This window comes from Streptomyces sp. NPDC002386 (genome assembly GCF_053593175.1).
The window spans coordinates 1-55,891 of the sequence record NZ_JBSFBX010000011.1 but is presented as its reverse complement, the minus strand read 5'-3'; the positions used below and the strand labels follow the sequence as shown (position 1 = coordinate 55,891).

The following is a 55,891-nucleotide window of genomic DNA, read 5'->3' as shown; positions in this document are numbered from 1 at the left end:
GAGCCTGCCGCATCGGACTGTGGTCCGACCCCTGTGCATGTCGCGTCTCCCCCGCATACCCGGAATCCGGGTACGCATACCTGCTCACGGTGCTGCTCACGCGCCGGGTACCCCCGGTGATCGGATACATGCCTCTTTGGTCCCGGCTGATTTTCGCGCGTGGGGGAATCCGCGCGCGGTCCGGTGCCGACGGCCGTCGCGCCCCTAGGCTGAGGGGGTGACCGACCAGGTGAGCGACGAAGCCCGAGTGATCCCCCTGCGCCGTGAGCCGCGCCGTCCGGACGCCGCCGGCCCGGCGCCCGCCCGCCCCGGCGGGCCGCGGCCGGCGCCCGCGGAGCCCCTGTGGCGCGATCTGGTCGGGGACGTGCTGCGCCGCGAGCGGCAGGCCCAGGAGCGCACGCTCCGGGAGGTCGCCGACGCGGCACGGATCTCCCTGCCCTACCTGTCCGAGATCGAACGCGGCCGCAAGGAGGCCTCCTCCGAGGTCCTCGCGGCCGCCGCCCGCGCCCTCGGGCTGGGCCTCGGCGACCTCCTGTCGCGCACCGGGTCCGAGCTGGCCCGACGGACGAGCGCGGCTCCCCGCACCGGGCGCCGGGCGCCTTACCAGGGACTCTGTCTGGCGGCCTAGGGCCTGGCCGTGACCGTGATCAGACGGCCGTGCCCTCGCGCAGCTGCCGGAAGAACGCCCGGACGTCACCGACGATCAGGTCCGGCTCCTCCATGGCCGCGAAGTGCCCGCCCCGGTCGAACTCCGTCCACCGCACGATGTTCTCGGTCCGGTCCGCCTTGTGGCGCAGCGGGATCTGGGGTTCGGCCGGGAACAGGGCCAGGGCCGTCGGCACCGGGGACGGTTCGGCGGGCCGGGCGGCACGGCCGGCCGCGTGCGCGCGCTCGTAGTAGATACGGCCGGACGACCCGGCCGTGCCGGTCAGCCAGTACAGCATCACGTTGGTGAGCAGCCGGTCCCGGTCGACCGCCTCCTCCGGCAGCTCCTTGGAGTCGCTCCATTCCCGGAACTTCTCCACGATCCAGGCGAGCTGGCCGACCGGGGAGTCCGTCAGCGCGTAGGCGAGGGTGTGCGGACGGGTCGACTGGAGCACCGCGTATCCCGTGCTCTCCCGCGACCAGTCCTCCCACCGGCTCCACGACCGCAGCGCGTTGTCCCGTTCCCGCGGCGTGAGCCCTGCGAGCTCCTCCTCGGTGGGCGGGGCGACCGCCTGGGCGCCGGGCAGCAGATTGAGGTGGACGCCGGTCACCCGGTCCGGGTGGGCGCGGCCCAGCTCACGGGAGACGGCCGCGCCCCAGTCGCCGCCCTGCGCGCCGAACCGCTCGTACCCGAGCCGCCGCATCAGCTCCGCCCAGGCGTCCGCCACCCGCCCCGCCTCCCAGCCCGGCTCCGCGGTGGGCCCGGACAGCCCGAAGCCGGGCAGGCTCGGTACGACGACGTGGAAGGCGTCGGCCGCGTCGCCGCCGTGGGCCACCGGGTCGGCGAGCGGCCCGGCCACGTCCAGGAACTCCACGATCGAGCCCGGCCAGCCGTGGGTGAGGACCAGCGGGGTGGCGTCCGGCTCCGGGGAGCGCAGGTGCGCGAAGTGGATCGAGGCGCCGTCGATGGTGGTGGTGAACTGCGGCCACTCGTTCAGCCGCGCCTCGGCGGCACGCCAGTCGTACTCGTGCCGCCAGTACCCCGCCAGCTCCCGCAGATAGCCGGCCGGGACTCCGTACTCCCATCCGGCGCCCGGCAGTTCCGCGGGCCAGCGGGTGCGGTCGAGACGGTCGTGCAGGTCGTCGAGGTCGCTCTGCGGGACCGACAGACGGAAGGGCCGGATGTTCCCGGCGGACGAGGAGGTCATGATCGGGATGCTAGGCGCGGGCCGTGTTCACCCGTGCGGACCGTTCTCCGCCGCCACCGATGAGTTCCGGGTGGAGCATCGGTCGTCACAGGTGAACGCGTTCCACACCCCGGGAGGTACTCATGAACACGGACGGATTCACCACGTGTCTCTGGTTTGACGGCCAGGCCGAGGAGGCGGCGGAGTTCTACGTCTCCGTCTTCAAGAACTCCAGCGTCGGCCGGATCAGCCGCTACCCCGAGGGCAGCCCCGGACAGGCCGGATCGGTGATGAGCGTGGAGTTCACGGCCAACGGGCAGAAGTTCGTCGGCCTGAACGGCGGCCCCCAGTTCACGTTCAACGAGGCGATCTCGTTCCAGCTCCACTGCTCCGACCAGCAGGAGATCGACCACTACTGGAGCCGGCTCACCGAGAACGGCGGCGAGGGCGGCCCCTGCGGCTGGCTCAAGGACCGCTACGGCGTCTCCTGGCAGGTCGTCTACGACCGGCTGATCGACATGGTCTGCGAACCGGACACGGAGCGGGCGGAGCGGGTCACCCGCGCCATGATGAGCATGGGCAAGCTGGACGTCGCGGCGCTGGACAGGGCGTACGCGGGGGAGTAGCGCAGCCGGTGTCCCGCGCCCGGCGAGCGCGCCGGGCGCGGGATGACTAGCGTTCTGTACAGGGGCGGACCGATGCGGATCAGCCGAGCGGAGAGGGCCGCGACCATGGCCGTGCAACCTGAGGGAACGCCCTGCTGGGCCGATGCGATGTTCGGCGACCTCGAGGGCGCCAAGAACTTCTACGGCGAGGTCCTCGGCTGGAGCTTCGGCGAGTCGTCGTCGGAGTACGGCAACTACACCCAGGCGTACGCCGACGACCAGGCGGTGGCCGCCGTGGTGCCGCCGATGCCCGGTCAGGAGGGCCAGTCGCAGTGGTGCCTGTACTTCGCCTCGCCGGACGCCGCCGCCACCGCGGAGCGGATCCGGGACAACGGCGGAGAGGTGCTGATGGAGCCGATGCAGGTCGGCGAGTTCGGCACCATGTGCCTGGCCCGTGAGCCCAGCGGCGCCGTGTTCGGCGTGTGGCAGGCCGGCAGCCACGAGGGCTTCGACGCCACGGCGATGCCCGGCGCCTACTGCTGGGCGGAGGTCTTCACCCGCGACCCCGAACGCACGGACGCCTTCCTGACCGCCGTCTTCCCGTACCGGGCGAAGCGGATCGCGGACGACGCCGTCGACTTCCGCATGTTCGACATCGGTGCGGACACCGTCCTCGGCCGGATGCGGATGACCGACGACTTCCCGCCCGAGGTGCCGTCGTACATCAACGTGTACTGGACGGTGGACGACTGCGACGCGGCCGTGGCCCGGGCCGCCAAGCTCGGCGCCGTCCTGCACTTCGGGCCCATGACCAGCCCCTTCGGCCGGTTCGCGGCACTCAGCGACCCGCAGGGCGCCAACTTCTCGGTGATCGATGTCAAGACCACCGAGGGCGAGATGCCGCAGATCGCGGAGGACTGACCCGCGGCCGGGCGGGACCGGGTCCGGCGGCCGCCGGACCCGTGGCATGATCGGCCGTATGCGTGAACGTGTGGTGGCCGCGTGCGACGGGGCTTCGAAGGGAAACCCGGGACCGGCCGGATGGGCGTGGGTGGTCTCCGACGACGAGCGGACCGCGGCCCGCTGGGAGTCCGGCCCGCTGGGCCGGGCCACCAACAACGTCGCCGAGCTGACCGCTCTGGAGCGGCTGCTCGCCTCCGTCGACCCGGACGTGCCGCTGGAGGTCCGGATGGACTCCCAGTACGCGATGAAGGCCGTCACCACCTGGCTGCCCGGCTGGAAGCGCAACGGCTGGAAGACCGCGGCCGGCAAGCCGGTCGCCAACCAGGACCTCGTGGTGCGCATCGACGCGCTGCTCGACGGCCGGTCGGTCGAGTTCCGCTACGTCCCCGCCCACCAGGTGGACGGCGACCCGCTGAACGACTTCGCCGACCGCGCCGCCAGCCAGGCCGCCGTCGCCCAGGAGGCGGCCGGCAGCGCGCTCGGTTCGCCGGAGCCCCCGCCCTCGCCCGACACGCCGGTGGCCGGTGCGGCGCGGAAGAAGGCGCCCCGCCGCACCGGTGGCGGGTCGGCGGCCCGTTCCTCGGCCCGCACCATCAAGGCGAAGTTCCCCGGCCGCTGCCTGTGCGGCCGCTCCTACGCGGCGGGCGAGTCCATCGCCAAGAACGCGCAGGGCTGGGGACACCCGGAGTGCCGCACCGCGGACGCCTGACCGGCGGGGGCGCGGCCCGCGCCGGGCGTCAGCGGTCGAACGTGTAGAACCGCGTGTGGTCCAGCAGGTCGGCCGGACGCACGTCGTTCCAGGGCTTCATCGTCTCGTTCAGATCGACGACGTCGGGCGTCCCGCCCGCCGGCACGTATCCCGAGTCCGGGTGCCGTCGCTGCCACTGGGCCCACAGCTTGTCTATGTAGGCGTGGTGCAGCCAGAACACCGGGTCGTTGGGGGAGACACCGGTGGCCATCTGACCGCCGACCCACACGTGCACCCGGTTGTGCAGGTTCACTCCGCGCCAGCCCTCCAGGTGGTTGCGGAAGCCGTCCGAGGCGCTGTTGTACGGCGCCATGTCGTACACCGGCATCGCCAGCACCGACTCCACCTCCGCCGGCGTCGGCAGCTCGCGCACGCCGGTGCCCAGCGAGCGGCGCAGGAACGAACGGCCGTCCACCCGGACGCTGATCGGCCAGTCGCCGGCGGCGGCGAACGGGCCGTCCATCACCCGGCCGTCCGAAGCGCGCCCGGTACCGCCCAGGAAGTCCGGCGCCCACAGCGAGGCGCGCACCGTGCGGTCGGTGCTCCAGTCCCAGTACGGCAGCGCCACCGAGGGGTCGACCGCCTGCAGCGCCCGTTCGAAGTCCAGCAGGAATCTGCGGTGCCAGGGCAGGAAGGACGGGGAGCGGTGGCCGGTCCGCTCGCCCGTGTCGGTGTCGGACATGATGAAGCCGTTGTGGGTGCGGACGAACTCGTCGTAGCGTCCGCTGCGCTTGAGTGCGAGGACGGCGCCGGTGAACCGGCGCTTCTCGTCGGCGGTCAGATCGGCCTGGTTCTTGCGTACGGTCATGTGCGTGGTGCTCCGGAAAGTCCTTGCGAGGGCGGTCAGTTGGCGGGGAAGGGCAGCAGCGGGGCGCCCTGCAGCTCGTCCACCGCGGCGCGGGCGGCGGCGCGCGGGGTGGGCACCGGGTCGTAGTGGCTGACCACGCTGATCCAGGTGCCGTCCGCGTTGCGCATGAGGTGGAGCTGCACGCCGTCGACGAACACGGCGTAGCCGCCGCCGTGTTCGTGGTGATGGCCGCCGCCGTCCGACGGACGGCCCTGTATCCGGCGGCCCTTGTAGACCTCGTCGAAGGAGTCCGGTGCGCCGTGGTGGTGTTCGGCGGCCGGCGCGGCGGGCGCGGCGAGTGTGACGGCCGTGGCCGTGGCGGCGAGGGCGGCGGCCGTGGTGAGCGCGCGGCGCCGGGTGAGTTCGGGCATGCGGGACCTCCTGCGGGGAGCGACTGGTGACCCCGCATGCCTACCGGGCTTTCCGCGAGAGGGAGAAATCATCCGGAACCGGTTGGCTCCGATCCGGACAATTGGCCACATGTCGTGCAAGGTTGAACCAAGATGATCTTGCTGTGACGATGGCCCGCGACGTCGTGGAACGGGGAATTCCTTGCCCGAGCGGACGGCATTCCGGTGATCCTTCCCGCCGCGGGCCTCTTCGAGTGGCGCGGATCACCGCGCCAGGCTGACGCGATCCGCAAACCCGCCCCCGCGCCTGACTCCCTGCTACCCTGCGGTGTCGTTCGGACACGTTGAGTGATCGTCAGGGGTGTGCGCGTGAAGGTCGTCTGTGTCGGAGGCGGGCCCGCGGGCCTGTACCTCGCCATCCTGCTCAAGCGTCAGCACCCGTCCCACGACGTCACCGTCCATGAGCGCGACCCCGAGGGCTCGACCTACGGCTGGGGCGTCACCTACTGGCGCGGACTGCTCGACCGGCTGCACGCCCACGACCCCGAGACCGCGCGGGCGATCGAGGAGAGCTCGGTGCGCTGGAACCAGGGCGTGGCGCACATCCGCGGCCAGGTGGCCCGGCAGCCCGGCGACGAGGGGCACGGCATCGGGCGCCACCGCCTGCTCGAGATCCTCGCCGGACGCGCCCGCTCCCTCGGTGTACGGCTGGAGTTCGACAGCGAGGTCCCGGCCGCGGCCCTGCCGGAGGCCGACCTCGTCGTGGCGGCCGACGGCGTCCACAGCGCGCTGCGCACCGGGCGCGCCGCACACTTCGGCACCCGGCTCGAAGAGGGCCGCAACCGCTACGCCTGGCTCGGTACCACCAAGGTCTTCGACGCCTTCACCTTCGCCTTCGTGGAGACCGCGCACGGCTGGATCTGGGCCTACGGCTACAAGTACGACGACGGCCACAGCACCTGCGTCGTGGAGTGCGCCCCGGACACCCTCACCGGCCTCGGCCTGGACCGGGCGGACCGGGGTGAGGGGCTCGTGCTGCTGGAGAAGCTCTTCGCCGGGGTGCTCGACGGCCACCCCCTCATCGACCGCTCTGCGGCGTCCGGCGCCGCGCCGTGGCCCGCCTTCCGCACCCTGACCAACCGCACCTGGCACCACGGCAACCTCGTCCTGCTCGGCGACGCCGCCCACACCACCCACTACTCCATCGGCGCGGGCACCACCCTCGCCCTGGAGGACGCCATGTGCCTCGCCGGCTCGCTGCGCCGGCACGCCTCCCTCCCCGAGGCGCTGACCGCCTACGAGGGCCGGCGCAGGTCCGAACTGCTCTCGGCGCAGAGTGCCGCCCGCTACAGCGCCCAGTGGTACGAGAACCTGCCGCGCTACGTCGGGCTGCCCCCGCACCGGATGTTCGCCCTGCTCGGCCAGCGCCACTCCCCGCTGCTGCCCCATGTCCCGCCGCAGCTCTACTACGGCATCGACAAGGCGGCCGGCCAACTCGAGGTGCTGCGCAGGCTCAAGCGCTGGCTGGGCCCCCGGGCGGCCCGCGCCCTGCACGCCCGGTCGACGGCCGGCCGGCGCTGAGCCGGAGGCGTTGGTGAATGGCCATTCACCCGATAGGGTGAATTGTTATTCACCAACGCCCACACGCTGCCGCAGGAGCGCCGATGGACCAGCCAGCACCGACGTCCCGCCCCGGCACCGACGTCGCGCCGCCGCGCCTGCGGGACCGGCTCACCATCCCCGTGCTGGCCTCGGGCGGCATCCTCATGGCCGTCATGCAGACGGTCGTCGTCCCCTTGCTGCCGGACCTGCCGCGGCTCACCGGGGCGTCGGCGGCCACCGTCTCCTGGATGGTCACCGCGACGCTGCTCTCCGGAGCGGTGCTCACCCCCGTGCTCGGCCGGGCCGGCGACATGTACGGCAAGCGGCGGGTGCTCATCGGCGCGCTCGCCCTGATGACCGCCGGCTCCGTGATGTGCGCCCTGTCCTCCGACATCCGCGTGCTCATCGCGGCCCGCGCGCTCCAGGGTGCCGCCGCCTCCGTCGTCCCGCTGTCCATCAGCATCCTGCGGGACGAGCTGCCGCCGGAGCGCCGCGGCTCGGCGGTGGCGCTGATGAGCTCCACCGTCGGCATCGGCGCCGCGCTGGGCCTGCCGCTGGCCGCGCTGGTGGTGCAGTACGCCGACTGGCACACCATGTTCTGGCTCACCAGCCTCCTCGGCGCGCTCGGTGTGACGGCCACCTGGTGGGCGGTCAAGGAGTCCCCGGTGCGGGAGCCGGGCCGCTTCGACGTGCTGGGCGCGCTGGGCCTGGCCGTCGCCCTGGTGAGCCTGCTGCTCGGTGTGTCGCAGGGCGGCCAGTGGGGCTGGGGCAGCCCTCGTGTGCTCGGGCTGTTCCTCGCCGCGGCCGCCGTCCTCGCCCTGTGGTGGTGGCATCAGCTGCGCACCGAGCGGCCCCTGGTGGACCTGCGCCTGGTCACCCGGCCCCGGGTGGGCCTGTCCCATGTGGCGGCCATGCTGACCGGATTCGCCTTCTACGCCAACTCGCTGGTGACCGCCCAGCTCGTGCAGGCGCCGAAGGCCACCGGGTACGGCCTCGGCCTGTCGATCGTCGCCACCGGCCTGTGCCTGCTGCCCGGCGGCGTCACCATGCTGCTCTTCTCGCCGCTGTCCGCCCGCATCTCGGCCTCCCGCGGACCGCGCGTCACCCTCGCCCTCGGCGCCGCCGTCATCGCCTGCGGCTACGCGCTGCGCGTCGCCGACAGCCGCGACCTGTGGATGATCATCCTCGGCGCCACGGTGGTGGCGACCGGCACCACCCTCGCCTACTCCGCGCTGCCGACCCTCATCCTGCGCGCCGTGCCGGCCGCCCAGACGGCCTCCGCCAACGGCGTCAACGTCCTGATGCGCACCATCGGCCAGGCCACCTCCAGCGCCGCCGTCGCCGCCGTGCTCGTCCACCACACCAGCCTCGTCGGCGGCCTCCCGGTGCCCACCCTGCACGGCTACCTGCTGGCGTTCACGATGGCGGGCGCCGTCGCCCTGATCGCCTGCGCCGCCGCCCTGTCCATACCGGGCGACGGGCCCGCCGGCGGCACCGGGCGCGCCCGCGGTGCCACCCGGGGCGCCCGCGACGGGGCGCTGGAGGGAGCATGAGTGCCGTGAGCACCCCATCCGGCCCCCGGGCAGCCGCACCGGCGCCCCGCGAAACCGCCCCACCGTCCCACGGGACCGCCCCCGCGCGGCGTGACGCCGAGGCCACCAGGGCCGCCATCCTGAAGGCCGCCCGCCATCTCCTGGCCCGGCACGCCCACGCCGACATCACCCTGAGGGCGGTCGCCGAACGGGCCGGGGTCAGCCCGCCGCTGATCCTGAAGTACTTCGGCAACAAGGACGCCCTCTTCGCCCGCGTGATGTCCTTCGACACCGACGCCGACGACCTGCTCGACGCGCCCCTGGAGGAGCTGGGCCGGCACATGGTCCGGCACGTCCTGGTCAGCCAGCGCGACCGCGGCGCCGACCCGCTGGTGCGGATCGCCTTCGCCCCCCTGCACGGCGACCACGGCGAGGTGCTGCGCGCCAACTTCCGCGCCCAGGTGACCGAGCGCCTCGCGGCCCGCCTCACCGGCCCCGACCGGGGACTGCGCGCCGAACTCGCCGTCGCGGGCCTGCTCGGCCTCGGCGTGATGTACGGCGTGGCCCGCGGCCCGCACCTGCGCGGGACCGATCTCGACGCCATCGCCGACCGCTACGGCCCCCTCGTCCAGGCCCAGTTGAACCCCCGGAGCTGACGTCCCCGGCGGCCCCGGGGCGTCCGGCGCCGTCCGCCACCGGAACCACCCGGTCCGGCGGTCCGGCAGGCCGGATGACAGACTGGACGGTATGGACGAACGCGTGATGGACAGGTCGGGACAGTGGGCGTCGGTCGTCGGACTCGGCACCTGGCAGCTCGGCGCCGACTGGGGCGAGGTCGACGACAAGGAGGCCCTGTCCGTCCTGGAGGCGGCGGCCGAGTCCGGCGTCACCTTCTTCGACACGGCCGACGTGTACGGCGACGGGCGCAGCGAGGCGACCATCGCCACCTTCCTGAGCAGCCGGCCCGACCTGCACGTGCTCGTGGCCACCAAGATGGGCCGCCGGGTCGAGCAGACCCCGGAGAACTACGTCCTGGACAACTTCCGCGCCTGGAACGACCGGTCCCGCCGCAACCTCGGCGTCGACCGCGTCGACCTGGTGCAGCTGCACTGCCCGCCGGCCTCCGTGTACTCGTCCGACGCGGTGTTCGACGCCCTCGACACCCTGGTGGCCGAGGAGCGCGTGGCGGCGTACGGCGTGAGCGTGGAGACCTGCGCCGAGGCGCTGACCGCGATCGCCCGGCCGAACGTGGCGAGCGTGCAGATCATCCTCAACCCGTTCCGCATGAAGCCCCTCCTGGAGGTGCTCCCGGCGGCGCGGGAGGCGGGCGTCGGCATCATCGCGCGGGTGCCGCTCGCCTCCGGCCTGCTGTCCGGCAAGTACACCAAGGACACGGTCTTCGCCGCCGACGACCACCGCACCTACAACCGGCACGGCGAGGCCTTCGACCAGGGCGAGACCTTCTCCGGCGTCGACTACGCCACCGGCGTGGAGGCGGCCGCCGAGTTCGCCGCGCTCGCTCCCGAGGGCTTCACCCCGGCCCAGCTCGCCCTGCGCTGGATCATCGAGCAGCCCGGCGTGACCACGGTCATCCCCGGCGCCCGCAACCCGCAGCAGGCCCGCGCCAACGCGGCCGCGGCCAAGCTGCCGGCCCTGTCCGGGGCGACGTACGCCGCGATCCGCGAGCTGTACGAGCGCCGCGTCCGGGAACAGGTCGAACACCGCTGGTAGTCACGGCGAAGCCGACCGTTTGAACGAATGTTCACCCGGTTAAACGGATCGCATGACGCACGAGGGCCGGCGCACGGGCCGCGACGAGACCGAGGAGGAGCGGGCCGACCGGATGTGGGGTGAACTCATCCAGGAGGTCCGCGTCGCCCAGACGGGCGTGCAGATCCTGTTCGGTTTCCTGCTGACGGTGGTCTTCCAGCCGAAGTACGCGACGCTGGCCCGCACCGATCAGCTCATCTACATCGTGACCGTCGTCCTGGGCGCCTGCGCCACCGGCGCCCTCATCGGACCGGTCTCCCTGCACCGCCTCGTCTCCGGGCGGCGGGTCAAGCCGCAGGCGGTGCGCATCGCCTCCCGGCTGACCTTCGTCGGCCTCGTGCTGCTGCTCGCCACGATGACCTCCTCGCTGCTGCTGATCCTGCGGGTCGCCACGCACGACGGCTATGTTCCCTACCTGGTCACCGCCGTGGTCGCCTGGTACCTGGTGTGCTGGTACGGGCTGCCCCTGTGGGCGCGCCGCCGGCACACCGGCGGCGACTGACCCGCCAGGGCCTGTCTGACAATTCGCGTCGTCGCCCGCAGGGCGGCCGCGCGGCGTCAGGCGCGTGCTCTCGCCGTGTCGGACTCGGACCCTCGTACTGGACGTACTCGGGTCCGGGTCCGGCGCGGCGAGAGGGCGTGCATGGCGTCGCGCGGCAGACGGGAATTGTCAGACAGGCCCTAGCCCGCGGTCCGCGCCGCCAGGGCCGCCAGTTGGCGGTCGTGCGCCCTGCCGAGCAGCAGCAGCGACAGCACCGCCCCGATCAGCGCGCAGAACATGTCCCACTGGGTGTCCCAGACGTCCCCCTGGGTGGCGAGGAAGGCGTCCGCGCCGTGACCGCCGATCTCGGCGGCCGCCCACTCCAGCAGCTCGAAGCAGGCGCTGAAGGCGAGACAGGCGCACACGGTGAGCGGGGCCAGCCAGCGGCTGCCGCGCAGCGGCGAGGTGCGGACGAGCAGTTCACGCACCAGGACGGCCGGGACGAAGCCCTGCATCAGGTGCCCGAACCGGTCGTACGGGTTGCGGGACAGGCCGAGGCCGTCCCGGACCCAGTCGCCCAGCGGCACCTGCGCGTACGTGTAGTGGCCGCCGACGGCCAGCACCAGCGCGTGCGCGGCGAGCAGCCCGCACAGCAGTCCGGTCAGCGGGAAGCGCCGCCAGACCAGCACCACCAGGGGCAGTCCGGCCAGCGCCCAGAACGTCTCCAGGAACCAGGTGGTCCGGTCGTGCACGTCCCACGCCGACGCGGCGAGGCCCACGGCCACCACACCGACGTACAGGGCGGGCGGCACACGGCGTGGCGCGGGGAGCGGGGCGGGGCGCACTGCGGTCATGGCGGGGCTCCTTGCCGGAGGGGTCGCGGAACTCGACGGAGCCCCATCCTGCGGCCGGCGGACCGGCGCGGACATGAGTACGGCTACTCAGCGCACCCCCGGCCCGCCGCTCAGCCCGTGGAGAGGATCTCCGCCAGCAGCTCGTCCACCTGGACCTCCTCCTGCCCGGGCGGCACCACTTCGCGGGTCTCGTGCAGGAACGCGGCGATCGCGGGCGCCCAGGCGTACACCACCGCGTGGTGACGGCCGCCGTCGGCCCGGTAGTCGCCGAGGAACTCCATGCGCAGCTCCCGCCACCGCCCGGCGGATACCGGCCGCAGCCGGACGTCGCCCACCCCGACCGCACCGGTCAGCCCGTCGGAGAGCATCTCCCGGTCCAGCCGCCACCGGGCCAGCACCCGGCCGTCGTGGCCGAACGCGGCGGTGACGGCGAACGGGTCCTCGGCGTCGTAGCTCAGATGGGCGAGCACCGGACACCGGGCGGTGCCCTCCGCCTGGAGCTGCACCACCAGGGTCTTGTGCACGAAGCGGTTCACCAAGGTCCTCCGGAAGCAATCGGCCTAGGGACCTCTAGTACCCCGTACGGGCCTGAAATGCTCATCCTTCCGGCGCAATCCGAACCGTGTCCGTTTCCGCCCTTCCCGCGCCCCGCCCGCGTCAGGCGAACTCCTCGCGCAGGGCGGGCAGCAGGGTCTTCGCCGACCAGTCGATGAACTCCGGCTGCGAGTCGCCGCCGATCTGCACCAGGGCGACCTCCCCGAACCCGGCCTCGGCATAGGGCCGCACGGCCTCGACGAAGGCGTCCGGGTCGTCGCCGCAGGGGATGGCGGAGGCGACGTCGTCGGCCGTCACGAACCGGGTCGCGGCCTCGAAGGAGTCCGGGTGCGGCAGTTCGGCGTTCACCTTCCACCCCAGGCCGAACCAGCGGAACTGCTCGTGCGCCCGCTCGATCGCGGCGTCCCGGTCGGGGTCGAAGCACACCGGCAACTGGCCGACCCGGGGCTTTCCGGCGCCGCCGTGCCGGTCGAAGGCCTCCAGCAGGTCCTTCTTCGGCTCGGTGGCGATGACCAGGTCGGCGAGATGCCCGGCGAGCGCGCAGGACTGCTCGCCGGAGACGGCGAGGCCGATCGGCGGCGCCTGCTCCGGCAGGTCCCACAGCCGGGCCGACTCCACGTCGTAGTGCGTGCCGTGATGGGTGACATGGCCGCCCTCGAACAGGGCGCGGATGATCTCCAGCGCCTCTTCCAGCATCTCGTGGCGCACGTCCACCGGGGGCCAGCCGCCGCCCACCACGTGCTCGTTCAGGTTCTCGCCCGCGCCGAGCCCGAGCCGGAACCTGCCCTCGGTCAGCAACTGCATCGTCGCCGCCTTCTGCGCCACCACCGCGGGGTGGTAGCGGACCAGCGGGCAGGTCACATAGGTCATCAGCGGGATCCGGGACGTGGCCTGCGCCGCGGCGCCGAGCACGCTCCACGCGTACGGCGCGTGGCCCTGGGAACGCAGCCACGGGAAGTAGTGGTCCGAGGTCACCGAGAAGTCGAAGCCCGCCTCCTCGGCCCGCACCACGTGGTCCACCAGGTCCCGGGGGCCGGCCTGCTCGGTCATCATCGTGTATCCGATTTGCACCATGGGACGCGAGTCCCCGGGCTGCCGGAGCGAAAACGGCCGGGTGCGCCGGTCAGTCCTCGGGCTCGCGGAAGGTTTGCAGGAAGGTCTTCAGGGCGATCGTGCCGTCGGCGTCGCCCCAGTCCGCGGCCGGCGTGGTGTACCGCAGCGAGAAGCCGCGCCCGCCGCCCAGCACGAAGCCCCGCCCGAGGGTGTGCGTCCGGGCGGCGCCGGAGCCCGCCACCCATTCCAGGTCGGCGGCCCGGTGCGTCCGGTAGGTGAGGGCCCGCAGGGTGCCGATCCGGTGGTAGCCGGGGAGGCGTGCCAGGGCCGGCTCGACCTCGTCGCGCCACACGGCGACCGGGTCCGGCCCGACGCGCTCGCTGTAGGTGACGGCGAGCGTGGGTGAGGCGGCGCCGGTGCCGAAGGTGACGCGGTAGGCGTCGTCGGCCGCGCGCGTGGTGGCCTGCCGCTTCCAGCCCGCCGGCAGCGCCACGGAGAACCCCTCCGGAGCGGTGTAGCGCCGGTAGCCGGCGGGCAGGGCGGGGGAGCCGCCGGGGCCGCGGGTCGCGGTGGGGACCGGGCCGCCGTCGCCGGCGGGGCCGGGCGGCGGTGCGGCCGTGGCGGTGGTCCGGGAGGGGGCGGCCGCGGTGGAGGTGCCGGGCAGGCGGTGGGTCACGGCCAGCACGGCGGCCGCGACCGTGACGACGGCCAGCGCGGTCCCGGCCATCATCAGCCGCCTGCCCGGAGCCGGGGCGGCGTGCCGCACGGCCGCGTACGCGTCGCGCAGCCGCGGGGCGGGCGCGGGGCACCGGTCCGCGTCGGAGTCCGCGTCGAGGGCCCGGACCAGGGCGTCCCGGACGACGCCCCGGTTCAGCCGCTCACGGCAGTTCTTGCGCAGCAGGCCCTGCACGGCCTGGGTGAGCGGGCCCGTGCGCAGCGGGGTGCGCAGCGGCAGCCGGTCCACCGCCCGCAGGGTGGCGTCGGGCCGGCCCCGGTCGCGGAAGGGCGGGCGCCCCTCGACCATCGTGTAGAGGATCGCCCCCAGTGCCCACATGTCGGCGGCCGGTCCGACGCGCTCGTCACGGGCCTGCTCCGGCGAGGCGTACGACGGCGCCGTCAGCCGCGGCGCCAGCGTGGTGCCCGCCAGCCCGAACCCGGCCACCAGGACCGGTCCGCCCTCCCGGACGAAGACCTGGCCGGGGCTCAGCTCACCGTGGGTGATGCCCTCGTCGTGCGCCGCCTGGAGCACGTCGAGGATCTCCAGGCCCAGCCGTGCCGCCCGGACCGGGTGGAACGGCCCCTCCCGGTCCAGGAGTTCGCCGAGCGGCGTGCCCTCGATCCGGTCCGTGACCGTCCACAGGGTGCCCGCCTCCACGACGGCGTCGACGACGGTGGCGACCCGGCCGGGGCACAGCAGCCGCATGATCTCGGAGGTCCGCACCACCCTGGCGGTGGCGCGCCGCACGGTGTCGGCGTCAGCGGTCTCCGGCAGCTCGGTCCGCGCCATCAGCCGGGGCTGGCCGGACGCGACGTCCTCGGCGTGCCACCACAGCCGGTTCGCCTCGCGGGCGAGGACCTCGAGCAGCCGGTACCGGCCGGCGACCAGCTCGTGTGCGGAGACGTGCGCCTTGACCATGGTCATCCCTCGCTGAGACCCCTGACTCGACTTTCCCAGAGGTACGCGGGGTGCGCCGGGGTGCGTTCAAAGGATCCGCGACTGAATCCCCGTTCCTGCCTTTTATTCAACGCGTCGACGGGCCGGCGGGTTTACGAAGACGGCGTGCGGCCGGGCATCGACCCGCGGGTTACCGAAGGTATACGCCCGGCTGTTCGGCTCGTTCCCCGGCCGCGGCGACGGGTTCAGAGCAGCCCGAATCGGTCCGCCCAGCCGAAGAGCTCCCCGGGTGCCGCGTTGCCCCCGCACACCACGAGCCCGAGCCTTGCTCCGCCGCCGACGCGGTCCAGCACCCGCCGCGCCGCCGGAAGCAGACAGCCGGCGGCCGGTTCGGTCCAGAGCTTGGCCCGCTCGGCGAGGTCCAGGCAGCCGCGCACCGCCTCCCGGTCCGGGACCACCAGGACCTCCTCGACCAGCGCCGACACATGGTCGTACGTCAGTCGCGACACCGAGGGCGCGCTCAGCGTGGTGACGAGCGAGGACACCGGCATCCGGCGGGGACCGCCCGCCCTGAGCGCGCCCGACATGGCTTCGGCGCCCTCCGTCTCCACGCCCCACACCCGCACCCCCGGGCAGCGGGCGCGCAGCGCGGCCGCCACACCGGCGATCAGACCGCCGCCGCCCACGCTGACCAGGACGTCCGTCGGCCCCTCGGCGCCGGCGGCGTCCTCGGCCAGCTCCAGACCCACCGTTCCCTGCCCGGCGATCACCACCGGATCGTCGAACGGGTGGACCAGGGTCAGCCCCTCGTCCCGCAGGTCCATCACCAGCCCGAAGGCGCTGTCCATGCCGTCGGTCAGCCGCACCGACGCCCCGGCCGCCTCGGCCAGCCCGATGGACCGCGCGGGCGCGGTACGCGGCATGACCACGGTCGCCTTCACGTCCAGGGCCGCCGCCATCTCCGCGACCGCGATCCCGTGGTTGCCGCCGCTCACCGCCACCACGCCGGCCGCGCGCTCGGCCTCGCTCAGCGACAGCAGCTTGGCCGTCGCGCCGCGCGCCTTGAACGAACCGGTGCGCTGCAGCAGTTCGAGCTTCGCGGTGACCGGGGCGCCGAGCAGGTCCGTGAGTCCGGGGCTCGGCACGGTCGGCGTCCGTACGACGTGGCCGGCGATCCGCGCCGCGGCTGCTTCGATGTCCGGGAGGCCGATCAGGCTGGTCAAGGTAGTTCACCTTCCCGGCGCGGAACGGGGAACCGCGCCGTCGGAACCCTGACCCGCGGACACGCGCGAGGTCAACTCTCAGTGGTCGCGGTCCGTCAGATGGTCCAGCAGGCCGAGCAGCTCTCCCGCGGCGTCCGGCGCCCCCGGCAGCCCGGAGACCAGCTCCCGGGCGACGGCCGTGTGCGCGCGGGCCTCCGCCAGCGCCGCCACCCGGCCGCCCGCCTCCTCGATCAGCGCGGCCGCCTCCTCGGGCCGCCCCGCGGGGCCGAGCAGGGCGGGCAGGTGGCGGGCGGCGGGGGAGCCGAGGGCGAACAGCACCGGGAAGGTCTTCTTGCCCTCCCGCAGATCGCCGCCCACCGGCTTGCCGGTGACCGCCGGGTCGCCCCAGACGCCCAGCACGTCGTCCACCAGCTGGAAGGCGACGCCCAGATGCCGTCCGGCCCGGTCCAGCGCGGTGACGGCCGGCTCCCCGGCGCCGCCGAGCGCGGCGCCCAGCGCGGCGGCGCAACCGAGCAGCGCGCCTGTCTTGTGCTCCGCCATCGCCCGGTACTCCCCGGGTGTCACACGTCCGGGACCGGCGCACGGGCGGGTGGCGAACAGCAGGTCGTCGGCCTGCCCGCGCACCAGGTCGGCCAGGGCGGCGGAGAGCAGCCGGACACCGCCGGGACCGCCGGGCGCCGCGGCCAGCGTCTCCACGGCCAGTGCGAACAGGGCGTCCCCGGCGAGCACCGCCGGACCCGTGCCGTACGCCTTCCACACCGCGGGACGGCGGCGCCGGGTCGCGTCGCCGTCCATGATGTCGTCGTGCAGCAGGGAGAAGGCGTGCACCAGCTCCACCGCGACCGCCGCGGGGACCCCGGCCCGCCCGTCGGTCCCCGCCGCCTCGGCGCCGAGCACCGCCAGCGCCTGGCGCACCCCCTTGCCGCCCGGCGCGGCGGCGGGCGCACCGCCCACCTCGCACCAGCCGAAGGAGTAGGCGGCCATCTCGGCCACCCAGGGATGCAGCCGCCCCACCGCCTCCGCCAGGGCCGGACGCACCAGCGCCCGGCAGCGGTCGAGGGTGCCCACGGCCGAGGGCGGTGCCTGCACCGCCGGGGGGAGCGCGCTCACCGTACGGCCTCCGCGTCCAGGCCGAACTCCCGCTGCGCCCGGGCCACCATCTCCCGCGCGTGCCGCAGCCCCGCGCGCTCCAGCACCCGGGCCAGATCGGCCAGTTCGGCCGCCGTCTCGGCGCGGTCGCGGCCCAGGTGGGCCAGCGACTTGGCGAGGCCGAGCCGGGACAGCGCCTCACCGCGCGGCTCGCTCATCGCCCGGAACTCCTCCAGGGCCAGCTCGTACAGCTCCCGGGCCTCGGGGTAACGGCCGGCGCGGTAGAAGACGTTGCCGCGCATCTTGTGGTTGTAGGCGAGCGCGCTGGAGAGGTTCATCGCCCGGCAGGTGGTCTCCGCCCGCGACAGCAGCCCCAGTGCCCGCTCGGTGTCGCCGTCGCGGACCGAGACGATGTCGGCCAGGCCGCGCAGCGCCCAGGCGTGGCCGCGCCGGTCCTCGGCCCGCTCGGCTATCTCCGCCGCCTCCTCGAACAGTGTGTACGCCCGGTCGTGGTCGCCGGTGTTGCGGTGCATCTGCGCGATGCCCTCCAGCGCCCACACGGTGTGCCGGGCCTCCCCGCGCCTGCGGGCCTCGGCGAGCAGCTGCTCGTGCAGCCGGCCGACCGCCTCGTAGTCGCCCTGGATGCGCCCGGTCTCCGCGAGGCCCGCCAGCGAGTAGCCGCGGACCACGACGTCGCCGCCCCGCTCGCCGAGTTCGGCCGCGAGTCCCAGCAGCCGCCACGCCAGCGGGAACGCCCCGCGCTGCCGGGCGAGGGTGCCGCCGCTCCACAGGGCCCACGCCATCGCGGCCGTGTCGCCCGCCTCCCGGGCGGCGCGGTAGCTCGCCTTCCAGGCCTGGTCGGCGTCCCGCACCCGGCCGAGCCGCCGGTGCGCCTCGGCGACGGCGAGCCCGCAGCGGGCCGCCTCTCCGGCCCGGCCGGACCGCTCGGCCTCGCGCAGCCGCTCGGTGCCCTCGGCCAGCACGTCGACCAGCGAGGAGTTCACGGACAGTGTGGTCAGGGCGCCCTGGTACTCCGGGGCGAAAGCCTTGCCGTACATGTATGCCCTTCTATACACGAAGTGTATACACGGTGTGTATAGCACACCGGAAAGGTGCCCCGGCCCGCAGGCCGGGGCACGGTCTGTCGTGGGTCAAGACGCCGGTGCGCGAGGCGGGGTTGCCCGTGCGGCGCAGATCACTTCACGGGGCGTCAGTGCTGCTGCGCCTTCTGCGGCGTCGCCTCGCTCGGCCGCACCACGACGAACCCCTCGCCCTGGAGCATCAGTTGCACCGCCTCGCCCGAACCGCCGCGCAGCATCGAGCCCAGGGACTGCGAGCGGTGCAGCGAGGTCCGCAGGTTCGCGGTCCAGCCGACCACCGCGTCGGTGTCGACGTACACCGGGTGCTGCGCCGAGACGGGTATCACCAGCGGGTTGCCCTCGCAGACCAGGCCCAGCCGGCCCCGTCCGCTGAACACGCTGTTGAAGAGGCCGCCGCCGGCGATGCCCGAGCCCTTCACGGTCTTGATCTCGTACGACAGCGAGGCGTCGAAGCACAGCACGTTGCGGCCGTTGACCGTGAACAGGTCGCCCGGCTCGACCTCGACGATGAAACAGTTCTGCGCCTCGTGCGCGAACCAGACCTCACCCTGGCCGCGCACCGCCATCAGGGGCAGTCCCTCGCCGGTGACCGCGCGCTTGAGCATCCCGCCGACGCCCTGGCCCTTGCGCTCGAACTGGAGGCTGCCGCGGTGGGCGATCATCGCGCCCTGGCGGGCGTGCATCTCGCCGTTCACCGCGTACTTGATGCACTTGGCGTTCTCGACGGTCATGCCGGCCTCGACGGCCGGCCGGACCACGTGCTCACTGGAAAAGAGGGAACCCTTCATGCGGGGCATGGTGTCCCGGACGCACTCGTTCCGCCAAGATCGCGGCCCGAGCCCGTCCGGTCACCGGTTCCCCTCACCGCTCCGGCGCCCGTTACAGCGTCAGATCCGGCTCCGCGGCGGACGGGACGCGCAGCGCCTTGCCCGTGTCCTTCCCCGCGCTCCTGCCGCAGAACGCCGACTCCAGCGTGCCCGCGAGCGTGCCGAGCACCTTGGCGTTGTTGGAGGTGTTGACGGCGGCCGTGAGCGCACGCTTGCCGTCCTTCGAGGCGAACGCGTACGTGTAGAAGCCCTGGACGGCGCCCGTGTGCCCGTACACCGAGACACCGCAGGACAGGTCGCGCCGGCGCAGCCCGAGCCCGTACGACGTGGTGGCGTCGACCCGGTCGAAGCGCTCCATCTCCGCGAGCCGGGCGGCGGAGAGCAGCCTGCCGCGCAGCAGCGCGGAGTAGAAGGTGTTCAGGTCCCTGGCGCTGGAGATGAGCGCGCCCGCGCTCTGCGCCCAGGACACCGTCTGGTCGGTCGCGTCGACCAGTTTCGCGCCGGCCGCGTCCGGGGTGAGGTAGCCGTGGGCGTGCCGGCCCGGGATCTTCGTGTCCGGGTGCACGTAGAAGGTGTCGCGCAGCCCGAGCGGCGTGATCAGCCGCTTCTCGTAGGCGTCCCGCACCGACCCGCCGGTGAGTTTTTCGATGAGGAGGCCGGCGACCACGTAGTTGGTGTTCGAGTACGAGTAGGCGGCGCCGGGCGCGTTGGTGCGGGGCTTCCTCAGCGACAGGGCGACCAGGTCGCGGTAGCCGAAGACCTTGTCGCGGACCGCCTCGAAGCCGGACACGCTCTGGGCGAACATGTCGTTGCTGTAGTCGTACAGTCCGCTGCGGTGGCCGAGCACGTGCCGGACCGTGATGCGGTCGTCCGGCAGCAGCTTCGGCAGGTACCGGTTGACGGGCGCGTCCAGGTCCAGCTTGCGCTCGTCGGCCAGTTGCAGCAGGACGACGGCGGAGAAGGACTTGGTGACGCTGCCGATGCGGAACCGGTCCGCGGTGCTGATGCCCTGACGGGTGCTCCGGTCGGCGACGCCCCGCGTCACCAGGTACGAGGCGTCGCCGTCGTCGACGCGCGCCAGCGCGCCCGGGGCGCCCTGGTCCACCGCGGCGTGCAGCACCGCGTCCAGGCCCCCGACGTCGACAGCGGGCAGCGCCGCCGCCGTCGGGGCGCCCGCCTCCGGGGTCGCGGCCCGCGCCGGGACCGCGAGCAGCGACAGGGCGGCCGCTCCGAGGACCGCACCCCTGCCCACCCTTGCTGAGACCATCCGGCTCCACTCCCGTCCTCGCGGTTCGCGATGCGACATCGGTCACATTCCGGCCTGGAACCTAGGGGATTGCGGCAACGTCTCCACAGTCGACACACAGTTGGTCATGTCGTGATCACCCTGTGGCAGTCATTTGCAAAGGATTGTCATAGAAGTCCGCGAAATGGATCATTCCGCCTTTACGTGTGCATGACTGATCCATAAGGGTTACCTCCGGGGCCCGACCAGCCCCCGTGGCGCTCAACTCCGCCACGTCTGAGGGCGGTTGGGAAACCTCCCGCCTCGAACGAAGGAACCCTGATCAGATTGCGTAGACCGCACATACGCACCGCGGCGATCGCCGTCGCGGTGGCGACCGCTGCCACGGGTCTGGCCGGTACGGCCTTCGCGGGTCCCTCCACCGGTGGGGAGCGCTCCGCCGCGTCCACCGCCACGGCCGCCTCGGCGGTGGTGAAGGCGGCGCAGGCCGCGGCCTTCGCCCACACCGCGGCGACGGGGGTCGCGCAGGGCGACGAGCTCCACGCCCAGGACGTGCTCGTCGACCCCGAGGGCGCGCGCCACGTGCGTTTCGTCCGCACCCACGACGGGATGCCGGTCCTCGGTGGCGACCTCGTCGTCCACCTCGACCGGCGGCTGGCCTACACGGGGGTCACCAGCGCGGCCACGCACGCGGTCAAGCCCGCGGCCGCCAAGCCCGAGCTGACGGCCGCCCAGGCCGCTGCCAAGGCCGCCCGCGCCGCCAAGGGCGAGGCCGGCGACGTCGAGCTGGTGGTGGACGCCCGTGCCGGCTCCGCCGCCCTCGCCTACCAGGTCACCGTGACCGACAACGGGACCGCCAACACCGTCGTCGTCGACGCCGTCACCGGCAAGGTGCGCAGCAACACCCCCGTCGCCGACGAGTTCCTGTCGCCGAAGCTGCTCGCCGCGATGCGCAGGAGCGGCCAGACGGCCGACCCGGCCACCGGCGCCGGCTCCACCGCGGGGTCCGGCCTGCTCGGCTCCGGCGTCTCCGGCGTCACGCACTACCCGGCGACCGCCAGGGGCACCGGCAAGACCCTCTTCGTGGGCAGCGTCGGGCTGACCACCACGGCCACCTCGCGCGGTCACTACCAGCTCAAGGACCCGAACCGGTACGGCACCGAGACGCGTGACGCCAAGGGCAAGTACACCGAGTCCTTCGGCGCGGGCACGAAGTTCACCAACACCACGAACGTGTGGGGCAACGGCAAGACCTCCAGCCGGGCCAGCGCCGCCGCCGACGCGCAGTACGGCATCACCAAGACGCTGGACTTCTACAAGAAGACCTTCAACCGCAAGGGCATAGCCAACAACTCCAAGGCCGCCCGCGGAATGGTCCACTGGGGCAACAAGGTCGCCAACGCGTTCTGGGATCCGACCTGCAACTGCATGCTCTACGGCGACGGCGACGGCCAGATGTTCAAGAAGCCGCTCGTCGTCCTCGACGTCACCGGTCACGAGCTGACCCACGGCGTGGTGGAGGCGACCGCCAACCTGCAGCCGACCTACGTCGACGCCGACGGCAACCAGTACGGCGAGCCCGGCTCGCTGAACGAGTCGCTCGCCGACATCTTCGGCTCCAACGTCGAGTTCTACGCCAACAACACGAAGGACACGCCGGACTACCTGGTCGGCGAGAAGCTGGGCCTGGACCAGAAGTTCCTGCGCCGCCTCGACCACCCCTCGCTCGACAAGCTCGAGGGCACGATCGACTACTGGTCGGCGGACACGTACTACACCGAGGTGCACGCCGGTTCCGGTGTCTCCTCGCACGCCTACTACCTCCTCGCGGAGGGCAGCGGCTCGAAGACGATCGGCGGCGTCAAGTACAACTCGCCGACGTACCACAACGCGTCCACGGTGAAGGGCATCGGCCGCACCAAGGCCACCGCGATCTTCTACCGTGCGCTGACCCGCTACATGGTCTCCACCACCGACTTCCACGGCGCGCGCGCCGCGACGCTGAAGGCGGCCAAGGACCTGTACGGCTCGACCAGCACCGAGTACAAGACGGTGGACAAGGCGTGGGCCGCGGTCAACGTGACCGCCGCCAACACCCCGGCCGCCCGTCACTGACGGACGTCCGCACCCCGCACCACCGGATGCCCCGCCCCGCGCGGGGCATCCGCACGTCCGGGCGCCCCCGTCCGCCGGGGTGGCGGACCGGCGGCAGCGGCGGGACCATGACGTCCGTGGCACACGCAGACACGTCGAGGACGCTCCGCCCGGAGCCAGGCGGGTCCGCCGGGGCCGAGGAGCCCGGCCGGTGACCGGCCGGTCCGCCCGCGTCCGCCGCCTGGCCGCCGCGGTGCTGCTCACGCTCGCCTGTCCGTGGGCGCCCGTGCCCGCCGCGGCCGCACCGCCCGCACCCGCCGGCCAGGCAGGCCAGGTCGTCACGTGGTCGGCGAGCGCCGACCGCCTCGGCGAGGGCGCCGCCGACCGCGGCTACCGGCTGATCGTGCACACCAGCGTGGCCGGCAGCGCACTGCGCGTCCGCCTCTCCAACGCCTTCGGCGACCGGCCCCTGACCCTGGACAGCGTCCGTGCCGGCCTGCGGCGTACGGGCGCGGCGCTCGTCCCCGGCAGCGACCGTCCGCTCACCTTCCGCGGATCCCGCACGGTCACCCTGCCCGCCGGCACGGTCGCGTGGAGCGACCCGCTGCCCGGGAACGTCCCGGCCGGGGCCGATCTCGCCATCAGCCTGCACACCCCGGACGCGGCCGGCCCGGCCACCGGGCACGAGATGGCGCTGCAGACGTCGTACGTCGGCCAGGGCGACCACACCGCCGAGACCAGCGGGGCGAACTGGGCCCGGCCGACCGGCTCCTGGTGGTACCTGGACGCCGTCTCGGTACGCCCCGCGGACCCCGCCACCGGAGCCGTGGTGGTGCTCGGCGACTCCCTCACCGACGGCTGGCAGTCCACGCCGGGGCTCGACCGGCGCTGGCCCGACTACCTCGCCCGGCGCCTGCACTCGGCCCGGACGGCCGTCGAGGGCGTGGCCAACGAGGGCATGTCCGGCAACAAGGTGCTCACCGACGACGCCGGGACCGGCGCCCTGCACCGGCTGGAGCGGGACGTCCTGACCCAGCCCGGGGCACGTACCGTCGTGCTGTTCGAGGGAGTCAACGACCTCAAGGCCCACACCGGGGTCACCGCGGCCGGCCTGATCGCCGGTTACCGGACGATCGTCCGGCGGGCCCACGCGGCGGGGCTGTGCGTGGTCGGCGCGACCATCGGTCCCTTCGAGGGCTGGTCCGAGTGGGACCCGGCGGCCGAGGCGGTACGCCAGGAGGTCAACCGGTTCATCCGCGCCGGCGGGGAGTTCGACGCGGTCGCCGACTTCGACCGCGTCCTGCGCAGCCCCCACCTGCCCCGGCGCCTGCTCGCCGGCTTCGACAACGGCGACCATCTGCACCTCGACGACGCGGGCATGCGGGCCCTGGCCGGAGCCGTGGACCCGCACGCCCTCGACTGCGCGCGCTGATCCCGGGCCGGCCGACTCGTCCCGGCCGTAAGGGGCTCAGCGCAGCGTGTCGGCCCAGTCGGCCGGCACCCGGCCCGCGGGGCCCGGCACCGGCTGGTCCTCCGGGTGCCAGGCCGGCGGCGCGAGTTCGGGGCCGTCGGTGTACAGCCGGCCCGTCTCGAAGTTCCAGAACCAGCTCTCGCCCGGCTCGAAGCTGCGGATCACGGGATGCCCGGTCGCCTCGTAGTGGGCGGTGGCGTGCTTGGCGGGGGAGTCGTCGCAGCAGCCGATGTGACCGCAGGACGCGCACCGGCGCAGATGGAACCACCACCCGCCGGCCGCGTCGCATTCCACACAGCCCGCGCCGCTCGGCGGGACGCTCGGGTCGATGGCGTTCTCGCCGCTCATGCTGCCTCCTCGGGGTTCGTCAGGGCGGACCGCTCCTCCGGTGTCCCGGCGGTCAGCGGCAGCAGCACCTGGAAGCGGGTGTCGCCGGGTTCGGACTCGACACGCAGGGTGCCGTGGTGCTTGTTCACCACGATCCGCCAGGAGATGTCCAGGCCGAGCCCGGTGCCCTGGCCGACCGGCTTGGTGGTGAAGAACGGGTCGAAGATCCGGCTCCGGATCTCCGGCGGCACCCCGGGCCCGGTGTCCCGGAACTCCACCAATACCTGCTCGCCCTCCAGCGCGGTCCGCACGGTCAGCGTGCCCTGCCCGCCGGCGTCGTTCATGGCGGACACCGCGTTGTCGATGAGGTTCGTCCACACCTGGTTCAGCTCCGCCGGGTAGCCGGGGATCTCCGGCAGCGCGGGCTCGTACTCCTTGACGACCTCGATGCTGGGACCGATCTTGCCGGAGAGCATCAGCAGGGTGCTGTCGAGGAGTTCGTGCACCCCGACGACCCGGTAGGGCGCCCGGTCCAGTTGCGAGTACTGCTTGGCGGCGTCCACGAGGTGCGAGATCCGGGTGGTGGAGTCCTCGATCTCGTCCATCAGCAGCTCGGTCTCGACCGTGTAGTTGAGCCAGCCGACCGCCCCGGGCAGGATCTCCGCGTCCACGGCCGCCGCGACCTGCTCCAGCCAGTCCACGTCGAGCCCGGCCTGGACGAAGGTGGGCGCGAGCTGCCAGCCGTGGTCGAGGCCGTGGTCCTCCAGCCAGTCGGTGAGCGCGTCCTCGCGGTCCGAGGCCTCCAGCGGGCTGAGCGACGGCGCCTTGGCGACCCGCTCGGCGGTGCGCTCCTGGATCTCGATCAGGCTCGCCAGCGCGTCCCGTGAGAACGGGCCCTCGGCGATCACCGCGAGTTTGTGCCGCATCTTCGCGACCCGCTCCCGCAGCGTCGAGGTGGCCCGGACGGCGGCCGCGGCGGGGTTGTTCAGCTCGTGCGTGAGCCCGGCCGACAACGAGCCGAGCGCCAGCAGCCGTTCCCGCTGCCCGATGGCCGCCTGGGTGCTCTTGGAGCCGAAGAACAGCCCCTCCAGCAGATGCGTGGCCATCGGGAACCACTCGCTCATGACCTCGGCGAAGGTGTCCGCCGGCAGGACGAAGAAGCGCGTCGGCTCCGTCACCCGCATCGAGTTGTTGTACACCTGCCGCACCCGGTCGCCCAGGTACGCCTGCATCGCGCCGGCGTACACCCCGCGCTGCGAGGTACGGGACACCTCCACGTCGTCGCCGCCCACCCGCCGCGAGAGCACGACCGTGCCCTCGACCATCACGTAGAAGCAGGTGGCGGGGTCGCCCTCGGTGTACACCGGGCCCGGCTCGAACAGCTCCACCCGGCCCTCGCTGCACAGCCGGCCGAGCTGCTCCGGTGACAGCTTCTCGAACAGGAACAGGGAGCCGATCTCCCGCGGGCTGCACGGCACCGGCTGCCCGCTCACGACTGCTCCAGATACCGGTGGACGAGCATCACGGCCATGGCTCCCTCTCCGACGGCTGACGCGACCCGCTTGGCGGACTCGGCGCGGGCGTCGCCCGCCACGAACACGCCGGGGACGCTGGTCTCCAGGTGGTACGGCGCCCGGTCCAGCTCCCAGCCGGCCGGTGGGCGCCCGTCGGCGGTCAGGTCGGGCCCGGCCAGGATGAACCCGCGCTCGTCGCGCAGCACCGCCCCGCCGAGCCAGTCGGTCAGCGGGGCCGCGCCGATGAACACGAACATCCACTGGGCGTCGACGCGTTCGGTCTCCCCGCTGGACATGTGGCGCAGCGTCAGCTGTTCCAGCCGGCCGGAGCCGTGCGCGGCGTCCACGACCGTGTGGCCACGCACCGAGATGTTCGGCGCGTCGCCGATCTGCTGGATCAGATAGTGCGACATCGAGGCCGACAGGTCCGGCCCGCGCACGAGCAGCGTGACCGACTTGGCGAACCGGGACAGGTACATCGCCGCCTGCCCCGCCGAGTTGGCGCCGCCGACGATGTACACGTCGTGCCCCTGGCAGGAGGACGCCTCGGTCAGCGCGGAGCCGTAGAACACCCCGCAGCCGGTCAGGTCCATGCAGCCCTCGGCCTGCAGCTGCCGGTACTGCACGCCCGTCGCCAGGATGACGCTGTGCGCCGCGATCGCCGAGCCGTCCGCGAACCGGACCACGCGGGCCGCCCCGTTGATCTCCAGTCCGGTCACCTCGCGCGTGGTCAGGATCTCGGCGCCGAACTTGGCCGCCTGCCGCCGCGCCCGGTCGGTGAGCTGCGCGCCGGAGACGCCGTCGGGGAAGCCCAGGTAGTTCTCGATCCGGGAGCTCTGCCCGGCCTGCCCGCCGGTCGCGGACCGTTCCACGAGCACGGTCCGCAGGCCCTCCGAGGCCCCGTACACGGCGGCGCCCAGCCCGGCCGGGCCGCCGCCGATCACCACCAGGTCGTAGAAGTCGGCCGTCGGGGTCGTCGCCAGGCCCACCCGCGCCGCCAGCTCCGGCGCCTCGGGCTCGACCAGGACCGTTCCGTCGGGGGTGATCACCAGCGGCAGCCGCTGCCCGTCCTGCCCGGCCGCGGTGAGCAGCCGCCGCCCCTCGGGCTCCTCCACCGAGTACCAGCGGTACGGCACCTGGTTGCGGGCCAGGAACTCCCGTACGTCCGAGGACCGGGCCGACCAGCGGTGCCCCACGACCTTGGTGCTGGGCACCGGCTTGTAGGCGCTCGTCCGCCAGGCCTGGAGCAGGTCGTCCAGCACCGGGTAGAGCTTCTCCTCCGGCGGGTCCCACGGCTTGAGCAGGTAGTGGTCCAGGTCGACGACGTTGATCGCGTCGATGGCCGCGCTGGTGTCCGCGTACGCGGTCAGCAGCACCCGCCGGGCACCCGGATACACGTCCAGGGCCTGCTCCAGGAAGTCGATGCCGTTCATCTGCGGCATCCGGTAGTCGGCCAGGATCACCGCCACCAGGTCCCCGCGCAGCTTCAGCTCGCGCAGCGCCTCCAGGGCCGACTCGCCGGACTCCGCGCGCACGATCCGGTACGACTCGCCGTAGCGCCGCCGGAGGTCGCGGGCGACGGCGCGGGAGACCCCCGGGTCGTCGTCCACGGTCAGGATGACGGTCCGCGCTGCGTCGGCGGCCTGTGCCATGCCTCTCCCACCCCGAGCGGTCGGATTGACGGGACGGCGCCGCCGGGGACACCGCACCGATTCTCGCCCATCGTATGTTCGATCGCCCGGCTTCGCTCCGGTATACGGCGAGGACGGTCCGGGCCCGCCGGTCACTCCTTGATCTCCCCCTTCGCGGGTAGGGAGAAGGGCATGATCGGCACGGACCGATCGGCCCGTGGGGGAGACTGGCCCCGCGGACGCGGACGACGAGGAGGCCCGAGGCATGACACGCCCGATCACGGCAGGGGTGGACGGTACGGAGGAGGGCCTGGCCGCGCTGGACTGGGCGGCCAGGGAGGCCGTGCGCCGGGGGCTGCCGCTGCGCGTGGTGCACGCCTGGCGCTACGCCGAGGCACTCGCCACGGCCGACCGGGACACCCAGCACGGCTGGGTGTCCGAAGGGGTGCGGGAGGCCGTGCGCGCCGTCCTGGGCAGGCACCCGGAGCTCGAGGTGGACGTGGACGTGCTCGAGGGCGGCGTCGCGGAGGCGCTGACCGGCGCGGCGGCCCGCTCCGAGCTGCTGGTGCTGGGCTCCCGCGGGCACGGCCCGGTGATGGGCTTCCTGCTGGGCTCGGTGGGCCGCCAGGTGATCGCCGAGACGGCCCGGCCCGTCGTCCTGGTACGGGCCGGCGACCGGGCGGCGGCGGAGGCCGCCGGGCGGGACGTCGTGGTCGGCCAGCACGGCGGCCCGGAGGACAGCGCGGCCGCGCTGCGGTTCGCGTTCGAGACGGCGGCCGTGCGCGGTGCCACCGTCCGGGCGGTCCGCGCCTGGACGCTGCCGCCGGTCTTCGCCTACAGCCCGGGCTCGCTGAAGCTCCTGGACGAGGCGGGCGGCCTGGAGCCGTACGAGAAGCAGGCACTGGAGGACGCGCTCGCCCCGTGGCGGGAGCGGTTCCCGGAGGTGCCCGTCGCCGAGCACGTCGAGATGGGCAGCGCGGGGCAGGTGCTGCTGTCGGTGGCCGGGCGGGCCCAGCTCATGGTCGTGGGCCGGCGGTCCCGCCGTACGGCCGTGGGCGCCCGGATCGGCTCGGTCGCGCACGGCGTGCTGCACCACGCCGAGTGCCCGGTGGCCGTGGTGCCGCACGAGTGACCTAGGCGGGTGTCGTCGGCTCCAGGGTGGTGCGCGCCCTGGGCAGGACGTTGGCGATGTAGTCGGCGACGGCGGTGTCCAGGCCGATGTCCTGCTGCGCTTGTTCCGACAGGTACCAGCGGTGCTCCAGCAGCTCGTGGTAGATCTCGGCCGGGTCCATGGACCCGCGCAGCGCCGACGGCACGGCGCGCACGGTGGGCCGGAACACGTCCCGCACCCAGCGGTGGGCGAGCACCTCGGGGCGGGCGGCGAGGGGGTCACCGGGCGCGTAGTCGTCCTGGGTGGCCATCCAGCTCTCCAGGTCGTTGAGCAGCCGCCGCGCCTGGTTCTCCTCGGCGTCGAGGCCGGTCAGCCGCAGCAGCTGCCGCTGGTGGTGGCCGGCGTCGACGACCTTGGGCACGAAGGTGACCGTGTCCCCGTTGGACGAGTGCTCGATCTGCATCTCGGCCACGTCGAAGCCGAGGTCGTTGAGCCGGCGTATCCGGCGTTCTATGTAGTGGTACTTGCCCGCCGGATACACCGAGGTGCGGGTCAGCTCCTGCCACAGGCCGGCGTAGCGGGTGCAGATCTCGTGCCCGAACTCGACGGGGTCGACGGAGGGGTGCAGCGCGCCGGACGCCTCCAGGTCCAGCAGCTCGCCGCTGATGTTCACCCGGGCCAGGTCGAGGTCGTAGTCCCGCTGTCCGGGGCTGAGCCGGGGGTGCAGGTCACCGGTCTCGGCGTCCACCAGGTACGCGGCGTAGGCGCCCGCGTCCCGCCGGAAGAGGGTGTTGGACAGCGAGCAGTCGCCCCAGGCGAACCCGCTCAGGTGCAGCCGGACCAGCAGCACCGCGAGGGCGTCCATCAGCCGGTGCATGGTCGCCGGGCGCATGGTGGTCTCGAACATCGAGCGGTACGGCATCGAGCCGCGCAGGTGCCGGGTGATCAGTACCGGTTCCAGCGGGGCGCCGGCGCCGTCGGTGCGGCCGGTGACCACGGCGAGCGGGTCGACGGCCGGGATGCCCAGCCGGTCGAGGTCGCGCAGCAGCCCGTACTCGCGCAGCGCGGGCCGTTCGGCCAGCTCCTTGACCGCGATCACCTCCTCGCCGGCGCGGGCGTAGCGCACGACGTGCCGGGAGATGCCCCGGGGGAGCGGCACGAGGAACTCCTCGGGCCACTTCTCCAGGGGTACGTCCCAGGGCAGTTCGAGCAGGAGCGCGGGGTGCTCCGGGTTCGTGGCGCTGATCTGCAATGCCATGGGACGAACCCTAAGGCCATGGCTCCGCCGGCGGGACGCCCGCTCCCGGCGGTCGACGCCGAGCGCGTGCCGCGCCGGTGCCCGCGAGGGGCCGCCGGATCCTTCACCGCACCCCGTGCGGGCGGAACTGGACGCTGATCCGCGGCCCCGCCGCGTGGGCGGTCTTGGGCACGCAGTGCTCCCAGGTCCGCTGGCAGGAGCCGCCCATCACGATGAGGTCGCCGTGCCCGAGCGGCCGCCGGACGCCCGGGCCGCCGCCCACGGGCCGCAGCAGCAGATCCCGGGGCGCGCCGACGGACAGGATCGCGACCATCGTGTCCTGGCGGGCGCCGCGTCCGATCCGGTCGCCGTGCCAGGCGACGCTGTCCCGGCCGTCGCGGTAGTAGCACAGCCCGGCGGTGGTGAAGGGCTCGCCCAGCTCCTCGGCGTAGCGGGCGGACAGGGCGTCCCGCGCCTCGGTGAGGACGGGGTGCGGCAGCGGCTCGCGCGCCCCGTAGAAGGCGAGCAGCCGCGGGACGGCCACCACGTTGTCGTACATCGTGCGGCGCTCCGCCCGCCAGGGGACCTCGGCCGCCAGCTCTTCGAACAGGGCGTCCGCTCCGCTCAGCCAGCCCGGCAGCACGTCGATCCAGGCGCCGGAGCCCAGCTCGGTCCGGCGCAGCCCGTCCAGCGGGCCGAGCCGCAGCTCGTCGGTCTGGTCGAACAGGGAGCCCTGGAGGTGCGTGGCCATGGGTCCAGCGTACTCCTTAATCGAATATGTGTTCCAAGAGAGGCTCGCGTCCCGCTTCCCAGGGGCGTACCTCTTTCGATACATCGATGTATCGGATACATTGCCGTATCGAAAGGGGGGCCATGGCGGCCAAGGACGACACGGCCCGGCGCGTCACCAGGCGGCGGGCCCGGACCCGGGCGAACCTGCTCGACGCCGCCTTCGCGGTGTTCGCGGCCAAGGGGTTCGGGCGGGTCTCCATCGAGGAGGTCTGCGAGGCCGCCGGCTACAGCCGGGGTGCCTTCTACTCCAACTTCGCCACCCTGGACGAGCTGTTCTTCGCCCTCTACCGGGAGCGGGCCGACCTCATCGCGGGCCAGGTGGCCGACGCGCTCGCGCAGGACGGGCCCGGCCTGGACGTCCCGGCCTCCGTGGACCGGGTGACCGAGGTCCTGCTGCTCGACGTGGACTGGCTGCTCGTCAAGACCGACTTCCTGGTGCACGCGGCCCGTGACCCGGCCGTCGCCGAGGCCCTCCTCGACCACCGTGCCCGGCTGCGCGAGGCCGTCGCCGACCGCCTCGGCCGGGCCCGGGGCCACACCGCACTGCCCGCCGTGCTCGGCGACGCCGACGGCGCCGCCCGCGCGGTGGTCGCGGCCTACGACGGCGTCACCACCCAGCTCCTGCTGGACAGGGACGTCGACGCCGCCCGCGGCTGGCTGAAGCAACTGCTCACCGCCCTGCTGACCGACGGCAGCGGCACCCCCGAATGAGTCGCGGACGGAAGGACACGGAGCCCATGGCCGCCATGGACGCGGACGTCATCGTCGTCGGAGCGGGCCTCGCCGGCCTGGTCGCGGCGCACGAACTCAACCGCCAGGGCCGCAGGGTCGCCCTGGTCGACCAGGAGAACGCCGCCAACCTCGGCGGCCAGGCGTTCTGGTCCTTCGGCGGGCTCTTCCTCGTCGACTCGCCCGAGCAGCGCCGGCTCGGCATCAAGGACTCCCTCGACCTCGCCTGGAACGACTGGCAGGGCAGCGCGCGGTTCGACCGGCTCGCCGACGAGGACTCCTGGGCGGTGCGCTGGGCCCGCGCCTACGTCGAGTGGGCGGCCGGTGAGAAGCGCTCCTGGCTGCGCGGGCACGGCATCGAACTGCTGCCCACCGTGGGCTGGGCCGAGCGCGGCGACCTCAGGGCCGGCGGCCACGGCAACTCCGTGCCCCGCTTCCACATCGCCTGGGGCACCGGCACCGGTGTGGTCGAACCGTTCGCCGAGTACGCCCGGCAGGCGGCACGGGACGGACTGCTCACCTTCCACCACCGTCACCGGGTCGACGAACTGGTCATCGAGGACGGCGCGGCGCGCGGAGTGCGGGGCACCGTCCTCGCCGCGGACGACTCCCCGCGCGGCGCCGCCTCCAGCCGCGAGCGCGCCGGCGACTTCGCACTCACCGCCCGGGCCGTGATCGTCACCAGCGGCGGCATCGGAGCCGACCACGACATCGTCCGCCGCTACTGGCCCGAGCGGCTCGGCACACCCCCCGCCGAGATGGTCACCGGCGTCCCCGCCTACGTCGACGGCCGGATGCTCGACATCAGCGCCGAGGCGGGCGTGCGCCTGGTCAACCGCGACCGCATGTGGCACTACACCGAGGGCCTGCAGAACTGGGACCCCGTCTGGCCCGGCCACGGCATCCGCATCCTGCCCGGCCCCTCCTCCATCTGGCTCGACGCCCTCGGGCGCCGGCTGCCCGACCCGTGCCTGCCCGGCTACGACACCCTCGGCACGCTCGAGTACCTGCGCACCACCGAGGACATCGCCGGCCACGACCACTCCTGGTTCATCCTCACCCGGAAGATCATCGAGAAGGAGTTCGCGCTCTCCGGCTCCGAACAGAATCCGGACATCACCGCCAAGGACCGCAAGGCCGTGCTGCGCGACCGGCTGCTGGGCAAGGGCGCCCCGGCCCCGGTGCGGGCCTTCCTCGACAAGGGCGCGGACTTCGTCACCGCGGGCACCCTGGAGCACCTGGTCGAGAAGATGAACGCCCTCACCGCCGAGCCGCTGCTGGACGCGGCCGAGGTGCGCCGCCAGATCGAGGCCCGCGACCTGCAGATGGCCAACCCCTACAGCAAGGACTCCCAGATCCAGGGCATCCGCAACGCCCGCCGCTACATCGGCGACCGGCTCGGCCGGGTCGCCTCCCCGCACCGCATCCTGGACCCGGAGGCGGGCCCGCTGATCGGCGTCCGGCTGCACGTCCTGACCCGCAAGACACTCGGCGGCATCCAGACCGACCTCGACTCCCGGGCCCTAGGCGCCGACGGCACCCCGATCGAGGGGCTGTACGCGGCGGGTGAGGTGGCGGGTTTCGGCGGCGGCGGTGTGCACGGCTACAACGCCCTGGAGGGCACCTTCCTCGGCGGCTGCCTCTTCTCGGGCCGCGCGGCCGGACGGGCGGCGGCGCGGCAGACGGGCTGACGGCGGGCGCGGGGGCCGGGCCGGAGGGCCGTATTCAGCCGCGCAGCAGTTCCACCAGCACGGAGGCGTGGCTCTGCTCCGGCGTCCTGGACGCCGTGAGCAGCGTCACCCGGCCCTCGCGCGCCGACGTCCGCAGCCCGTCGAGCAGTTCGGCGGCCCCGGGTGCGGCGAGCTCGGCCTCGTAGCGGCCGCGGAACTCCTCGAAGGAGCCCTCCGAGCCGTGGAACCACTTGCGCAGCTCGTTCGACGGTGTGAGTCCCTTCGGCCACTCGTCCACCCGGGCCTCGTCCTTGGACACCCCGCGCGGCCACAGCCGGTCCACCAGCACCCGCAGTCCGTCGTCCGCCTCCGGCGGTTCGTAGATCCGGCGTACGCGCACGCTCACGGTCGGGGCTCCTCTCGGGTCGCGGACGGTGCTGCGAGCGTACTGCCGGGCGGGCGGCCCACCGGGCGGCGACGCGGAGTGACTTGACCGGAAAGAGGGCGAAACCGGGTCGGTTCCGCGCCTACTCTTCTGCGGAAACGATCTTTCACCACCCCCCTCGGAGGAACGTCCGTGACGCCACCGCGCAGACAGGCCAGCAGCCGACGTACCGCAGTTCTCCGCCGTGAGGCGGTCCTCGCCACCGTCCCCGTCGCCGTGGCGGCGCTGCTCGGGGCCGCCGGCCCCGCGGCGGCCGGCACGACCGGCGCCGCCGGCGCGGGCGACCCCTACTTCCCCCTCAGCGGCAACGGCGGCTACCACGTCGGCCACTACGACCTGACGCTCCGTTACGACACCGCCTCCCGGCACCTGGACGGCACGGCCGTCCTCACCGCGCGCGCCACCCAGCGGCTGACCCGCTTCGACCTGGACCTCTCGGGCCTGAAGGTCACCGGCGTCACCGTCGGCGGCCATCGCGCGGACTTCCGCCGCGACGGCCAGGAGCTCGTCGTCACCCCGCCGCACACCCTGCGCGCAGGCCAGCGGTTCCGGGTCACCGTCTCCTACCAGGGCACCCCCGGCCCGGTCACCGACCCGGACGGCTCGGCGGACGGCTGGATCCCCACCGACGACGGGGCGTTCGTCGCCGGGGAGCCGCAGGGCGCGATGACCTGGTTCCCGGCGAACAACCACCCCAAGGACAAGTCGTCGTACGACTTCACGATCACGGTCCCCGAGGGACGCACCGCCGTCGCCAACGGCGTCCTGCGCGGCACGCGCACCGCGCACGGCCGCACCACCTTCCGCTGGCACCAGGCCGAGCCCATGGCCGCCTACCTGGCCACCGCCACCGTCGGCAAGTTCCAGGTGGAGCGGTACACGACCCCCGACGGTGTCCAGGTGTACAACGCGGTCGACCCGCGGGAGGCGCGTGCGGCGGCACCCGTGCTGAAGAAGCTGCCCTCCGTGCTGAAGTGGGAGAGCGGGCTGTTCGGGCCGTACCCGTTCCGGGCCGCGGGTTCCGTCGTCGACCACGCGCCCGACGTCGGCTACGCCCTGGAGACCCAGAGCCGGCCCCTCTACGACTCGGCGCCCGACGTGAGCACACTCGTCCACGAGAACGCCCACCAGTGGTTCGGCGACTCGGTCTCGCTGACCGCCTGGAAGGACATCTGGCTCAACGAGGGCTTCGCGACCTACGCCGAGTGGCTCTACTCCGAGCAGCACGGCGGCGACAGCGCGCAGAAGGCGTTCGACGCCCTCTACGCCCGCCCCGCGAGCGACCGGCTGTGGGCCTTCCCGCCCGGTGACCCGGGCAGTGGGGAGAACATCTTCGACACCCCCGTCTACGCCCGTGGCGCGATGACCCTGCACGAGCTGCGCCGGGCCGTCGGTGACCGGGACTTCTTCCGCATCCTGCGCGCCTGGGCGACCGCGCACCGCACCGGGCACGGCACGACCGCCCAGTTCACCGGACTCGCCGAGCGGGTGTCCGGCAAGAACCTGGACGGCCTGTTCCGCACCTGGCTCCACGAGCGGGGCAAGCCCGGCCGGGCCTAGGGGGCGTCTCCCCGGTCTTCGCGGGTCCGTGACGCCCGGCACGGCACCTCGCCGCACGGCCGAACCGCCCACGTACGCCCGGTACGAGGGCGACTCGGCCGCACGCCGAGGCACCGCACCGGACGCCGCGGCCTGGTCCACGAAGATCGGGGAGACGCGCCCTGGGGGACGCGCCCCCTGGAAGCAGCCGCACCGCCGGGGCGGGCATGCCCCGGCGGTGCGAGTACGTGGCACCGGGCCGCATCCCCGGTGCTAGGGACGGGCGCCCGGCGGCCGTTTCAGCCGGAGCGCTGCCGCGAGCGGACGCGGCGCCTGAGCGCGCGGCGCTCCGTCTCGGTCGTACCGCCCCAGATGCCGATGGTCTGGCCCGTGTCCAGGGCCCAGTCCAGACACTGTTCCCGTACGGGGCAGCCCCCGCACACCGCCTTCGCCTCCTGTGCCTGCACCTGCGAAGGTCCGGTGGTGCCGATGGGGAAGAACAGGTCGGGGTCCTCGTGACGGCACGCGGCATGTTCGCGCCAGTTGTCCATCGAAGTCTCCTCCGGTTCGAGTCGTCCGTGCCAGTCGAATGTGTGCTTCCACTTCGGGTGACCGCTAGGGACGGCATGAAACAGGGAGTTGAGGGATGGGCCGGCGCGGCCCGCCTCGCGGTCACTGCTCGCGCATGCCCCACGGGGAGCCGTACGCGGTCAGCAGGTCGAGGAACGGGCCGGCGGGGAAGGCCTCCGGGCCGAGGACGCCGGTGCCCGACCAGGCGCCGGTGGCGAGGAGTTCGAGGGCGACGACCGGATTGACCGCCGTCTGCCACACCACCGCCTGGCACCCGTACTCCGCCATGGACCACTGGTTGTCGACCACGTGGTAGAGGTACACCTCACGCGGCGCTCCGTCCTTCGTGCCGCGCACCCAGGTGCCCGCGCAGGTCTTACCGCGCATCCGCTCGCCCAGCGTCGCCGGATCCGGCAGGCACGCGGCGACCACGTCCCGCGGCGAGACCGCGACCGGCCCGTCGGGGCCCGGCACGGTCACCGGTTCGGTGCGGTCAAGTCCCAGGCGGTGCAGGGTCTTCAGCGTCTCGACGAACTCCCGGCCCAGCCCGTACTTGAAGGTGACCCGGTCCGCGCCGACCCAGCGCGGCATCAGCAGCACCTCCTCGTGCTCCACGTTCACGCACTCCACCGGCCCGATCCCCTCGGGGAAGTCGAACACCTCGGGCTCGCTGAAGGGGGCGGTGGTGAACCAGCCCCGCCCGGTCTCGTACACGACCGGCGGGTTCAGGCACTCCTCGATGGTGGTCCAGATGCTGAACGAGGGCGCGAAGTCGTAGCCGTCCACGGTGAGATCCGCGCCGTCGCGGACACCGATCTCCTCGACGGTGTCGAAGAGCTCGTCGGTCGCGTAGCGGGCGAACACGTCCGACAGGCCCGGTTCCACCCCCATGCCCACCAGGGCGAGCGCGCCCGCCTTCTCCCACTCCCCGGCCAGCGCGAACTGCTCGTCGCCCAGCTTGACTCCGCACTCCTCGTACGGGCGCTCCGGGTGCGGCCTGGACAGCGACATCGCCATGTCCAGGTAGGTCGCGCCGGCCGCGCGCGCCGCCCGGAACAGGGGCATGACGAACCGCGGGTCGGTGGCGTTGAGCAGCACGTCGCAGCCGTGCCGGGCGAGCAGCGCGGCGACCCCGGCCTCGTCGCCCGCGTCCACCTGTTCGGCGACGAACCTGTCCCCGGCCCCGCCGAGGGCCGCGACCGCGGCCGCGGCCCGCGCGGGGTCGTAGTCGGCGACCACCATCAGGTCGAGGAACGGACGCCGGGCCGCGATCCGGGTGATGGCGGTGCCGACTCCACCGGCTCCCACGAGCAGTACACGCATGACGGAAACTCCCTGCCTGACACGGACGACCACGGTCGTGGACGACCACGGTCACGAACGGAAACGGAACATCGGGGCAGGCGCGCCTTGCCCGGAATCCAACGCCGGACGGTGGCGTAAGGTCAATGGCGTTGGCGTAAGGCCGGAAGGGGGCCGCTGTGCCCAAGCCCGTCGTGCCCGAGGAGAGGCGGCGCCGGCGCCGCCCGACCCGTGGCGGCACCGTGCTGTCCGAGAAGCTGATCGTCGCGACCGCGCTGCGGCTGCTGCGCGAGCACGGCAGCACCGGGCTCACCGCCCGCCGCCTGGGTCTCGCCCTGGACTGCGACCCCAGCACGCTGTACCGCTACTTCCGGGGCATGGACGAACTGACCCTGGCCATCGGCGACGCGCTCATCGGCGAGGCGCTGGCCGGCTGGGAGCCGACCGGACGGTGGCGGGAGGATCTGCGGACGATCGGACTGCGCCTCCACGGCGTGTACGTAGCGCATCCGCAGGCGGCGCTGCTCACCGCCAACCGGGTCACCGGGCGCGCCCATGAACTGGCCGCCGACGAGGCCGTGCTGGAGGTCCTGCGCTCGGCAGGGTTCCCGCTGCCGGAGACGGTCCGCGTCTACCACGCCTTCATCGACCAGACCCTGGCCTTCGCCGCCCTGGACTCCGCGTCACTGGCCCTGCCCAGCGCCTCCCTGCGCGCCGACGAGGACAAGTGGCACTCCACCTACGCCCGCCTGCCCCATGACACCCACCCCCGGATCGCCGAGGCGGCCCCCCTGCTGGCCCGGCGCATGGTCACCAGCGCCTATCCGACGGCCCTGGAGATGCTGCTGGACAGCGCGGCCGCACGGCTCGGCACCCAGCGGCGCTGAGGGCCGGACCCGCGCCCCCGTTCCTCCCGATCACCGGCGCAGCGCCCGGGCCGCGGCCCGGGTCACCGCCTCGGCCAGCGCCGCCAGGGCGGGGGAGTCGAGCTTCCACTGCTGCCAGTACAGCGTGACGTCCACGCTCCGGTCCGGCGCCAGCAGCACGAGGCGGCCCGCGGCCAGCAGCGGACCGGCCTGGGCCTCCGGGATCATGCCCCAGCCCAGACCCGCGGCGACCGCGTCGGCGAAGCCCTCGGAGGTGGGCACATGGTGGCGCAGCGAACTCGCGGCCCCGCGGCCCAGCCGTCTGACGAAGCCGTCCTGGAAGTCGTCCTTGCGGTCGAAGACCACGACGGGCGCATCGGGCAGCAGGTCCGGCAGGGAGCCGCCCAGATGACGCTCGGCGAACTCCGGCGCGGCGGCCGGCAGATAGCGCATGCGGCCCAGCGTACGGACCGAGCAGCCCGGAACCGGGTCGGGCGAGGAGGTCACGGCCGCCATGACCAGCCCCTCGCGCAGCAGCGCCGCCGTGTGCGCCTCGTCCTCCCGGTGCAGCTCGAAGCAGAGCCCGGGCACCTCGGTGAGCGCCCCGAGGAACCAGGTGGCCAGCGAGTCCGCGTTCACCGCGACCGACACCCGCGTCGGCTCCCCGGCACCGCTCAGCCCCAGCTCACCGCGCGCGTCCCGCTCCAGCCGGGCCAGCTGCCGGGCGAACCGGACCAGCACCGCCCCGGACTCCGTGGGCCGCACCGGCTTGGTGCGCTGGAGCAGCACCCGGCCGGTGCGCTGCTCCAGCGCCTTGACCCGCTGACTGACCGCCGACGGCGTCAGACGCAGGGCCGCGGCCGCCGCGTCGAACGTGCCCTCGTCCACCACGGCGAGCAGCGTCCGCACCTGCTCCAGGGGAAGCTCCGACATCACGAGCGCTAATGCTACGTAAAAATCTTTAGCTGTACGCGGAGTGATCCCCGATCTAGCGTCGAGGGCATGAACCACGCCCTGACCGCCGCGGCCGCCGGATTCGGCACCGGGCTCTCCCTGATCGTCGCCATCGGCGCCCAGAACGCCTTCGTCCTGCGGCAGGGGGTGCGCCGGGACGCCGTGCTCGCGGTGGTCGGGATCTGCGCCCTGTCCGACGCGCTGCTCATCGCGCTGGGCGTCGGCGGCGTCGGCGCGGTCGTGGTGGCCTGGCCGGGCGCGGTGCGGGCCGTCGGGATCACGGGCGGCGCGTTCCTGCTCTGCTACGGCGCCCTCGCCGCCCGGCGCGTCCTTCGGCCCGGCGACGGACTGCGGGCCGAGGGCGAGGCGGCGGGCTCCCGGCGGCGGGCGGTGCTCACCTGCCTGGCGATGACCTGGCTCAACCCGCACGTCTACCTGGACACCGTCTTCCTGCTCGGTTCCCTCGCCGCCGACCGCGGCCCGCTGCGGTGGACCTTCGGCCTCGGCGCGGCCCTGGCCAGCCTCTTCTGGTTCGCCGTCCTCGGCTTCGGCGCCCGGCTGCTCGGCCGGGTCCTCGCCCGGCCCACCGCCTGGCGGGTCCTGGACGGTCTGGTCGCGGTCACCATGCTGGCGCTCGGGGCCGCCCTGGTCCTCGACGCCTGAGGTCCCCCGGCACCCGCCGACCCGTGGCGCGATGTGGTCGGGCAGCCTCAGAAGTTCCTGCGATAGTGGGCCTCGAATCGAAAGATGTATCGAGCAACCTCTGACGAGCGACCAGGAACCCCGTGGACACGAGCGAGAGCAGCGGCACCGAACCGAAGACCACCGGCGCCGGACCCGGCACCACCGATGCGGGCCCCCCGCCGCCCGCCCCCGCTCCGCCCGGCCGAGGCTGGCGCCGCTGGGCGATGGACACGCGGCCGCTGCGCATCCCGGCCTTCCGGCGCCTGTGGTCGTCGACCATCGTCACCGCCGTCGGCAGCCAGCTGACCGCCGTCGCCGTGCCCAAGCAGATCTACGACATCACCCACTCCTCGGCCTGGGTCGGCTACGCGAGTCTCGCCGGTCTGGTGCCCATGGTGGTGTTCGCGCTGTGGGGCGGGGCGGTCGCCGACACGGTGGACCGGCGAAAGCTGCTCCTGGTCACCAACACCGGGATCGCCGTGACCTCGGTGCTGTTCTGGGCGCAGGCCGTCACGGGCCTGGACTCCGTCGTCGTGCTCATGCTGCTGCTCGCGCTGCAGCAGGCGTTCTTCGGGCTCAACTCCCCGGCCCGCAACGCCTCCATCGCCCGACTGGTACCGGCCGGGGAACTGCCCGCGGCGAACGCCCTCGGCTCGACCGTGATGCAGACCGGCCTGGTGGCGGGACCGCTGCTGGCCGGTGTGCTGATCCCGGTCATCGGGCTGCCCGAGCTGTACCTGATCGACGCGCTGGCCCTGTGCGTCACGGTGTGGGCGGTGTTCCGGCTGCCCGCGCTGCCGCCGCTCGGCGAGCGGCCCGCCCGGCGGGCCGGAGTGCGCGAGATCGCGGCCGGCTTCCGGTACATCTCCGGCCACAAGGTGCTGCTGCTCTCCTTCCTCGCCGACATCGTGGCCATGGTCCTCGGCATGCCCCGCGCCCTGTTCCCGCAGCTCGCCGCGGAGACCTACGCCCCCTGGGGCGCGGGCCTGGCGCTCGGCGTGCTGTTCGCCGGGATCCCGGTCGGCGCGGTGCTCGGCGGACTGTTCTCCGGCGTCTTCTCCCGGGCGCGGCGGCACGGCTGGATGGTCATCGGCGCGGTCGTCGGCTGGGGCGCGGCCGTCGCCGGGGCCGGGCTGAGCGGCAACCTCTGGGTGGCCTTCGCCTTCCTCGCCGCGGCCGGGCTCGCCGACATGATCTCCATGGTGTTCCGCGGGGCCATCCTGCTCTCCGCCGCCACCGACGACATGCGCGGCCGGATGCAGGGCGTGTTCACCGTGGTGGTGGCGGGCGGCCCGCGCCTCGCCGACGTGCTGCACGGCACCGCGGGCTCGGCGTTCGGCCCCAGGGCCGCCGTGGCGGGAGGCGGCGCGCTGGTCGTCGTGGTGATGCTGGCGCTGGCCGCGGCGGTGCCGGCCCTGCGCCGCTACCGGATCTGACGCGGCGGGCCACGGGGCCGCACGGCGGCCGTCCCGGCCGGGTCAGAGGGGGCCGCCGCGCCGGCGGACCGCGTACTGGTCCATCAGCTTGCCCCGGGTGGTCTCCAGCCGGTGGGCGAGGATCTCGGCGACCGTCCGCACCAGCGACAGCCCGAGCAGCGGGTCCTCCACGCTCAGCGCGAGCACCGACGGCCCGTCGAACTCATAGGCCCGTACGTTGCTGAAGGCCACGGCGCCGAAGTCCCACTGGTACGGCGGGAACAGCCAGGACCAGCCGAGCATGTCGCCCGCGCCGAGCGTGGCCACGGTGACCCGCTGCCGGGACGTGACCTGCTGGTCCAGGTGGACCGCGCCCGAGCGGATCACCCAGAAGCGGTCGGCGGTGCCGCCCGGCTCGAAGATCCGGGAGTCCTCCGGGAAGGAGACCTCCTTGGCCAGCTCCATCAGCCGCTCACGTTGCGCCTGCGGCAGGGCGGTCAGCAGTTTTATCGCTTTGGTCATGGCGCGGGACTCCTCGCCGGCAGCGGTCGGGGTGTGTTCCCCAAGCCCATTTCAGCCGCTGCCGCCGTCCCGGGCACCTCGAAGCCCCGGCGCACACCCCGGAAGACCTGCTTCCGGGCATGAAAAAGCCCTGGCTGGACGGGGGAGACCAGCCAGGGCCGTACGCGGTGGTGATGGAGGACGGTTCCGGTCGACCCCGTCACCACGTATGTATGAACGATAAACCATCTTGCCGTCGTTCACCCAATCGGGAGCGGGTCAGGTGACCTGTTTCACCTCTCTCCGCTCCGCCGCGCCCGGGTCGACGATCTCCTCCAGCACGCCCAGCACCGCCTCGTAGGCCCCGGCCCGGACGGACGCCTCCCGCGCCCCCTCCGGATCGGTCGCCGTCAGGCTCTGCGCCCGCTCCCGCCAGGCCCTTTCCTGGTCAAGCGCCCAGTCCTTGCCCCGCCTGATCCGCCGCAGCAGTTCATCCGCGTCCACGACATCCGTCATGGGGTCCGCCTACCCGCCCCGCGCCCGGTGATGACAGGGGCACCGAGGGTGTTTGACGGCGCCGGGAGGGGTCAGCCGAACAGGAGACCCGGCGATCCGGGCAGCACCGAGGGAGGGAAGGCATGCGCCAGACGTACAGGACCGATTCCCCGACGGGACCGCGGGAGGCGTGCCGGTCTCTGCCGTGCCGGCCGGCCGACGCCCGCAGCACCGTCCGGCGGGTGGTGGCCGAACGCTGCCGGACCCGCGCCGTACCCTGCGACGACGACGCGCTTGACGACGTCCTGCTGGTCACCTCGGAACTCACCACCAACGCCATCCTGCACGGCGGGGGCATCACCGGGTTCGACGTCGGCGTCGACGGCGACGGGGTCAGCGTGTCGGTCAGCGACCGCAGCGACGAGGTCCCGGTGGTCGAGGCGCCGGTGGACGAACGGGGCCGCAACCGGCTCGGAGGCCGCGGCTGGCCCATCGTGTGCCTGCTCGCCCGCGACGTCAGCGTCGCGGGGCTGCCCCGCGGCGGCAAGCGCATCACCGCCGTAGTACCGCTCGGCCGGTAGCGGTAGGAGAAGTTCCGTTGGCGGCGTTTGCCGCGCATGCGCAGGGGCAGACGGAACCTCGTGCTTCGGACCGGAGGCGCGCGCCCGGCGGGATGAGAACGCCGCAGGCCCCTCCGGAGGCCTGTGTCCCTTCCCGCGGCAGACCCTGACAGCACCGTTCGGGCCGGGACCGGGAATCATGGTTCGGTCTCCTGCCCGGAAAACACGTTCAGGAGCGATTCCGCATGCTGACCGACGAGTCCACTTGCCCTTCCGGCACGCCCGGCACCCCCACCGCCACCGCGACCGCCACCGCCTCCCCGACCTCCCCGACCGGGCGGCGGACCCACGACGACGCCCCCGTCACCGCGGACCTCTTCGCCCGGCTGGCCGAGCTGGAGGACGGACCCGAGCGGGACGCCGTGCGCGACGAGCTGGTGACCGCCTGGCTGCCGATGGCCCACCGGATAGCGGGACGCTTCCGCGACCGGGGGGAGTCCGTCGAGGACCTCAGGCAGGTGGCCGCGCTCGGTCTGGTCAAGGCCATCGACCGGTTCGACCCGTCCCGGGGCGCCTTCGAGAGCTACGCGGTGCCGACCATCACCGGCGAGGTCAAGCGGCACTTCCGGGACCGGATGTGGGCCCTGCGGGTGCCCCGCCGCGTCCAGGAGCTGCGCAACCGGGTCCGCGTGGCCCGACGTGAACTCACCCAGATGCCCGGCAGCCCCGAGCCCACCCCCGCCGACATCGCGGCGCACACCGGCCTCACCGAGGAGGAGGTCGCCGCGGGCATGGAGGCGCTGGAGAGCTTCAGCACCCTCTCCCTGGACGCCGAACTCTCCAGCGGTGACGACGGCTACAGCCTCGCCGACACCCTGGGCGCCGCTGACGGCGCGTACGACGTCGTCGTGGACCGCGAGGCCGCCAAGGAGGGCCTGCGCCGGCTGCCCGAACGGGAGCGGGCCATCCTCTACATGCGCTTCTTCGAGGACATGACGCAGAGCCGGATCGCCGACCGGCTCGGCATCTCCCAGATGCACGTCTCCCGGCTCATCAGCCGAAGCTGCGCCCGGGTCCGCGACGAGGTGCTGGGGCAGCGCCAGGGCACCCGGAAGTCCCGGTGACCCCCGGCCCGGACCGGGGCCCGCAAGGACGGGCCTGGTCCGGGTGGACGGTCACTTCACGCGGGGCTCGGGGGTGACCCCGAGCGGGCGGCCGAGGCCCGCCACCGCCTCGTCCAGCCGCTGCAGGTGGCGCAGCACCCGGTCGGTCACCCGGCCGTAGCGCGGACTGCGCAGGGTGCCCGGTTCCAGCAGGGAGGCGATGCTGGGGCCGGTCTCGACCGTCGCCGCGGACCGCGGGTCCGTCACATGGGCGGCGATCGCCTCGATGTTCCGCACGATCCGCCGGCCCACCGTGCGCAGCCGCGGATCCGCCGCGATGGACGCGTGCGTGGGCAGCAGTTCGGCGGTGGCCGCCAGGGAGCGGGCGTGGTACGCACACGTCTCCAGCAGCGCCATGACGTACCGGGCGGTGTCGCGGCGCGAGCGCAGCGGGGTGACCGGGTGCGTCAGCGGCTGGGTCGCGGCCCGCAGATCGGCCAGCGCCTGGTCCAGCTCGCGGGCCTTGTCGACCAGGTCGACCGGCAGCCCGCCGCTGAGCTGGTCGGCGGCGGCGCGGGTGACCTCCGCCAGCTTCTCCAGCACGTCGACCAGGAGGTCGTTCGTGCGCCGGTCGGTGTGGATCGGCAGCACCAGCGCCGCCGCGAACACGCCGCAGGCCGCGCCCAGCACCGTCTCCTCCACCCGCAGCACCAGCACCGACAGGCTGTAGGTGTTCAGCAGCGTGTACAGCAGCCCCAGCATCGCCGTGACGAAGAACGACATCAGCGTGTACGACAGGGGCGCGGTGTAGAACATCGCGAAGACGAACAGCAGCACCAGCGCGAACGCGAGCCACGTGTGGTTCCCGACCAGTCCGGCGAGCCCGATGCCGGCCACCACGCCGAGCACCGTGCCGAGCACCCGCCGGTAGCCCTTCACCAGGATCTCGCCGGTGGAGGAGGTGTTGATGAACACGATCCAGCAGGTCAGCACCGCCCAGTACCAGCGCTGGCCGGACAGCATCTCGCCGCCTGCGATGGCCAGCGCGGAACCGACCGCGACCTGTACGGCGGCCCGGGTGGTGGGCCGTCCCAGTCCGGCCGGCTCCGGCTTGTCCGCCTCCGCCTCCTCGCTGCCCTCGATGGCGGCGTCCTCGGCGTCCAGCTCCTCACGGGAGCGGGCGGTCGCCGGGGTGTCGTCGGACTCGTCCTGCGGCCCGTCCAGGGCGATCCGCAGACCGAGCACGGCCCGCCCGGCCTCACCGATGCCCCGGAAGACGTCCTGCACGGCCGGTGAGGCCTTCGGTAGGTTCTCCTCCTCGCGGTAGCCGAGCAGCCGGTTGCGCAGGTGCGCCAGCGCGGTCCCCGAGGCCTCGCCGGCCGGCCGCAGGACGAGCAGGCGCAGCGCCGCCAGATCGCGCCGCAGCTGTGCCGCGGCCCCGTCGCGCACCGGCAGTTCGCCGCCGGACGGCAGGGGAGCGCCGGGAAGGTGCAGGGTCAGGGTGTCGGTCCGCTCGGCGCTGCGCGCGGTGAGCAGCAGCAGCCCGAGCCGCTCGGCGGCGATCTCGGCGTCCGCGATCCGGCGCTGCAGCAGCCGGGCCGTCGCCTCGTCGGCGGTGCCGTCGGCAAGCCTGCCCTGGATCATCAGCGCGGTCTCGTGCAGCCGCGCGGTACGGGTGCGCAGCTCCTGGAGCACCTTGTCCACGTCGTCGGGACCGGCGTCCAGCAGCTCGAGCTGGGTGCCGAACAGCTGCCCCAGCCGGGCGCGGAACGCGCGCCGCAGCCGGTCCAGGGTGCCCGCCGGGGTCTGCGGCAGCAGGACGAAGCGGGCCAGGGCGGCGCAGCCGAACGCCACGGTGATCACGACGTACAGGGCGGGCAGCGTGTCCGGGGTCGCGTGCACGAACAGCGAGAGGAAGTAGACCTGGAAGCCGACCAGGCCCAGCGCCGTGCCGCGGTCACCGAACCGGCGGCCGTAGACCGCGCAGAAGATGAGCACGACGAAGAACAGGTCCCCCACGACGACCCGCTGGTTGAGCAGCGCCCCCAGGGAGACCGAGGCGAGCGCCACCGGCAGGCCCAGCGCGAGGGTGACGGCCTGCTGGGGACGCTGCTTCTCCCGGATGGCGAAGGTCGCGACCATCGCCGCGATGGCACCCGCGACCAGCTGCTGCACCGGGACCAGCAGCGCACCCAGCACCGCGAGGGTCAGGGCGATGGCGGTGACCGTGCGCAGGCCCGCGGTGAGCCTGAGCAGTCCGGGATCGGACGCGGCCAGCCGGTCCCACATCCGTGCCCACCCCGACCGAACCGCTTCCCTCACGCCGCCGCGCTCTCTCCCGTGCCAGTACTCGATCTACGAACCAGCATGGCACGAGGACCTCGACTACCTGCTCCCGGCCAGCGTGTGCGCCACCAGGGCGTTGGCGTGGCCGTGGCCCAGACCGTGCTCGTCCTTCAGCCAGGCGACCAGCTCCATGTGCCGGGTCAGCGGCGAGGAGCGGATCAGCTCCTGCCACTCGGCCACCGGGCGGCCGTACTTCTTCTCGATCGCGGGGAAGTAACTCGCCGGGCCCTTCACGGTCTTCTCGGTCATGCCGGTGTCCCTCCGTGTGATGTCTCCTGGTCACCGTGAAAGACCGCCGACCGGCTGGAAAGTGATCGGCGGTCCTCCGGTGATCCCGGTCACATCAGGGGCTGCCCGCGGTCTGCTCCTCCACCCGGGCGCGCACCTGCTCCGGGGTCAGATAGGAGTCGGTGTACTCGAAGTCCTTCAGCCGGGCAGGTTTGCGTGCCTGGAATCCGGTGCGCACGAAGTCGTCACCGGCGACCGCGTTCAGCAGCCAGTTGGTCACGACCCGCGTCTTGGCGACGTTGGTGCGCAGCGCCCCGAGGTGGTACCCGCGGGCCACGGCCTGGGCCGGGACACCGCGCAGCTCCACGCCCAGCGGCTTGGACACGGCGTCCTTGCCGCCGAGGTCGACGACGAGCCCCAGGTCATGGTGCACATACGGTTCCAGCGGCCGGCCGCGCAGCGCCGCGATGACGTTGTCGGCGACCTTCTTGCCCTGGCGCAGGGCGTGCTGGGCCGTGGGCGGGCAGACCGCGCCGTCGCCCTTGGCCACGTCCGGCACGGCCGCCGAGTCGCCGAGCGCGAACACCCCGTCGTGACCGGGCAGGTTCATCTCGGCGCCGACCGCGAGCCTGCCCCGGACCGTCTCCGCGCCCAGCGTCGCGATGAGCGGGCTGGCGACCACACCGGCCGTCCAGATCAGGGTGTGGGTGGGCACCACCCGGCCGTCGGTGAAGGTGACCTCCTCCGGGCCGGCCTTGTCGATCGACACGCCCAGCGAGACGTCGATGCCGCGCCGCCGGAGGATCTCCTGCGCGCTGCGGCCGAGCTTGTCGCCCAGCTCCGGCATGAGCTTGGGCGCGATGTCGATCAGATGCCACTTGATCAGGCCCGGGTCCAGCCGCGGATAGCGCTGCACGGCCGCGTGCGTGAGCCGCTGCAGACAGGCCGCGGTCTCCGTGCCCGCGTAGCCGCCGCCGACCACCACGAACTGCAGCCGGGCGGCCCGTTCGGCCGTGTCGTCGCTGGCGTCGGCGAGGTCGAGCTGCGAGATGACGTGGTCCCTGAGGTACGCGGCCTCGGCGAGGGTCTTCAGGCCGAAGGCGTGCTCGGTGAGCCCCGGGATGTCGAAGGTGCGGGTCACGCTGCCGGGCGCCAGCACGATGTAGTCGTACCGCTCGTTGACGAGCTTGTCGGTGATGGTGCGCACGACGCAGACCTTCGACTTCAGGTCCACGCCGACCGCGCCGCCCGGGATGATCCGGGTGCGGTACTTCTTGCTGCGCCGCAGCGACAGGGCGATCGACTGCGGCGTGAGCACGCCGGAGGCGACCTGGGGGAGCAGTGGGAGGTAGAGCTGGTAGGCGAACGGCGTCACCAGGGTGACGTCGGCCTCCTCGGGGGTGAGTTTCCGCTCCAGGCGGCGGACGCACTCGACCCCGGCGAAGCCTGCGCCAACCACCAGGATCCTCGGTCGTGTCACGGTGTCCATCCCTCTCTGCGGCTCCAGGCGGTCCGACTTGACGTCGTTCGCCTGCCCCGGATCGCTGCGACCATCTCGATCCCATCGTGACTCCGGCCGTTCCGCCAGCCGGGTGCGGCAGGCAGACGAACGAACGGGGGGCACCGGCGTGCCCCCGCGGAGCGGGAGTATCCGGATCGCGCACGGCTACACGTCGCCACCGGCGAACGGCCCGCGCGGCCGTCACCAGGGCAGGAACACGTGGATGTCCTTGCCCTCGTCCTGGACCACCACGCTCACCTGGTCGCACAGCGTGTGCACGAGGTGCCAGCCGATACCACCGCCGCCCGCGTTCGGGTGGAAGGGCCGCGGCTCGGGCCGGGTGGTGCTGGTGTCGTGCATCGTCACGTGCACCCCGTCGAAGGTGCGGCGCATGTGCAGGCCGAAGGGCCCGGGGGCGTACTGGATGACATTGGCGGCCAGTTCCGTGACCACCAGGAGGATGTCGTCCCAGTACTCCGGCGCGGCCGGCGGGGCGTTCCGCGCCAGGTCGCACAGGAACTCCTCGGCGGCGAGCCGGGCACCCGTGACATTGCGCAGCTCGCCCGGGAAGGAGTACGTACGCTCGTACCTCTCCTCCGAGGGCGGTGTCTCATCCCAACGCGGCTCCGTCGACATCTCGCATTCCCCGGCCCCGTCGGCGGGGGCCGGGCGGCCCCTTACGACCAGGGCGGTCGTCGTTGCTGATCACTCCCAAGCTGCGGGTTCCCACAGCCGGGCGGGCTATCCGTCCCCCGCCTCCCCGGTCCCGCAGGAAACCCGGCTCCTCCCCGGCGGGACCGCGCACTGCTAGCGGAAGACGCTGTCCGGCTCGTCCCAGTCGGCCGGCTCCTGGACGGACGGCCGCCGCGCCGTCCTGGACCGGGCCTCGTACATCGCGTCGATCTCGGCGGCGTAGTGCCGCGCTATGGCGTCGCGACGCAGCTTCAGCGACGGCGTCAGCAGCCCGTTGTCCGGCGCGAACGGCTCCGGGAGGACACGGTAGACCCTGATGGACTCCGCGCGGGACACCGCGCTGTTGGCCGAGGCGACGGCCCGGGCGATCTCCTCCATCAGCGCGTTCTCCTCGCGGGCCTCACGGCCCGGCGACTCGCCCTGCAGCGCCAGCGACGCCCGCCAGTGCGCGAGGAACTCCGGGTCCAGGGTGATCAGGGCCCCCACGCAGGGCCGGTCGTCACCCACCACCACCGCCTGGTGCACCAGTGGATGCAGCCGCAGCCGCTGCTCCAGCGGTGCCGGCGCCACGCTCTTGCCGCTGCTCGTGACCAGGACGTCCTTCTTGCGGCCGGTGATCGTCAGATACCCCTCGTTGTCCAGCCGGCCGATGTCCCCGGTGGCCAGCCAGCCGCCGTGCGACGCGCCCCGGCCGCGGCCCTCCTCGCCGACGTAGCCCTGGAACACCGACGGGCCGCGCACCAGGATCTCCCCGTCGTCGGCGATGCGGATCTCGGTCCCCGGCAGCGGACGGCCCACGGTCCCGGACTTCTCCCGGCCGAGCGGCTGCATGGTGATGCCGCCGGAACTCTCCGTCAGACCGTAGCCGTCGTGGATGCGCAGGCCGATGCCCTCGTAGAACAGGGACAGTTCGCGGCTGAGCGACGAGCCGCCCGAGCTGCCGTGCGTGGCCCGGCCGCCGAGCGCCTCGCGCAGCTTGCGGTACACCGTCCGCTCGTACAGCGTGTGCTGCAGCCGCAGGTCCAGTCCCGGGCCCGGTCCGCGGCCCAGCCGTCGCCGCTCCTGGGCCTCGGCGAAGTCCCGCGCGGTCCGCGCGGCCCGCTCGAACAGGGCGCCGCGGCCCGCCTCGTGGGCCGTCCGCAGGAACGTCTTGTACAGCTTCTCGAAGACCGACGGCACCCCGTACAGATACGTCGGCCGGAAGGTGCGCAGCGCCGAGGCCAGCGCGGCCCCCGTCATGTCCGGCTCGTGCGCCATCAGCACCCCGCCGCGCAGGCACACCTGCTGGATCATGATCCCGTACACATGGGAGAAGGGCAGGAAGGCGAGCACGGACGCCTGCTCGCCCGGCGGCGCCGCGGTGTGCCCCCAGCCGGCCAGCAGGGTGTCGCACGGATAGGCCAGGCCGCGGTGGCTCAGCGCGCAGCCCAGCGGCCGGCCCGAGGTGCCCGAGGTGTACGCGATGGCCGCCGTCGCGTCCGGCAGCACGATCCGGCGCAGCGAGTCCACCGTGGTCAGCGGGACCAGCGCGCCCTGCTCGGACAGCCGGGACAGGGCGCCCGCGTCGAGCTGCCAGACGTGCCGCAGGCGCGGCAGGCCGGCGCACACGGTGCCCACGGTCATCGCGCCCTGTTCGTCCTCCACCACGATCGCCACGCAGCCGGCGTCCCGCAGGATCCACTCCACCTGGTCCCGCGAGGACATCGGGTGCACCGGGACGACCTCGGCGCCGACGGTCCACAGCGCGTGGGCGAACACCGTCCACTCGTACCGGGTCCGGGCCATCAGGGCCACCCGGTGCCCGGGCGAGATCCCGGCGGCCACCAGACCCTTGGCGAGGTCGGTCACCTGGTCCCGCAGCTCGACCGCCGTCACCTCCTCCCAGCGGCCGGGCGAGGCCCCCGAACGGCGGGCCAGGACCGGCAGGGCCGGGGTCCGTTCCGCCGTCTCGAAGACGCTGTCGGCGAGTCCGCCGGTCAGCGGGCGTGCGGCTGCCGGAGCGAGGGCGTCGTCGCGCATGCGCTGCTCCCGGGGTGTACGGAGGGTGACTCCGCCGGTCGGCTCGGTGCCGGCGGTGCTCGAATCTAGCCCAGGCAACCGGTTTCGGGACCCGGATCAGGCAAGTCGTGACCCGCTGATGATGCGGGCGTGTCCGGGGGACTCCGCGGACACGACTCGTGTGAACCCCGATCCGGAACCCGAGCGCGTCACGGGGCTGGAGCCCGGCGGCGGAGTCGCGCCCCGCGAGACACCGCCCGCGGAGAGCAGCATGCCCGAGGCCGGGCCCCGGGAGACGCACAATCCGGCCACGGGCCGGGCCGGGGCGCCGCTGACGCTGATCCTCGTCCTCGTCGCCCTGATCGCGGCCTTCTTCCCGGTCTACGCCCCGGTCCTGATCCTCTGGGGGACCGGCGGGCGGACGCGGTCCGCCGGGAAGCGGGCGCCGTCAGTCCTGCGTCCGGCGCACACACTCGGTGACGACGTCCCGCAGACTGCCGCCGCGCTCCATCAGCTGCCGCTGCTCGCGGGCACCGTTGCCCCGGCGCAGCAGTTCCTCGACGGCCTCGTCGACGCGGCCCGCGTCCCCGCTCGCCCGGAGCGCGTCCGCGGTGTGTTCCAGCAGCGCGCGCAGCACCTCGGCGGCGGGGCGGGGCCGCATGGTGCGGGGGTCCAGCAGGTCCTCCTCCAGGCCGGACCGGGCGGCCCGCCATGCGGCCAGCCTCAGCAGGCTCACACTGTGGCCGGCCGGCGCCCGGCCGTCCCGCCACTCCCGCGCCGCCGTCTCCACCAGGGCGCGGACCAGCGTGGCGACGAGAACGGCGGTGTCCGCGCGCAGGCACACGTCCGCCACCCGCACCTCCACGGTCGGGTAGTTCGCGGACAGCCGGGCGTCGAAGTAGACCATCCCCTCGTCCAGGATGACCCCGGTCGCCACCATGTCCTCCACCCGGCGGTGATACCGCTCGGCCGAGCCGAACAGCTCCGTCGGCCCCGCCGACGGCCAGCGCCCCCACACCCGGCTGCGGTAGCCGGCGTAACCGCTGTCCCGGCCCTGCCAGTAGGGCGAGTTGGCGCTCAGCGCGGTCAGCGGCGCGAGCCACGGCCGGATCCGGTCGAGGACCGCGACGCCCTCCTCGTCGGACTCCACCGAGACGTGCACATGGCAGCCGCACACCAGTTGTTCCCAGGTGGCGATGCCGTACTGCCCGGCCATCCACTGGTAGCGGTCGTTCATGCTGATCGAGGGGCTGACCGGGAGCGGGGAACTGGCGAGCGCGGCGACCGCGCAGCCGATCTCCCCGGCGTGCCGGGCCGCCTCCTTGCGGCAGCGCACGATCTCCGCGCCCAGGGCCGCCATGTCCGACTGCGGATGCGTGGCGAACTCCAGCATCTGCCCGAACAACTCCTTCTCGAAAACGTCCTGTCCGGGATCGTCCTGAGCGGCGCGGGCGAGGACGGCGGCCGAGAGCGCCCTGGGCTCGCCGCTGTCCGGGTCGACCAGGAGGAGTTCCTCCTCCACTCCCACCGTGCGCAAGGCCGTGCCGTCCTTCCGTCCGTGCCCCAGGGGCGGCCGCGAGTCGTCACGACCCCGACTGCCCCTGGGGCGGCGGTCGACACCTGCGCGTCAGCGCTCGGGGCGCAGCCAGACGGTGGCGAGCGGCGGCAGGGTGAGCCGCAGGAAGCCGTCCTCCGGCTTGAGCGCCCCGGGAGCGCCGACACCGACACCGCCGCCGCCGTAGCGGACGTCGTCGGTGTTCAGCGCCTCCGCCCAGGCGGGGGCCTCTTCGGGCACCCACAGGCGGTAGTCGTGCCGGACGACCGGGGAGAGGTTCGACACCGCCAGCAGCGGGGACCCGCCGGCGTCGAACCGCAGGAACGCGAAGACGTTGTCCTCGGCCGCGTCGCACAGCACCCAGCGGAAGCCGCCCGGGTCGGTGTCCCGCTGCCACAGCGCCGGCGTGTCCCGGTACAGCGTGTTCAGGTCCCGGACCAGGTCCCGCACACCGCGGTGGTCACCCGCCGCGCAGTGGTCGGCCTCCAGCAGCCACCACTCGGGCCCGTGCGCCTCGGAGAACTCCGCGCCCTGCGCGAACTCCTGCCCCATGAAGAGCAGTTGCTTGCCGGGATGGGCCCACATGAAGCCGAGGTAGGCGCGGTGGTTGGCCCGCCGCTGCCACCAGTCGCCCGGCATCTTGGACACCAGCGCCTGCTTGCCGTGGACGACCTCGTCGTGCGAGATGGGCAGGACGTAGTTCTCGGTGTAGGCGTACACCATCGAGAAGGTCATCTCGTTGTGGTGGTACTTGCGGTGCACCGGCTCCTTCTGGATGTACTCCAGCGAGTCGTGCATCCAGCCCATGTTCCACTTCAGCCCGAAGCCGAGCCCGCCGCTGTCCGTCGGCCGGGTCACCCCGTCCCAGGCGGTGGACTCCTCGGCGATGGTCACCACCCCGGGGCAGCGCCGGTAGACGGTCGCGTTCATCTCCTGCAGGAAGGCGACCGCGTCCAGGTCCTCCCGACCGCCGAAGACGTTCGGCGTCCACTGCCCGGAGTCGCGCGAGTAGTCCCGGTAGAGCATCGAGGCGACGGCGTCCACGCGCAGCCCGTCGATGTGGAACTCCTCGCACCAGTACACCGCGTTGGCGACCAGGAAGTTGCGTACCTCCGTGCGCCCGTAGTCGAACACGAACGTGCCCCAGTCCGGGTGCGTGGCGCGCTGGGCGTCCCCCGGTTCGTACAGCGGGTCCCCGTCGAAGCCGGCCAGCGCCCAGTCGTCCTTCGGGAAGTGCGCCGGCACCCAGTCCATGATCACGCCGATCCCGGCCCGGTGGCAGGCGTCCACGAAGTACCGGAAGTCGTCCGGAGTGCCGAGCCGGGCGGTCGGGGCGTAGTAGGAGGTGACCTGGTAGCCCCAGGAGGGGCCGTAGGGGTGCTCCATGACCGGCATCAGCTCGACGTGGGTGAAGCCCATGTCCTTCACGTACGCCGGGAGCTCCTCGGCCAGTTCCCGGTAGGTCAGCCCCTTCCGCCAGGACGGCAGATGGACCTCGTACACGGAGAACGGCGCCTCGTGCACCGGGGTGTCGGCGCGGTGCGCCAGCCACTCGGCGTCGCCCCACTCGTGGTGCGCGGCCGTCACCACGGAGGCCGTGTCGGGCGGTGTCTCGGTACGGCGGGCCATCGGGTCCGCCTTGAGGAACCGGTCGCCGTGCCGCGAGGTGATCTCGAACTTGTACCGCGCGCCCTCGCCGATGCCGGGCAGGAACAGCTCCCACACGCCGGACGCGCCGAGCGAGCGCATCGGGTACTGCGTGCCGTCCCAGTACGTGAAGTCGCCCGCGACGCGTACGCCCTGGGCGTTCGGCGCCCAGACCGTGAAGCGGGTGCCGGACACCCCGTCGTGGGTCATGGGCTCGGCGCCGAGCGCCTGCCACAGCCGCTCGTGCCGGCCCTCCCGGATCAGATGGAGGTCCAGCTCGCCGAGCGCGGGCAGGAAGCGGTACGGGTCGTGCGTCTCCTGCTCGCCGTCGTCGTAGGCCACCCGCAGCGTGTAGGACGGGATCCCGTCGTACGGCAGCACGGCGGCGAAGAGACCGCCGCCCTCCGAGGCGAGTTCCTGGTGTGCGCCGTCGACCACGACGCTCACGGCGCGCGCGTTCGGGCGCAGCGTCCGGAACAGGACGCCGCCCGGCACCGGATGGGCGCCCAGCACGGCGTGCGGGTCGTGGTGGGCGCCGCCCAGCAGCCGGTCGCGCTCGGCGGCGTCGAGCGCCGGGGCCGCGGTCGCGGCGGGTCCGGCGGATTCGGGAAGCACGGTGTCGCGCAGTGCCATGACGTCAGCCTCCCCACACGGCGAGTCGCTTGATCGCCGCCATCGGTACCGGCAGCCAGTCCGGCCTGTGTCTCGCCTCGTACAGCACCTCGTAGACCGCCCTGTCCGTCTCGTGCGCGCGCAGCAGCGCGTGCTTCTTGCGTGGGTCCCAGCCGGCGCGGGCCGCGTAGCCCGCGCAGAACGCCTCCCGGCAGCGGCGCGCCCACTCGGGACGCCAGGGGCGGCGCTGCCGGGCCGCGTAGTCGAAGGAGCGCAGCATCCCGGCCACGTCCCGCACCGGGGAGTGCGCGGCCCGCCGCTCGGCGAGCGGCCGGGACGGCTCCCCCTCGAAGTCGATGACGAACCAGTCGCGCCCGGCGCGCAGCACCTGTCCGAGGTGCAGATCGCCGTGGATGCGCTGGGCGGGCGGCCCGGTGTCGCAGGTGGCGAGCGCGCCGAACGCGGCGCGCAGCCCGGGGATGTAGGGCCGCAGCCCCGGCACGGCGTGCGCGGCGGCGTCCAGCCGGGCGCACATCGCCTCCGCCGTACGGCCGTTCTCGCCCGGTCCGGCGGGCGGGAAGGCCTCTGCCAGCGCCACGTGCACCTCGGCCATGGCCCGGCCCAGTTCGCGGGCCTCGGCGGTGAAGTCGTCGCCGGCGGCGAGCGCGCTCAGGGCCAGCGTCCAGCCGTCGGTCGCGTCGGGCAGGAACGGCTGCAGCACCCCCAGCGTGGCCGGCCGGGGAGCGGTCGTGCTGAACCAGGCGACCGGGGCCGGCACCCGGGAGCAGCCCTGTGCGGCCAGCGCGCCGGGCACCTCCAGGTCGGGGTTGACGCCCGGCTGGATGCGGCGGAACAGCTTCAGGATGTACGCGTCGCCGTAGACGATCGAGGAGTTGGACTGCTCGGCGTCCAGCAGCCGCGGCGGCAGCCCGCCGGGCAGTTCCACGGCCGGGGCGGTCTCGAAGCGCAGCGGACCCGCCGAGCCGGGGCGGCGCAGCCGCTCCAGGAGCAGATGGGCGGAGCGCGGGTCGTGCAGGGCGTCGTAGACGGCGAGTCCGGCCAGCGGCCCCTCCCCGGCCCGTCCGATGAACGCCCGCTCCAGCCGCGGGGCGACCTGCTCGCGCAGCCCGAGCAGGAGCTGGTAGCAGTCCCCGGGCGGGGGAGTGCCGCCCGGGGTCGGCACCGGCGCGTGCGAGGCGTGCACCAGCAGGTGCAGGCACCCGGGGAACAGCTCGGTCACGGACAGCACGGACAGATCGGTGACGGGCCGGTCCTTGCCCGCGAACCAGCGTTGTTCGGGGAGCCAATCGCGCAGCAGCCCGCCCAGCGAGGCCAGCGGCCGGTCGGCTCCGGCCGTGGTTCTCGGCCGGAGGGTGATGGTCTTCGGCATGGTGACGCGTCCTTTCCTCGGCGCCGTGCGCTCAGCGGCGGCGGCCGATGCGGGATGCGACTCGGGTGAGCCGGAACCAGTAGAAGCCGTGGCCCGCGAGGGTCAGCAGGTAGGGCAGTTCACCGATGGCGGGGAACCGCACCCCGCCGATCAGCTCCACGGGATGCCGTCCGTCGTAGGCCCGCAGGTCGAGTTCGGTGGGCTGCGCGAACCGGGAGAAGTTGTTGACGCACAGCACCAGGTCGTCGCCGTACTCGCGCAGGAACGCCAGGACCGCCGGGTTCGAGGACTGCAGCTCGGTGTAGGACCCGAGCCCGAAGGCGGGGTTCTGCTTGCGGATCTCGATCATGCGGCGCGTCCAGTGGAGCAGGCTGGACGGGGAGGACATGGAGGCCTCGACGTTGGTGACCTGGTAGCCGTGGACCGGGTCCATGATGGTGGGCAGGAAGAGACGCCCCGGGTCGCACAGGGAGAAGCCGGCGTTGCGGTCGGGGGTCCACTGCATCGGGGTGCGGACGGCGTCGCGGTCGCCGAGCCAGATGTTGTCGCCCATGCCGATCTCGTCGCCGTAGTACAGGATCGGCGATCCGGGCAGGGACAGCAGCAGCGCGGTGAACAG

Annotated in this window: 52 protein-coding genes and 1 pseudogene; 21 read left to right on the top strand and 32 right to left on the bottom strand. The window is 73.3% G+C overall.

Annotated features, from left to right (window positions below; all coding sequences use genetic code 11):
* The first annotated feature begins 217 nt into the window (after window positions 1-217).
* Window positions 218-628 (top strand): helix-turn-helix domain-containing protein, encoded by a 411-nt coding sequence (locus ACWCPN_RS22370; RefSeq protein ID WP_365124376.1) that lies wholly within the window; start codon window positions 218-220, stop codon window positions 626-628.
* 19 nt (window positions 629-647) lie between these two features.
* Here the strand turns inward: ACWCPN_RS22370 and ACWCPN_RS22365 are convergent, their stop codons facing one another.
* Window positions 648-1,853 (bottom strand): epoxide hydrolase family protein, encoded by a 1,206-nt coding sequence (locus ACWCPN_RS22365; RefSeq protein ID WP_451208826.1) that lies wholly within the window; start codon window positions 1,851-1,853, stop codon window positions 648-650.
* Window positions 1,854-1,975: 122 nt separating this feature from the next.
* Here ACWCPN_RS22365 and ACWCPN_RS22360 point away from each other — a divergent pair, with 122 nt between their 5' ends.
* From ACWCPN_RS22360 to ACWCPN_RS22350, 3 genes are all read left to right on the top strand, one after another.
* Window positions 1,976-2,458, top strand: coding sequence for a VOC family protein (locus tag ACWCPN_RS22360; RefSeq protein ID WP_199209397.1), 483 nt, complete (start codon window positions 1,976-1,978; stop codon window positions 2,456-2,458).
* A gap of 105 nt (window positions 2,459-2,563) precedes the next feature.
* Window positions 2,564-3,358 carry a VOC family protein gene (locus ACWCPN_RS22355; RefSeq protein WP_451208823.1) on the top strand — a complete coding sequence of 265 codons (795 nt, stop codon included), beginning with the start codon at window positions 2,564-2,566 and terminating at the stop codon, window positions 3,356-3,358.
* Between the two features lie 46 nt (window positions 3,359-3,404).
* Complete coding sequence (locus ACWCPN_RS22350) at window positions 3,405-4,109, top strand: ribonuclease H family protein (RefSeq protein ID WP_451208820.1); 705 nt, start codon at window positions 3,405-3,407, stop codon at window positions 4,107-4,109.
* A gap of 28 nt (window positions 4,110-4,137) precedes the next feature.
* On the opposite strand, the gene melC2 is transcribed toward ACWCPN_RS22350, so the two are convergent.
* Both melC2 and melC1 read right to left on the bottom strand, forming a co-directional pair.
* The gene (gene melC2, locus ACWCPN_RS22345; protein WP_451208817.1) at window positions 4,138-4,956 is read right to left on the bottom strand and encodes a tyrosinase MelC2; all 819 of its coding nucleotides are present in this window, start codon (window positions 4,954-4,956) and stop codon (window positions 4,138-4,140) included.
* A 35-nt stretch (window positions 4,957-4,991) separates the two neighbouring features.
* Window positions 4,992-5,366, bottom strand: coding sequence for an apotyrosinase chaperone MelC1 (gene melC1 / locus ACWCPN_RS22340; protein ID WP_199209393.1), 375 nt, complete (start codon window positions 5,364-5,366; stop codon window positions 4,992-4,994).
* 342 nt (window positions 5,367-5,708) lie between these two features.
* Here melC1 and ACWCPN_RS22335 point away from each other — a divergent pair, with 342 nt between their 5' ends.
* The 5 genes from ACWCPN_RS22335 to ACWCPN_RS22315 all read left to right on the top strand — a co-directional run bounded on the left by ACWCPN_RS22335 (window position 5,709) and on the right by ACWCPN_RS22315 (window position 10,751).
* Window positions 5,709-6,926: an FAD-dependent monooxygenase gene (locus ACWCPN_RS22335; protein WP_451208813.1), complete on the top strand. Its 1,218-nt coding sequence runs from the start codon at window positions 5,709-5,711 to the stop codon at window positions 6,924-6,926.
* An 83-nt stretch (window positions 6,927-7,009) separates the two neighbouring features.
* Window positions 7,010-8,500 (top strand): MFS transporter, encoded by a 1,491-nt coding sequence (locus ACWCPN_RS22330; RefSeq protein ID WP_451208810.1) that lies wholly within the window; start codon window positions 7,010-7,012, stop codon window positions 8,498-8,500.
* Window positions 8,497-9,135, top strand: coding sequence for a TetR/AcrR family transcriptional regulator (locus ACWCPN_RS22325; protein WP_451208807.1), 639 nt, complete (start codon window positions 8,497-8,499; stop codon window positions 9,133-9,135). The genes ACWCPN_RS22330 and ACWCPN_RS22325 overlap by 4 nt, the downstream gene beginning before the upstream one ends.
* A gap of 91 nt (window positions 9,136-9,226) precedes the next feature.
* On the top strand, window positions 9,227-10,210 hold the full coding sequence (locus tag ACWCPN_RS22320) for an aldo/keto reductase (protein WP_451208804.1): 984 nt from the start codon (window positions 9,227-9,229) through the stop codon (window positions 10,208-10,210).
* 52 nt (window positions 10,211-10,262) lie between these two features.
* Window positions 10,263-10,751 (top strand): DUF6328 family protein, encoded by a 489-nt coding sequence (locus ACWCPN_RS22315; protein WP_365124360.1) that lies wholly within the window; start codon window positions 10,263-10,265, stop codon window positions 10,749-10,751.
* 179 nt (window positions 10,752-10,930) lie between these two features.
* Here ACWCPN_RS22315 and ACWCPN_RS22310 read toward each other — a convergent pair whose 3' ends face one another.
* The 9 genes from ACWCPN_RS22310 to ACWCPN_RS22270 all read right to left on the bottom strand — a co-directional run bounded on the left by ACWCPN_RS22310 (window position 10,931) and on the right by ACWCPN_RS22270 (window position 20,313).
* The gene (locus ACWCPN_RS22310) at window positions 10,931-11,584 is read right to left on the bottom strand and encodes a DUF2238 domain-containing protein (protein WP_451208800.1); all 654 of its coding nucleotides are present in this window, start codon (window positions 11,582-11,584) and stop codon (window positions 10,931-10,933) included.
* 110 nt (window positions 11,585-11,694) lie between these two features.
* Window positions 11,695-12,120 (bottom strand): SsgA family sporulation/cell division regulator, encoded by a 426-nt coding sequence (locus tag ACWCPN_RS22305; protein ID WP_199209389.1) that lies wholly within the window; start codon window positions 12,118-12,120, stop codon window positions 11,695-11,697.
* Between the two features lie 121 nt (window positions 12,121-12,241).
* Window positions 12,242-13,213, bottom strand: coding sequence for an LLM class F420-dependent oxidoreductase (locus ACWCPN_RS22300; RefSeq protein WP_451208797.1), 972 nt, complete (start codon window positions 13,211-13,213; stop codon window positions 12,242-12,244).
* 49 nt (window positions 13,214-13,262) lie between these two features.
* On the bottom strand, window positions 13,263-14,834 hold the full coding sequence (locus ACWCPN_RS22295; protein WP_451208794.1) for a serine/threonine-protein kinase: 1,572 nt from the start codon (window positions 14,832-14,834) through the stop codon (window positions 13,263-13,265).
* Window positions 14,835-15,052: 218 nt separating this feature from the next.
* Entirely contained in the window at window positions 15,053-16,021 is a 969-nt protein-coding gene (locus tag ACWCPN_RS22290; RefSeq protein WP_451209341.1) for a threonine/serine dehydratase, read from the bottom strand.
* 87 nt (window positions 16,022-16,108) lie between these two features.
* Window positions 16,109-17,140: a polyprenyl synthetase family protein gene (locus tag ACWCPN_RS22285; RefSeq protein WP_451208791.1), complete on the bottom strand. Its 1,032-nt coding sequence runs from the start codon at window positions 17,138-17,140 to the stop codon at window positions 16,109-16,111.
* Window positions 17,137-18,177, bottom strand: coding sequence for a tetratricopeptide repeat protein (locus tag ACWCPN_RS22280; protein WP_451208788.1), 1,041 nt, complete (start codon window positions 18,175-18,177; stop codon window positions 17,137-17,139). The genes ACWCPN_RS22285 and ACWCPN_RS22280 overlap by 4 nt, the downstream gene beginning before the upstream one ends.
* A gap of 152 nt (window positions 18,178-18,329) precedes the next feature.
* Window positions 18,330-19,007: an AIM24 family protein gene (locus ACWCPN_RS22275; RefSeq protein ID WP_451208786.1), complete on the bottom strand. Its 678-nt coding sequence runs from the start codon at window positions 19,005-19,007 to the stop codon at window positions 18,330-18,332.
* A gap of 91 nt (window positions 19,008-19,098) precedes the next feature.
* On the bottom strand, window positions 19,099-20,313 hold the full coding sequence (locus ACWCPN_RS22270) for a serine hydrolase domain-containing protein (protein ID WP_451208784.1): 1,215 nt from the start codon (window positions 20,311-20,313) through the stop codon (window positions 19,099-19,101).
* 306 nt (window positions 20,314-20,619) lie between these two features.
* Between ACWCPN_RS22270 and ACWCPN_RS22265 the strand changes: the two genes are divergently transcribed.
* Window positions 20,620-22,407 carry a M4 family metallopeptidase gene (locus tag ACWCPN_RS22265; RefSeq protein WP_451208781.1) on the top strand — a complete coding sequence of 596 codons (1,788 nt, stop codon included), beginning with the start codon at window positions 20,620-20,622 and terminating at the stop codon, window positions 22,405-22,407.
* A 190-nt stretch (window positions 22,408-22,597) separates the two neighbouring features.
* Window positions 22,598-23,818: an SGNH/GDSL hydrolase family protein gene (locus ACWCPN_RS22260; protein WP_451208779.1), complete on the top strand. Its 1,221-nt coding sequence runs from the start codon at window positions 22,598-22,600 to the stop codon at window positions 23,816-23,818.
* Between the two features lie 36 nt (window positions 23,819-23,854).
* Here ACWCPN_RS22260 and ACWCPN_RS22255 read toward each other — a convergent pair whose 3' ends face one another.
* The 3 genes from ACWCPN_RS22255 to ACWCPN_RS22245 are packed head-to-tail and all read right to left on the bottom strand — an operon-like array spanning window position 23,855 to window position 27,350.
* Window positions 23,855-24,205 (bottom strand): UBP-type zinc finger domain-containing protein, encoded by a 351-nt coding sequence (locus ACWCPN_RS22255; RefSeq protein ID WP_451208776.1) that lies wholly within the window; start codon window positions 24,203-24,205, stop codon window positions 23,855-23,857.
* Window positions 24,202-25,677, bottom strand: a complete 1,476-nt coding sequence (locus ACWCPN_RS22250; RefSeq protein ID WP_451208773.1) for an ATP-binding protein — start codon at window positions 25,675-25,677, stop codon at window positions 24,202-24,204. The genes ACWCPN_RS22255 and ACWCPN_RS22250 overlap by 4 nt, the downstream gene beginning before the upstream one ends.
* On the bottom strand, window positions 25,674-27,350 hold the full coding sequence (locus ACWCPN_RS22245) for an FAD-dependent oxidoreductase (RefSeq protein WP_451208770.1): 1,677 nt from the start codon (window positions 27,348-27,350) through the stop codon (window positions 25,674-25,676). The genes ACWCPN_RS22250 and ACWCPN_RS22245 overlap by 4 nt, the downstream gene beginning before the upstream one ends.
* Before the next feature lie 244 nt (window positions 27,351-27,594).
* Between ACWCPN_RS22245 and ACWCPN_RS22240 the strand changes: the two genes are divergently transcribed.
* Complete coding sequence (locus ACWCPN_RS22240; RefSeq protein WP_451208767.1) at window positions 27,595-28,461, top strand: universal stress protein; 867 nt, start codon at window positions 27,595-27,597, stop codon at window positions 28,459-28,461.
* Between the two features lies 1 nt (window position 28,462).
* On the opposite strand, the gene ACWCPN_RS22235 is transcribed toward ACWCPN_RS22240, so the two are convergent.
* Window positions 28,463-29,698 (bottom strand): DUF4032 domain-containing protein, encoded by a 1,236-nt coding sequence (locus ACWCPN_RS22235; RefSeq protein ID WP_451208764.1) that lies wholly within the window; start codon window positions 29,696-29,698, stop codon window positions 28,463-28,465.
* A gap of 103 nt (window positions 29,699-29,801) precedes the next feature.
* Window positions 29,802-30,428: an alpha-ketoglutarate-dependent dioxygenase AlkB gene (locus ACWCPN_RS22230; RefSeq protein WP_451208762.1), complete on the bottom strand. Its 627-nt coding sequence runs from the start codon at window positions 30,426-30,428 to the stop codon at window positions 29,802-29,804.
* Window positions 30,429-30,550: 122 nt separating this feature from the next.
* Here ACWCPN_RS22230 and ACWCPN_RS22225 point away from each other — a divergent pair, with 122 nt between their 5' ends.
* Together ACWCPN_RS22225 and ACWCPN_RS22220 are read left to right on the top strand one after the other, a co-directional pair.
* Complete coding sequence (locus ACWCPN_RS22225; RefSeq protein ID WP_451208759.1) at window positions 30,551-31,180, top strand: TetR/AcrR family transcriptional regulator; 630 nt, start codon at window positions 30,551-30,553, stop codon at window positions 31,178-31,180.
* Between the two features lie 35 nt (window positions 31,181-31,215).
* Window positions 31,216-32,889 carry an FAD-binding dehydrogenase gene (locus ACWCPN_RS22220; protein ID WP_451209339.1) on the top strand — a complete coding sequence of 558 codons (1,674 nt, stop codon included), beginning with the start codon at window positions 31,216-31,218 and terminating at the stop codon, window positions 32,887-32,889.
* A 34-nt stretch (window positions 32,890-32,923) separates the two neighbouring features.
* Here the strand turns inward: ACWCPN_RS22220 and ACWCPN_RS22215 are convergent, their stop codons facing one another.
* Window positions 32,924-33,274 (bottom strand): DUF488 domain-containing protein, encoded by a 351-nt coding sequence (locus ACWCPN_RS22215; protein WP_451208756.1) that lies wholly within the window; start codon window positions 33,272-33,274, stop codon window positions 32,924-32,926.
* Between the two features lie 171 nt (window positions 33,275-33,445).
* On the opposite strand from ACWCPN_RS22215, the gene ACWCPN_RS22210 reads away from it, so the two are divergent.
* The gene (locus tag ACWCPN_RS22210; RefSeq protein ID WP_451208753.1) at window positions 33,446-34,873 is read left to right on the top strand and encodes a M1 family metallopeptidase; all 1,428 of its coding nucleotides are present in this window, start codon (window positions 33,446-33,448) and stop codon (window positions 34,871-34,873) included.
* A gap of 278 nt (window positions 34,874-35,151) precedes the next feature.
* Here the strand turns inward: ACWCPN_RS22210 and ACWCPN_RS22205 are convergent, their stop codons facing one another.
* Window positions 35,152-35,403, bottom strand: a complete 252-nt coding sequence (locus ACWCPN_RS22205) for a WhiB family transcriptional regulator (RefSeq protein ID WP_199209377.1) — start codon at window positions 35,401-35,403, stop codon at window positions 35,152-35,154.
* A gap of 121 nt (window positions 35,404-35,524) precedes the next feature.
* Entirely contained in the window at window positions 35,525-36,745 is a 1,221-nt protein-coding gene (locus ACWCPN_RS22200) for a saccharopine dehydrogenase C-terminal domain-containing protein (protein WP_451208749.1), read from the bottom strand.
* A gap of 158 nt (window positions 36,746-36,903) precedes the next feature.
* On the opposite strand from ACWCPN_RS22200, the gene ACWCPN_RS22195 reads away from it, so the two are divergent.
* A complete protein-coding gene (locus tag ACWCPN_RS22195) occupies window positions 36,904-37,611 on the top strand; it encodes a TetR/AcrR family transcriptional regulator (protein ID WP_451208746.1) in 708 nt (235 codons plus the stop codon).
* Window positions 37,612-37,641: 30 nt separating this feature from the next.
* On the opposite strand, the gene ACWCPN_RS22190 is transcribed toward ACWCPN_RS22195, so the two are convergent.
* Window positions 37,642-38,526, bottom strand: a complete 885-nt coding sequence (locus ACWCPN_RS22190; protein ID WP_451208743.1) for a LysR family transcriptional regulator ArgP — start codon at window positions 38,524-38,526, stop codon at window positions 37,642-37,644.
* A gap of 66 nt (window positions 38,527-38,592) precedes the next feature.
* On the opposite strand from ACWCPN_RS22190, the gene ACWCPN_RS22185 reads away from it, so the two are divergent.
* Window positions 38,593-39,207 carry a LysE/ArgO family amino acid transporter gene (locus tag ACWCPN_RS22185; RefSeq protein WP_451208740.1) on the top strand — a complete coding sequence of 205 codons (615 nt, stop codon included), beginning with the start codon at window positions 38,593-38,595 and terminating at the stop codon, window positions 39,205-39,207.
* Window positions 39,208-39,329: 122 nt separating this feature from the next.
* Window positions 39,330-40,664, top strand: coding sequence for an MFS transporter (locus ACWCPN_RS22180; protein WP_451208737.1), 1,335 nt, complete (start codon window positions 39,330-39,332; stop codon window positions 40,662-40,664).
* Window positions 40,665-40,706: 42 nt separating this feature from the next.
* Here the strand turns inward: ACWCPN_RS22180 and ACWCPN_RS22175 are convergent, their stop codons facing one another.
* A complete protein-coding gene (locus ACWCPN_RS22175; protein WP_199209372.1) occupies window positions 40,707-41,165 on the bottom strand; it encodes a cyclic nucleotide-binding domain-containing protein in 459 nt (152 codons plus the stop codon).
* Window positions 41,166-41,423: 258 nt separating this feature from the next.
* Window positions 41,424-41,660, bottom strand: coding sequence for a hypothetical protein (locus ACWCPN_RS22170; protein ID WP_451208733.1), 237 nt, complete (start codon window positions 41,658-41,660; stop codon window positions 41,424-41,426).
* 122 nt (window positions 41,661-41,782) lie between these two features.
* Here ACWCPN_RS22170 and ACWCPN_RS22165 point away from each other — a divergent pair, with 122 nt between their 5' ends.
* Window positions 41,783-42,220, top strand: coding sequence for an ATP-binding protein (locus ACWCPN_RS22165; protein WP_451208730.1), 438 nt, complete (start codon window positions 41,783-41,785; stop codon window positions 42,218-42,220).
* Window positions 42,221-42,444: 224 nt separating this feature from the next.
* Entirely contained in the window at window positions 42,445-43,323 is an 879-nt protein-coding gene (locus ACWCPN_RS22160) for a SigB/SigF/SigG family RNA polymerase sigma factor (protein ID WP_451208727.1), read from the top strand.
* Window positions 43,324-43,374: 51 nt separating this feature from the next.
* Here the strand turns inward: ACWCPN_RS22160 and ACWCPN_RS22155 are convergent, their stop codons facing one another.
* The 5 genes from ACWCPN_RS22155 to ACWCPN_RS22135 form a co-directional block, all read right to left on the bottom strand.
* Window positions 43,375-45,591, bottom strand: coding sequence for an FUSC family protein (locus ACWCPN_RS22155; RefSeq protein WP_451208723.1), 2,217 nt, complete (start codon window positions 45,589-45,591; stop codon window positions 43,375-43,377).
* A 96-nt stretch (window positions 45,592-45,687) separates the two neighbouring features.
* The gene (locus tag ACWCPN_RS22150) at window positions 45,688-45,897 is read right to left on the bottom strand and encodes a DUF4287 domain-containing protein (RefSeq protein WP_451208720.1); all 210 of its coding nucleotides are present in this window, start codon (window positions 45,895-45,897) and stop codon (window positions 45,688-45,690) included.
* A 94-nt stretch (window positions 45,898-45,991) separates the two neighbouring features.
* Window positions 45,992-47,365, bottom strand: coding sequence for an NAD(P)/FAD-dependent oxidoreductase (locus ACWCPN_RS22145; RefSeq protein WP_451208717.1), 1,374 nt, complete (start codon window positions 47,363-47,365; stop codon window positions 45,992-45,994).
* Between the two features lie 213 nt (window positions 47,366-47,578).
* Window positions 47,579-48,013 (bottom strand): ATP-binding protein, encoded by a 435-nt coding sequence (locus ACWCPN_RS22140; RefSeq protein WP_451208714.1) that lies wholly within the window; start codon window positions 48,011-48,013, stop codon window positions 47,579-47,581.
* A 171-nt stretch (window positions 48,014-48,184) separates the two neighbouring features.
* Complete coding sequence (locus tag ACWCPN_RS22135) at window positions 48,185-50,089, bottom strand: AMP-dependent synthetase/ligase (protein ID WP_451208711.1); 1,905 nt, start codon at window positions 50,087-50,089, stop codon at window positions 48,185-48,187.
* A gap of 118 nt (window positions 50,090-50,207) precedes the next feature.
* On the opposite strand from ACWCPN_RS22135, the pseudogene ACWCPN_RS22130 reads away from it, so the two are divergent.
* A pseudogene (locus ACWCPN_RS22130) lies at window positions 50,208-50,471 on the top strand (DUF6480 family protein); the annotation flags it as partial.
* A 45-nt stretch (window positions 50,472-50,516) separates the two neighbouring features.
* Here the strand turns inward: ACWCPN_RS22130 and ACWCPN_RS22125 are convergent.
* The 4 genes from ACWCPN_RS22125 to ACWCPN_RS22110 all read right to left on the bottom strand — a co-directional run.
* On the bottom strand, window positions 50,517-51,605 hold the full coding sequence (locus tag ACWCPN_RS22125; protein WP_392293528.1) for a glutamate--cysteine ligase 2: 1,089 nt from the start codon (window positions 51,603-51,605) through the stop codon (window positions 50,517-50,519).
* A gap of 90 nt (window positions 51,606-51,695) precedes the next feature.
* Window positions 51,696-53,903: a 1,4-alpha-glucan branching enzyme gene (gene glgB, locus ACWCPN_RS22120; RefSeq protein WP_451208708.1), complete on the bottom strand. Its 2,208-nt coding sequence runs from the start codon at window positions 53,901-53,903 to the stop codon at window positions 51,696-51,698.
* Between the two features lie 4 nt (window positions 53,904-53,907).
* Complete coding sequence (locus ACWCPN_RS22115; RefSeq protein ID WP_392293526.1) at window positions 53,908-55,272, bottom strand: maltokinase N-terminal cap-like domain-containing protein; 1,365 nt, start codon at window positions 55,270-55,272, stop codon at window positions 53,908-53,910.
* A gap of 31 nt (window positions 55,273-55,303) precedes the next feature.
* A partial coding sequence (locus tag ACWCPN_RS22110) for an alpha-glucosidase C-terminal domain-containing protein (RefSeq protein WP_451208704.1) occupies window positions 55,304-55,891 on the bottom strand: 588 nt, incomplete at its 5' end.

Bases quoted from the DNA above. Each gene is read 5' to 3' on its own strand.
- ACWCPN_RS22365 (WP_451208826.1), bottom strand. From the start codon at position 1,853: ATGACCTCCTCGTCCGCCGGGAACATCCGGCCCTTCCGTCTGTCGGTC.
- ACWCPN_RS22360 (WP_199209397.1), top strand. From the start codon at position 1,976: ATGAACACGGACGGATTCACCACGTGTCTCTGGTTTGACGGCCAGGCC.
- ACWCPN_RS22355 (WP_451208823.1), top strand. From the start codon at position 2,564: ATGGCCGTGCAACCTGAGGGAACGCCCTGCTGGGCCGATGCGATGTTC.
- ACWCPN_RS22350 (WP_451208820.1), top strand. From the start codon at position 3,405: ATGATCGGCCGTATGCGTGAACGTGTGGTGGCCGCGTGCGACGGGGCT.
- melC2 (WP_451208817.1), bottom strand. From the start codon at position 4,956: ATGACCGTACGCAAGAACCAGGCCGATCTGACCGCCGACGAGAAGCGC.
- melC1 (WP_199209393.1), bottom strand. From the start codon at position 5,366: ATGCCCGAACTCACCCGGCGCCGCGCGCTCACCACGGCCGCCGCCCTC.
- ACWCPN_RS22330 (WP_451208810.1), top strand. From the start codon at position 7,010: ATGGACCAGCCAGCACCGACGTCCCGCCCCGGCACCGACGTCGCGCCG.
- ACWCPN_RS22325 (WP_451208807.1), top strand. From the start codon at position 8,497: ATGAGTGCCGTGAGCACCCCATCCGGCCCCCGGGCAGCCGCACCGGCG.
- ACWCPN_RS22320 (WP_451208804.1), top strand. From the start codon at position 9,227: ATGGACGAACGCGTGATGGACAGGTCGGGACAGTGGGCGTCGGTCGTC.
- ACWCPN_RS22315 (WP_365124360.1), top strand. From the start codon at position 10,263: ATGACGCACGAGGGCCGGCGCACGGGCCGCGACGAGACCGAGGAGGAG.
- ACWCPN_RS22310 (WP_451208800.1), bottom strand. From the start codon at position 11,584: ATGACCGCAGTGCGCCCCGCCCCGCTCCCCGCGCCACGCCGTGTGCCG.
- ACWCPN_RS22300 (WP_451208797.1), bottom strand. From the start codon at position 13,213: ATGGTGCAAATCGGATACACGATGATGACCGAGCAGGCCGGCCCCCGG.
- ACWCPN_RS22295 (WP_451208794.1), bottom strand. From the start codon at position 14,834: ATGACCATGGTCAAGGCGCACGTCTCCGCACACGAGCTGGTCGCCGGC.
- ACWCPN_RS22280 (WP_451208788.1), bottom strand. From the start codon at position 18,177: ATGTACGGCAAGGCTTTCGCCCCGGAGTACCAGGGCGCCCTGACCACA.
- ACWCPN_RS22275 (WP_451208786.1), bottom strand. From the start codon at position 19,007: ATGAAGGGTTCCCTCTTTTCCAGTGAGCACGTGGTCCGGCCGGCCGTC.
- ACWCPN_RS22270 (WP_451208784.1), bottom strand. From the start codon at position 20,313: ATGGTCTCAGCAAGGGTGGGCAGGGGTGCGGTCCTCGGAGCGGCCGCC.
- ACWCPN_RS22255 (WP_451208776.1), bottom strand. From the start codon at position 24,205: ATGAGCGGCGAGAACGCCATCGACCCGAGCGTCCCGCCGAGCGGCGCG.
- ACWCPN_RS22245 (WP_451208770.1), bottom strand. From the start codon at position 27,350: ATGGCACAGGCCGCCGACGCAGCGCGGACCGTCATCCTGACCGTGGAC.
- ACWCPN_RS22240 (WP_451208767.1), top strand. From the start codon at position 27,595: ATGACACGCCCGATCACGGCAGGGGTGGACGGTACGGAGGAGGGCCTG.
- ACWCPN_RS22235 (WP_451208764.1), bottom strand. From the start codon at position 29,698: ATGGCATTGCAGATCAGCGCCACGAACCCGGAGCACCCCGCGCTCCTG.
- ACWCPN_RS22230 (WP_451208762.1), bottom strand. From the start codon at position 30,428: ATGGCCACGCACCTCCAGGGCTCCCTGTTCGACCAGACCGACGAGCTG.
- ACWCPN_RS22225 (WP_451208759.1), top strand. From the start codon at position 30,551: ATGGCGGCCAAGGACGACACGGCCCGGCGCGTCACCAGGCGGCGGGCC.
- ACWCPN_RS22220 (WP_451209339.1), top strand. From the start codon at position 31,216: ATGGACGCGGACGTCATCGTCGTCGGAGCGGGCCTCGCCGGCCTGGTC.
- ACWCPN_RS22205 (WP_199209377.1), bottom strand. From the start codon at position 35,403: ATGGACAACTGGCGCGAACATGCCGCGTGCCGTCACGAGGACCCCGAC.
- ACWCPN_RS22200 (WP_451208749.1), bottom strand. From the start codon at position 36,745: ATGCGTGTACTGCTCGTGGGAGCCGGTGGAGTCGGCACCGCCATCACC.
- ACWCPN_RS22185 (WP_451208740.1), top strand. From the start codon at position 38,593: ATGAACCACGCCCTGACCGCCGCGGCCGCCGGATTCGGCACCGGGCTC.
- ACWCPN_RS22175 (WP_199209372.1), bottom strand. From the start codon at position 41,165: ATGACCAAAGCGATAAAACTGCTGACCGCCCTGCCGCAGGCGCAACGT.
- ACWCPN_RS22170 (WP_451208733.1), bottom strand. From the start codon at position 41,660: ATGACGGATGTCGTGGACGCGGATGAACTGCTGCGGCGGATCAGGCGG.
- ACWCPN_RS22165 (WP_451208730.1), top strand. From the start codon at position 41,783: ATGCGCCAGACGTACAGGACCGATTCCCCGACGGGACCGCGGGAGGCG.
- ACWCPN_RS22160 (WP_451208727.1), top strand. From the start codon at position 42,445: ATGCTGACCGACGAGTCCACTTGCCCTTCCGGCACGCCCGGCACCCCC.
- ACWCPN_RS22155 (WP_451208723.1), bottom strand. From the start codon at position 45,591: ATGTGGGACCGGCTGGCCGCGTCCGATCCCGGACTGCTCAGGCTCACC.
- ACWCPN_RS22150 (WP_451208720.1), bottom strand. From the start codon at position 45,897: ATGACCGAGAAGACCGTGAAGGGCCCGGCGAGTTACTTCCCCGCGATC.
- ACWCPN_RS22145 (WP_451208717.1), bottom strand. From the start codon at position 47,365: ATGGACACCGTGACACGACCGAGGATCCTGGTGGTTGGCGCAGGCTTC.
- ACWCPN_RS22140 (WP_451208714.1), bottom strand. From the start codon at position 48,013: ATGTCGACGGAGCCGCGTTGGGATGAGACACCGCCCTCGGAGGAGAGG.
- ACWCPN_RS22135 (WP_451208711.1), bottom strand. From the start codon at position 50,089: ATGCGCGACGACGCCCTCGCTCCGGCAGCCGCACGCCCGCTGACCGGC.
- glgB (WP_451208708.1), bottom strand. From the start codon at position 53,903: ATGGCACTGCGCGACACCGTGCTTCCCGAATCCGCCGGACCCGCCGCG.
- ACWCPN_RS22115 (WP_392293526.1), bottom strand. From the start codon at position 55,272: ATGCCGAAGACCATCACCCTCCGGCCGAGAACCACGGCCGGAGCCGAC.